General features: G+C 57.1%; 53 protein-coding genes, 1 tRNA gene and 1 pseudogene (1 of these 55 cut by a window edge). 30 read left to right on the top strand and 25 right to left on the bottom strand.

Annotated elements, in window-relative coordinates:
* From DBV39_RS17870 to xerD, 6 genes are all read right to left on the bottom strand, one after another.
* A protein-coding gene (locus tag DBV39_RS17870) for a UvrD-helicase domain-containing protein (RefSeq protein WP_108622737.1) crosses the window boundary here: on the bottom strand, positions 1–1,086 show its beginning. Its footprint begins 2,244 nt before the window's first position; the window shows 1,086 of its 3,330 coding nt (coding positions 1–1,086); the start codon lies at positions 1,084–1,086; its stop codon lies beyond the left edge, outside the window.
* On the bottom strand, positions 1,079–3,784 hold the full coding sequence (locus DBV39_RS17865; RefSeq protein WP_108622735.1) for a PD-(D/E)XK nuclease family protein: 2,706 nt from the start codon (positions 3,782–3,784) through the stop codon (positions 1,079–1,081). The genes DBV39_RS17870 and DBV39_RS17865 overlap by 8 nt, the downstream gene beginning before the upstream one ends.
* Positions 3,781–3,957, bottom strand: coding sequence for a hypothetical protein (locus DBV39_RS19610; RefSeq protein WP_159079027.1), 177 nt, complete (start codon positions 3,955–3,957; stop codon positions 3,781–3,783). Before DBV39_RS19610 ends, DBV39_RS17865 begins: the two co-directional genes overlap by 4 nt.
* 11 nt (positions 3,958–3,968) lie before the next feature.
* Positions 3,969–5,186 carry an MFS transporter gene (locus DBV39_RS17860; RefSeq protein WP_108622733.1) on the bottom strand — a complete coding sequence of 406 codons (1,218 nt, stop codon included), beginning with the start codon at positions 5,184–5,186 and terminating at the stop codon, positions 3,969–3,971.
* A gap of 61 nt (positions 5,187–5,247) precedes the next feature.
* Positions 5,248–5,323 (bottom strand) — tRNA-Arg (locus DBV39_RS17855).
* Positions 5,324–5,353: 30 nt separating this feature from the next.
* On the bottom strand, positions 5,354–6,229 hold the full coding sequence (gene xerD, locus DBV39_RS17850) for a site-specific tyrosine recombinase XerD (protein ID WP_227870941.1): 876 nt from the start codon (positions 6,227–6,229) through the stop codon (positions 5,354–5,356).
* Between the two features lie 471 nt (positions 6,230–6,700).
* Between xerD and DBV39_RS17845 the strand changes: the two genes are divergently transcribed.
* The 5 genes from DBV39_RS17845 (at position 6,701) to miaA (ending at position 12,584) form a co-directional block, all read left to right on the top strand.
* A complete protein-coding gene (locus tag DBV39_RS17845) occupies positions 6,701–7,594 on the top strand; it encodes an AEC family transporter (protein WP_108622732.1) in 894 nt (297 codons plus the stop codon).
* Positions 7,595–7,622: 28 nt separating this feature from the next.
* Entirely contained in the window at positions 7,623–8,132 is a 510-nt protein-coding gene (gene tsaE, locus DBV39_RS17840) for a tRNA (adenosine(37)-N6)-threonylcarbamoyltransferase complex ATPase subunit type 1 TsaE (RefSeq protein WP_108622731.1), read from the top strand.
* The gene (locus DBV39_RS17835) at positions 8,102–9,457 is read left to right on the top strand and encodes an N-acetylmuramoyl-L-alanine amidase (RefSeq protein WP_108622729.1); all 1,356 of its coding nucleotides are present in this window, start codon (positions 8,102–8,104) and stop codon (positions 9,455–9,457) included. The genes tsaE and DBV39_RS17835 overlap by 31 nt, the downstream gene beginning before the upstream one ends.
* Positions 9,458–9,684: 227 nt before the next feature.
* Positions 9,685–11,643 (top strand): DNA mismatch repair endonuclease MutL, encoded by a 1,959-nt coding sequence (gene mutL / locus DBV39_RS17830; RefSeq protein WP_108622727.1) that lies wholly within the window; start codon positions 9,685–9,687, stop codon positions 11,641–11,643.
* 8 nt (positions 11,644–11,651) lie between these two features.
* Positions 11,652–12,584 (top strand): tRNA (adenosine(37)-N6)-dimethylallyltransferase MiaA, encoded by a 933-nt coding sequence (gene miaA, locus DBV39_RS17825; protein WP_108622724.1) that lies wholly within the window; start codon positions 11,652–11,654, stop codon positions 12,582–12,584.
* Positions 12,585–12,631: 47 nt separating this feature from the next.
* Here miaA and purM read toward each other — a convergent pair whose 3' ends face one another.
* Positions 12,632–13,678, bottom strand: a complete 1,047-nt coding sequence (gene purM / locus DBV39_RS17820) for a phosphoribosylformylglycinamidine cyclo-ligase (protein ID WP_108622722.1) — start codon at positions 13,676–13,678, stop codon at positions 12,632–12,634.
* A 107-nt stretch (positions 13,679–13,785) separates the two neighbouring features.
* On the opposite strand from purM, the gene hda reads away from it, so the two are divergent.
* From hda to folK, 4 genes are all read left to right on the top strand, one after another.
* Positions 13,786–14,490, top strand: coding sequence for a DnaA regulatory inactivator Hda (hda, locus tag DBV39_RS17815; protein WP_108622721.1), 705 nt, complete (start codon positions 13,786–13,788; stop codon positions 14,488–14,490).
* The gene (locus DBV39_RS17810; protein WP_108622719.1) at positions 14,487–15,185 is read left to right on the top strand and encodes an HAD family hydrolase; all 699 of its coding nucleotides are present in this window, start codon (positions 14,487–14,489) and stop codon (positions 15,183–15,185) included. Before hda ends, DBV39_RS17810 begins: the two co-directional genes overlap by 4 nt.
* Positions 15,185–16,618, top strand: a complete 1,434-nt coding sequence (gene pcnB / locus DBV39_RS17805) for a polynucleotide adenylyltransferase PcnB (RefSeq protein WP_108622718.1) — start codon at positions 15,185–15,187, stop codon at positions 16,616–16,618. The genes DBV39_RS17810 and pcnB overlap by 1 nt, the downstream gene beginning before the upstream one ends.
* Before the next feature lie 93 nt (positions 16,619–16,711).
* Entirely contained in the window at positions 16,712–17,266 is a 555-nt protein-coding gene (gene folK, locus DBV39_RS17800) for a 2-amino-4-hydroxy-6-hydroxymethyldihydropteridine diphosphokinase (protein ID WP_108622717.1), read from the top strand.
* A gap of 88 nt (positions 17,267–17,354) precedes the next feature.
* Here the strand turns inward: folK and DBV39_RS17795 are convergent, their stop codons facing one another.
* From DBV39_RS17795 to DBV39_RS17780, 4 genes are read right to left on the bottom strand one after another with little or no spacing between them, the layout of a single operon-like run.
* Positions 17,355–18,545 carry a CaiB/BaiF CoA transferase family protein gene (locus DBV39_RS17795; protein WP_108622715.1) on the bottom strand — a complete coding sequence of 397 codons (1,191 nt, stop codon included), beginning with the start codon at positions 18,543–18,545 and terminating at the stop codon, positions 17,355–17,357.
* Positions 18,542–19,372 (bottom strand): FAS1-like dehydratase domain-containing protein, encoded by an 831-nt coding sequence (locus DBV39_RS17790; RefSeq protein ID WP_108622713.1) that lies wholly within the window; start codon positions 19,370–19,372, stop codon positions 18,542–18,544. The genes DBV39_RS17795 and DBV39_RS17790 overlap by 4 nt, the downstream gene beginning before the upstream one ends.
* 10 nt (positions 19,373–19,382) lie before the next feature.
* Positions 19,383–20,501, bottom strand: coding sequence for an acyl-CoA dehydrogenase family protein (locus DBV39_RS17785; RefSeq protein ID WP_108622712.1), 1,119 nt, complete (start codon positions 20,499–20,501; stop codon positions 19,383–19,385).
* Between the two features lie 53 nt (positions 20,502–20,554).
* On the bottom strand, positions 20,555–21,745 hold the full coding sequence (locus DBV39_RS17780) for an acyl-CoA dehydrogenase family protein (protein WP_108622710.1): 1,191 nt from the start codon (positions 21,743–21,745) through the stop codon (positions 20,555–20,557).
* Between the two features lie 221 nt (positions 21,746–21,966).
* On the opposite strand from DBV39_RS17780, the gene DBV39_RS17775 reads away from it, so the two are divergent.
* The 5 genes and pseudogenes from DBV39_RS17775 (at position 21,967) to DBV39_RS17755 (ending at position 27,483) form a co-directional block, all read left to right on the top strand.
* Positions 21,967–22,881 carry an SDR family NAD(P)-dependent oxidoreductase gene (locus tag DBV39_RS17775; RefSeq protein WP_108623369.1) on the top strand — a complete coding sequence of 305 codons (915 nt, stop codon included), beginning with the start codon at positions 21,967–21,969 and terminating at the stop codon, positions 22,879–22,881.
* Between the two features lie 20 nt (positions 22,882–22,901).
* On the top strand, positions 22,902–24,095 hold the full coding sequence (locus DBV39_RS17770) for a CaiB/BaiF CoA transferase family protein (RefSeq protein ID WP_108622708.1): 1,194 nt from the start codon (positions 22,902–22,904) through the stop codon (positions 24,093–24,095).
* A gap of 330 nt (positions 24,096–24,425) precedes the next feature.
* Positions 24,426–25,013: a GbsR/MarR family transcriptional regulator gene (locus tag DBV39_RS17765; RefSeq protein WP_108622706.1), complete on the top strand. Its 588-nt coding sequence runs from the start codon at positions 24,426–24,428 to the stop codon at positions 25,011–25,013.
* Positions 25,003–26,420: pseudogene (locus tag DBV39_RS17760) on the top strand (cytochrome ubiquinol oxidase subunit I). Before DBV39_RS17765 ends, DBV39_RS17760 begins: the two are co-directional and overlap by 11 nt.
* Before the next feature lie 52 nt (positions 26,421–26,472).
* Positions 26,473–27,483 carry a cytochrome d ubiquinol oxidase subunit II gene (locus DBV39_RS17755; RefSeq protein ID WP_108622703.1) on the top strand — a complete coding sequence of 337 codons (1,011 nt, stop codon included), beginning with the start codon at positions 26,473–26,475 and terminating at the stop codon, positions 27,481–27,483.
* A 177-nt stretch (positions 27,484–27,660) separates the two neighbouring features.
* On the opposite strand, the gene DBV39_RS17750 is transcribed toward DBV39_RS17755, so the two are convergent.
* Together DBV39_RS17750 and DBV39_RS17745 are read right to left on the bottom strand one after the other, a co-directional pair.
* Entirely contained in the window at positions 27,661–29,184 is a 1,524-nt protein-coding gene (locus DBV39_RS17750) for a fumarate hydratase (RefSeq protein WP_108622701.1), read from the bottom strand.
* 71 nt (positions 29,185–29,255) lie between these two features.
* Positions 29,256–30,023, bottom strand: coding sequence for a crotonase/enoyl-CoA hydratase family protein (locus DBV39_RS17745; RefSeq protein ID WP_108622699.1), 768 nt, complete (start codon positions 30,021–30,023; stop codon positions 29,256–29,258).
* Between the two features lie 154 nt (positions 30,024–30,177).
* Here DBV39_RS17745 and glyQ point away from each other — a divergent pair, with 154 nt between their 5' ends.
* The 8 genes from glyQ (at position 30,178) to DBV39_RS17705 (ending at position 38,378) form a co-directional block, all read left to right on the top strand.
* Positions 30,178–31,077 carry a glycine--tRNA ligase subunit alpha gene (gene glyQ / locus DBV39_RS17740; RefSeq protein ID WP_108623368.1) on the top strand — a complete coding sequence of 300 codons (900 nt, stop codon included), beginning with the start codon at positions 30,178–30,180 and terminating at the stop codon, positions 31,075–31,077.
* Positions 31,077–33,236 carry a glycine--tRNA ligase subunit beta gene (gene glyS, locus DBV39_RS17735; RefSeq protein ID WP_108622697.1) on the top strand — a complete coding sequence of 720 codons (2,160 nt, stop codon included), beginning with the start codon at positions 31,077–31,079 and terminating at the stop codon, positions 33,234–33,236. The genes glyQ and glyS overlap by 1 nt, the downstream gene beginning before the upstream one ends.
* Positions 33,233–33,778 (top strand): D-glycero-beta-D-manno-heptose 1,7-bisphosphate 7-phosphatase, encoded by a 546-nt coding sequence (gene gmhB, locus DBV39_RS17730; protein ID WP_108622695.1) that lies wholly within the window; start codon positions 33,233–33,235, stop codon positions 33,776–33,778. The genes glyS and gmhB overlap by 4 nt, the downstream gene beginning before the upstream one ends.
* Positions 33,778–34,518 carry a lysophospholipid acyltransferase family protein gene (locus tag DBV39_RS17725; protein ID WP_108623367.1) on the top strand — a complete coding sequence of 247 codons (741 nt, stop codon included), beginning with the start codon at positions 33,778–33,780 and terminating at the stop codon, positions 34,516–34,518. The genes gmhB and DBV39_RS17725 overlap by 1 nt, the downstream gene beginning before the upstream one ends.
* Complete coding sequence (locus DBV39_RS17720; RefSeq protein ID WP_108622693.1) at positions 34,515–35,348, top strand: M48 family metallopeptidase; 834 nt, start codon at positions 34,515–34,517, stop codon at positions 35,346–35,348. Before DBV39_RS17725 ends, DBV39_RS17720 begins: the two co-directional genes overlap by 4 nt.
* A gap of 81 nt (positions 35,349–35,429) precedes the next feature.
* Positions 35,430–35,810: a lactoylglutathione lyase gene (gloA, locus tag DBV39_RS17715; protein WP_108622691.1), complete on the top strand. Its 381-nt coding sequence runs from the start codon at positions 35,430–35,432 to the stop codon at positions 35,808–35,810.
* Positions 35,811–35,976: 166 nt separating this feature from the next.
* Positions 35,977–37,221 (top strand): nucleoside recognition domain-containing protein, encoded by a 1,245-nt coding sequence (locus tag DBV39_RS17710; protein ID WP_108622689.1) that lies wholly within the window; start codon positions 35,977–35,979, stop codon positions 37,219–37,221.
* Positions 37,218–38,378: a glycerate kinase gene (locus tag DBV39_RS17705; protein ID WP_108622687.1), complete on the top strand. Its 1,161-nt coding sequence runs from the start codon at positions 37,218–37,220 to the stop codon at positions 38,376–38,378. Before DBV39_RS17710 ends, DBV39_RS17705 begins: the two co-directional genes overlap by 4 nt.
* On the opposite strand, the gene rsmA is transcribed toward DBV39_RS17705, so the two are convergent.
* Genes rsmA through DBV39_RS17690 form a run of 3 tightly spaced genes read right to left on the bottom strand, consistent with a single transcriptional unit; the run spans position 38,320 to position 42,947 of the window.
* A complete protein-coding gene (gene rsmA, locus DBV39_RS17700; RefSeq protein ID WP_108622686.1) occupies positions 38,320–39,117 on the bottom strand; it encodes a 16S rRNA (adenine(1518)-N(6)/adenine(1519)-N(6))-dimethyltransferase RsmA in 798 nt (265 codons plus the stop codon). The genes DBV39_RS17705 and rsmA overlap by 59 nt on opposite strands.
* Before the next feature lie 3 nt (positions 39,118–39,120).
* Positions 39,121–40,560: a peptidylprolyl isomerase gene (locus tag DBV39_RS17695; protein WP_159079026.1), complete on the bottom strand. Its 1,440-nt coding sequence runs from the start codon at positions 40,558–40,560 to the stop codon at positions 39,121–39,123.
* Between the two features lie 29 nt (positions 40,561–40,589).
* The gene (locus tag DBV39_RS17690) at positions 40,590–42,947 is read right to left on the bottom strand and encodes an LPS-assembly protein LptD (protein ID WP_227870701.1); all 2,358 of its coding nucleotides are present in this window, start codon (positions 42,945–42,947) and stop codon (positions 40,590–40,592) included.
* Between the two features lie 106 nt (positions 42,948–43,053).
* Between DBV39_RS17690 and DBV39_RS17685 the strand changes: the two genes are divergently transcribed.
* The 4 genes from DBV39_RS17685 (at position 43,054) to aspA (ending at position 47,382) form a co-directional block, all read left to right on the top strand.
* Positions 43,054–44,097, top strand: coding sequence for an aminoglycoside phosphotransferase family protein (locus tag DBV39_RS17685; RefSeq protein ID WP_108622682.1), 1,044 nt, complete (start codon positions 43,054–43,056; stop codon positions 44,095–44,097).
* Positions 44,098–44,099: 2 nt separating this feature from the next.
* Positions 44,100–44,816: an N-acetylmuramate alpha-1-phosphate uridylyltransferase MurU gene (gene murU, locus DBV39_RS17680; RefSeq protein WP_108623365.1), complete on the top strand. Its 717-nt coding sequence runs from the start codon at positions 44,100–44,102 to the stop codon at positions 44,814–44,816.
* Positions 44,817–45,023: 207 nt separating this feature from the next.
* On the top strand, positions 45,024–45,749 hold the full coding sequence (locus DBV39_RS17675) for a DUF6776 family protein (RefSeq protein ID WP_108622680.1): 726 nt from the start codon (positions 45,024–45,026) through the stop codon (positions 45,747–45,749).
* A 208-nt stretch (positions 45,750–45,957) separates the two neighbouring features.
* Positions 45,958–47,382, top strand: coding sequence for an aspartate ammonia-lyase (gene aspA / locus DBV39_RS17670; protein ID WP_108622679.1), 1,425 nt, complete (start codon positions 45,958–45,960; stop codon positions 47,380–47,382).
* 128 nt (positions 47,383–47,510) lie between these two features.
* Here aspA and DBV39_RS17665 read toward each other — a convergent pair whose 3' ends face one another.
* The 3 genes from DBV39_RS17665 to DBV39_RS17655 all read right to left on the bottom strand — a co-directional run bounded on the left by DBV39_RS17665 (position 47,511) and on the right by DBV39_RS17655 (position 50,441).
* A complete protein-coding gene (locus tag DBV39_RS17665) occupies positions 47,511–48,227 on the bottom strand; it encodes a ribonuclease activity regulator RraA (protein ID WP_227870700.1) in 717 nt (238 codons plus the stop codon).
* Positions 48,228–48,247: 20 nt separating this feature from the next.
* A complete protein-coding gene (locus DBV39_RS17660) occupies positions 48,248–49,192 on the bottom strand; it encodes a dihydrodipicolinate synthase family protein (protein WP_108622677.1) in 945 nt (314 codons plus the stop codon).
* Between the two features lie 190 nt (positions 49,193–49,382).
* A complete protein-coding gene (locus DBV39_RS17655) occupies positions 49,383–50,441 on the bottom strand; it encodes an isocitrate/isopropylmalate dehydrogenase family protein (protein ID WP_108622676.1) in 1,059 nt (352 codons plus the stop codon).
* A 354-nt stretch (positions 50,442–50,795) separates the two neighbouring features.
* Here DBV39_RS17655 and DBV39_RS17650 point away from each other — a divergent pair, with 354 nt between their 5' ends.
* The 4 genes from DBV39_RS17650 to DBV39_RS17635 all read left to right on the top strand — a co-directional run bounded on the left by DBV39_RS17650 (position 50,796) and on the right by DBV39_RS17635 (position 53,387).
* Positions 50,796–51,149 carry a hypothetical protein gene (locus DBV39_RS17650; RefSeq protein ID WP_108622674.1) on the top strand — a complete coding sequence of 118 codons (354 nt, stop codon included), beginning with the start codon at positions 50,796–50,798 and terminating at the stop codon, positions 51,147–51,149.
* Between the two features lie 132 nt (positions 51,150–51,281).
* A complete protein-coding gene (locus DBV39_RS17645) occupies positions 51,282–51,713 on the top strand; it encodes a PaaI family thioesterase (RefSeq protein ID WP_108622673.1) in 432 nt (143 codons plus the stop codon).
* An 18-nt stretch (positions 51,714–51,731) separates the two neighbouring features.
* Positions 51,732–52,400, top strand: coding sequence for a DsbA family oxidoreductase (locus tag DBV39_RS17640; protein ID WP_108622671.1), 669 nt, complete (start codon positions 51,732–51,734; stop codon positions 52,398–52,400).
* A 144-nt stretch (positions 52,401–52,544) separates the two neighbouring features.
* Positions 52,545–53,387: a TauD/TfdA dioxygenase family protein gene (locus DBV39_RS17635; protein ID WP_108622669.1), complete on the top strand. Its 843-nt coding sequence runs from the start codon at positions 52,545–52,547 to the stop codon at positions 53,385–53,387.
* A 2-nt stretch (positions 53,388–53,389) separates the two neighbouring features.
* Here the strand turns inward: DBV39_RS17635 and DBV39_RS17630 are convergent, their stop codons facing one another.
* The 6 genes from DBV39_RS17630 to DBV39_RS19605 form a co-directional block, all read right to left on the bottom strand.
* Positions 53,390–53,728 (bottom strand): branched-chain amino acid transporter permease, encoded by a 339-nt coding sequence (locus tag DBV39_RS17630; protein ID WP_108622667.1) that lies wholly within the window; start codon positions 53,726–53,728, stop codon positions 53,390–53,392.
* Entirely contained in the window at positions 53,728–54,402 is a 675-nt protein-coding gene (locus tag DBV39_RS17625; protein ID WP_227870699.1) for an AzlC family ABC transporter permease, read from the bottom strand. Before DBV39_RS17625 ends, DBV39_RS17630 begins: the two co-directional genes overlap by 1 nt.
* Positions 54,403–54,543: 141 nt before the next feature.
* The gene (locus DBV39_RS17620) at positions 54,544–55,227 is read right to left on the bottom strand and encodes an enoyl-CoA hydratase/isomerase family protein (RefSeq protein WP_108622664.1); all 684 of its coding nucleotides are present in this window, start codon (positions 55,225–55,227) and stop codon (positions 54,544–54,546) included.
* A 122-nt stretch (positions 55,228–55,349) separates the two neighbouring features.
* Positions 55,350–56,141: an alpha/beta fold hydrolase gene (locus tag DBV39_RS17615; protein ID WP_159079025.1), complete on the bottom strand. Its 792-nt coding sequence runs from the start codon at positions 56,139–56,141 to the stop codon at positions 55,350–55,352.
* A 52-nt stretch (positions 56,142–56,193) separates the two neighbouring features.
* A complete protein-coding gene (locus tag DBV39_RS17610; RefSeq protein ID WP_108622661.1) occupies positions 56,194–56,964 on the bottom strand; it encodes an enoyl-CoA hydratase/isomerase family protein in 771 nt (256 codons plus the stop codon).
* A 324-nt stretch (positions 56,965–57,288) separates the two neighbouring features.
* A complete protein-coding gene (locus DBV39_RS19605; protein WP_159079024.1) occupies positions 57,289–57,576 on the bottom strand; it encodes a hypothetical protein in 288 nt (95 codons plus the stop codon).
* Between the last annotated feature and the right edge of the window lie 95 nt (positions 57,577–57,671).

Below are 57,671 nucleotides of genomic sequence, written 5' to 3'. Positions count from 1 at the left end.
ACGAGCCTGGGCCGCGAGAATACCCCCTTGCCCGGGCGTGAAGTGAGGCTGCGGCATGGATCGCACCGCGTGCAGTTGCCTGCACCACCGCGGCGCTTCCTTGGCGTCCCAGGCAGAAAGCCATTGCGACAAGGTATCCTTGTGGGCTGTATTGCGGTCACACCCTTCACTCTTGGTCAGACGTGCGCGTGGCCCACCGCTGCTGGTCAGCAACAACTGGGCCAGGCCAATCCACTGCGGCAGCTGGTCAGGATCGTCGGTCAGGCTCCCTGCTTCCCAGTCCAGCAGCGCAACAATCTCGCGCTTGTCACCGGGCTCTGGCACCTTTTCTGCAAGCGTTGCAGCTGCCATCCGAGCGGGCTCTGCCAGTTGATGCTGCCATCCGGCAGGCATCGCCTGTACCAGTTCACCCAGCTCCTTTTCAAGGGTTTCGCGAAGATAGCCTTCCAGGCGATCAAGGGCATCCTCGGCGTAGATATGGCCGATCAGCGGCAACCACTGATCACGCTGTGCCAGCATAAAAGCAATGCCGTCAATCGCCGCTGGCACATCGACATCGAGATGCTGCAGCAGTCGGTCGACCGCCAGGTCCTGGCCCGCCATCGACAGCACACCTGATGCGGCTTTGCGGTACAACTCCTGGGGATCCTCGCTGATGCTGGGCATGCCACCGAGTGCACTGAACCACGGCATCGACTTGACGAGCGACGCACAAAAAGAATCAATGGTCTGAATACGCAGCCTGGAAGGCTGCTCAAGCAGGTTCCATCCCATGCGCCGATCCTGCTCAAGCGCAGCGCGGGCCAGCAACCAGCCCTGTCTTTCATTCAGTGCATCCGGTGGATGATCATCGAGCGCAAGCTGCAGTTTTTCCAGCACGCGGTTGTGCATCTCGCCCGCTGCCTTGCGAGTGAAGGTCATCGCCACGATCTGTTCCGGACGCTCGACTCTGGCCAGCAATGCCACAATACGATCTGTCAGGAGCGATGTCTTCCCGGAACCTGCTGGTGCCTGAACAATGAAACTGCGAGTCGGATCAACTGCCTGTGTGCGGGCATGGTGGTCTGCTGGCAATCGCTCAGTCATCCCCACTCTCCTCATGAAGACGCAGGATGTGCCGGATGTCGCAGTACTTCAGGTCGCCAAGACTGTGACTGACATTCGATGCCTCACCGTCCTGAAACTCCCGGGCCAGGCGTTCGAGCTTGTCATCCCACTCCTGCAGCGTGGACACCCACTGACCTTCAGGCAGCTTCTTCAGCGCTTTGCCCACTCCCTTGGCAGCATCATTGTCTCCGACGACTTCATAATCATCCCTCGCCACACCGCCAATCTCGAGTTTGCGAGGATGCAACTGAACCCAGCATATCGCAACAGGCCACTCGCCCTTTGCAAGTCTGAGGGCGCGCACGTAGGCGAGCATCTGAATGTCGACTGGCCGCTCGCGCGCCCAGTCCTTGAAAGGATCGGCACGCGATATGCCGGTCTTGTAATCCAGCAAGACCCAGCCCATTTCGCGACTCGTTGCGTTGTCCGGCACGCTATCGAGACGGTCGATCACGACTTTGATCTCCAGCATACCGAGCTTCAAGTGGTAGGGACTTTCCATCTCGACCACCTCAAACGCGGCTCGATCCGACTCTGCATCCAGCCACTGATTCACCAGCACAATTGCCCGGGCCACTTCAAGGGGAGTCAACGCTCTTGGCCAGTCTCCCAGCATCAGCATCGACAGGCTGGTCACCGTTTCTTCTAGCCAGTAACGGAAGTCCTCCGTTTTGTGTTGTGCAACCAGACCGTCATGATCTCGCAACTTCTCCCAGACTGCACGCATGACAGCGTGCATGAATTCGCCTCGCTGCGAGCGCTGCGGCGTACTGGCGTACGGTTCAAGTCCGCGGGTGTTCAAACGGTGCCGAACAAATGCCCACATCGGGTTTCTGGACTGGATATCGAGGACCGAGACCCCGCCATGGATCAGCTCGTCAGCATTCAGAGGCGGACATTGGCCATCCTCCCAGATTTCAAGCGGAATCGACTCATGCAGACTGGAGTCATGGGCTTGCGCGCACTCGACGGGTGGTGCAGATGGTTCGAGTGATGCCATGAACGGTGAGGGTCTGAGCGCCTGCTGCTCATCCCGGGCAGGCCAGCTCATGGTCACGCTCGGAGCAAGTGCGCACAGTGTCTGAAACATACTTTGGGCCCACTCCCGCTCACGCTGTGCCGTTGAACGCGGAGCCTGCGCCTGGCTGAGTGCCGGTCTCGGCAAAAGCGGATTCGGACTGACAGCTGCCGGCAGGACAGAATCCGTCATATCCATGACCCAGACCCCATCCCACTGTCCTCCCTCAGACTCCAGCAGACCCAGCACATCAAGCCTGGCACTGCGATCCCGCTGGGGCTGGAACACAGCCTGCCGGGCGAGCGACTCGATTTGCGACAGCGCCTGCTGCCAGCTCACTGCCCCAAAAAAGTCGTCAAACCCTGCGACTTTGACGAGCAAGGCATCCAGCGCCTGAACGGCTTGAAAACCAGTTGATGTCCTGGCGTGATCGCCCGGAAATCCAACCAAACTCATGGATTGGCGAAACAGAGATACCCATTGGTCCCAGCGCTCAATGCTGGAGGACTCGACTGATTGCCACAGATCGAAGACGGCCGACCAGGCCGGGCCCAGCAAGGGCAGCCCTTCCAGCGCGCGCAGCCAGTCATCGAGGCTGACATTCATGACCCCAGCCTGACGCCACCTGGCATCAATCATCGCCCGGTCACCTCGCTCGGCAATATCGCCGGCACACAATCCGGCCAGCATGGCCTGCCCTGCCAGCTCAACAGGTACGGCTGCGCGCGCCCTGAGCAAACCTGTCACCCGTAGCCAGGCGAACATCGCCCGCACGGGCGGCCAGTGCGCCAGTGGCGGCGCCACGGCAACGTTAAAAGCGTGGTCAGGGGCAAGCGCGCGCTCCAGCAACCGACGCGCATGATCAGCCTTGGACTGCAGATCCGGCACCACTATTGCAAAGCGCCCCTGCGGCTGGGTATCAAGCGCCCGTCTGGCCCAGTCAATGGCCTGCTGCCACTGTTGTGCATCACCTGGACTGCGAATCTGGAGAGGGGGATGCTGGCGAGGCAAATCCTGTGCGATATATTCATACACGGTCCGGCCTTGCTGCCCGATCGCGACGATCATTCTGTCCACCACCTTCGATCGTTGCGCGAATCCCGCAAACACCACATGATCAGCCAGGGCAATACGTTCGTGCACTATCCAGTCCTGCATGGACAGCGCAAGTCGGGTGCGATCAATTGCTCTGAGTTGCGCCAGACGCTCCTCATAGGCTCGCTGCCACTGCAGGAACTGTTCGTACTCGGGCGTGGACCAGGCAGGATCAACTGTCACATCCCAGTGCAGCACCAGTTCATCTGCCTGACCTGCCAGTGTGGCGAGCTGCTCGACATCGATCAGTCCGCGCATACCATCCTGCTCATCACGCAGGGCAATCACCTCGCGCCACAGCAACCGGGCTACAGCGGGATCGAGCACGTGGACCGGATCCTGCTGCTGCGTCGCATCAAAGCTGAGATCAAACGCGCATTGCGTCATCCATGATCGCCACGGAAGAATGACCGGCAAAGCGGTGCTACCCGCCTCACGCTTGCGTGCGTACAACGAAGTCATCGACCGGCTAAGACGGTTATTGACCGTCAGGATCAGGGTGTTTTCCGGGGGGAGGTCCAGCAAGGCATCAAGGTGCAGGGATATACCCGCGCGTCCAGTCATGCCTGGAACCCGCACATCGTCGCAATGGTTTCCCAGTTCAACTGCATGCCGGGTGTCAGGTATCCCAGAAAGCCAAAGGCGAGCAGGATCAGCAGTCCTGCCCAGGTCGCAATACGCATGATCCGGAAGCGGTTCCCGGAATGGCCATTTGACGAGACAGAACCGCTTGTCATAGAAAACTCCCTCAGGCGGGTTGCACGCGAGCCAGCACTTTCAAAGGCTGCTCCCTGATTGGCAGACACAACGCGCCAGCAATCAATGCCAGAGCAATGCCAATCCACCAGACAGCGTCATAACTGCCGGTCACAGCCTGTACCTTACCGCCAAGCCACACACCCGTAAAGCTTCCGATCTGATGTCCAAGAAACACCATGCCAGACAGCGTTGCGGCAAAGCGCAGTCCGTAGATCTGCCCGATCAGCCCCTGGGTCAACGGAACAGTCCCAAGCCAGAACACCCCCATCCAGGCGGAAAACACATAAACCACCCAGGGAGAAAGCGGCATGAACATCAGCCACAGCATGCCGACAGATCGCAACGCGTACATGCCCGCCAGCAGGTTCTTCTTGCTGTATATCCCGCCCAGACGACCTGCCCAGTATGACCCGAAAACGTTGAACAAGCCAATCAGCGCGATCGCGATTGCACCTGTAGACGCGTTCAGTCCGGCATCCACCACAAAGGCTGGCAGGTGCAAGGTGATAAAGGCCGTGTGAAAGCCACAGACAAAGTAGCTCCAGAACAGAAAATGAAAACTCGGATGGTGTAATGCCTGACCGATGGCCTGTTTCATTGACTGTTCGACCCCACCCATGGCACCTGGCTTGCCGCGCAGAAACCAGGCCAGCGGGATGGCGGACGCCAGAAACAGCGAGAACCACCAGAACGCGCCTGTCCACTCGAAGGTATCAATCAGCAACTGACCCGTCGGAACTACCAGAAACTGACCAAGAGAGCCGCCTGCACTCGCAATTCCCATGACCGTGCTGCGCTCGCTGACGGGTGCGTTCCTGGCAACCACCGGGAGTATCACGGCAAAGGTGGTGCCAGCCTGTCCGAGACCAACCAGGACACCTGCAGTCAGGTACAGCTCGAGTTCCGTGCCAGACATCCTGGCACCAATCAGGCCAGCTGCGTAAAACAGTGCCGAGAGCGCGACCGTGCGACCCGAACCGAACTTGTCGGCCATCATGCCCGCGACAATTGCCCCCAGCCCCCACGTCAAGTTCTGGATGGCAAACGCCATCGAGAAAACTTCGCGTGACCAGCCATGGTGCAGCCCCATTGGCTGCATGAACAGTCCGAACGTGGCTCGGGTGCCCATGGCTAGCAAAACGATGAAGGTACCGACGATGATCGGCGGCAGATTGAACCCTGCCTGTGGCTGGTTTTGTGAAACCATGCTGAATCCGGAAGGAAAAAAGGAACCTGGCAAGGCTCCTGAGGAAGTCGGGGAAATCGGATGGCGCCGCCGGCACGAATCGAACGTGCGACTCCCTTCTTAGGAGGAAGGTACTCTATCCCCTGAGTTACGGCGGCGGCAACGAGAGTTTAGCAAGACCGCGCGCTTCATGCTCGTGGATGATGCCGGGCATGAAGATTTTTTATCCGTTCCCTTGCGACGTGGGTGTAGATCTGGGTCGTTGAAATGTCAGCGTGCCCGAGTAACACCTGGACCACCCGCAAATCCGCACCGTGGTTAAGCAAATGCGTTGCAAAGGCATGGCGTAACACGTGCGGCGACAGCGGTGCCTGGACACCCGCCACCACAGCATACTTTTTCACCAGTTGCCAGAAGCCCTGACGAGACATGGCGCACCCACGCGAACTCAGGAACAGGGCAGAAGACGTCTTGCGCCCGAGCAGTTCCATTCGGGCCTGTTCCATGTATCGCTCGACCCGGAAGGCAGCCTCGGCGCCCAGCGGCACCAGTCGATCCTTGCCTCCTTTGCCTTGCACGACTCGCACGACACCATCATTCAGACTGACGTCCAGCACACTCAGCCCCACCAACTCTGACACCCTGAGTCCTGTCGCATAGAGAACCTCGAGCATCGCCCGGTCTCGCAAACCGTATGCGGTATTGAGTGGCGGTGCCCCGAGCAGCACGTCAACCTGGGCCTCTGTAAGGGTTTTTGGGATACGTTGTGGCTGCCTGGCAGGCACGACCTCAAGGCAGGGATCATGCGTCATCAGGCCCCGTCGTCTGGCCCAGAGAAAGAAACGTCGCAGACTCGCGAGCCGGCGGTTCACGGTACTGGCGCGCGCCTGACCAAACCAGTGTGCCATCCAGGCGTGCACATCCTGCGCCGAAGACTGCCCAAGCTGACGGCCGCGTTCAGTGGTGAGCCATTGTTCAAACAGAATCAAGTCTCGCCGGTACGCATCCAGCGTATTCCGGGAAAGTCCATCCTCGAGCCAGAGCGAATCAATGAACTGCCCTATGGTCTCCGACTGAACCGGAGCGCCAGACGGTGCCGATGCGGCAGAAGAAACAGAAGAAACCGAGGAACCCGATCGTCCCGCTTGCACAGACTGGACCACAATTACCTCATAATCAACTTAAACCCGCCAGAATGAAACACAGCGGCAGATAGTTATCAAACACCCGCGCAATGACAAAACCGAACCCAACGTATACGCTACGGAAAGATTTACTTTGGATATTGTCAGCCAGGTTGCGCCATGCTTACCCATGCCGTGAGGGCTCAAGACAGCGTTCATGACAGCGTTCCTGCCTGACGTCACAATAACGGGTTTGAGAAAAAATGTCACAAACCGTTCCTTGTCACCAGCTGCTTGGGACGCTCACTGCTGTGCCAGGCCGTACAGATGCATTCTTTGACCCTTCTTTCTTGAGCCGATCTCCAGCCCTTTACAACCACTGTGCTGCACATCTGAACTATCCAAGCCCCCATGTCTATCACCTGGCTCGTCCTGCCCGACTTTCTTCTGATCCTTCTCGGATGGGCTCTGCATCACAAAGCAGGCTTTCCCAAGGCGTTCTTCACCGAACTCGAGAAGCTGATCTACTACGTCCTGTTTCCAGCCTTGCTGTTGCAATCAATTCTCAAAGCGCCCATCACTGCCACAACCGCCGGTGACATGCTGATTGCGGCTGCAGGACTGGCCGGTGCTGGCTACCTGATGGCGCTGCTGGTCGGACGGCTCACCCGCGCCCCCAGTATTGCACTGGCGTCATCGGTCCAGTGCGCGTTCCGGTTTAACACCTATCTCGGGCTGGCTCTGGCCTACGGCCTGGGTGGTGCTGCCGGGCAGTCCATCATGGCATTGATCGTCGGCCTGTCGGTACCGATCGTTAACGTACTGGCGGTCTATGCGCTGGCCCGGCATCAGAAAACAAATATTCTCGGTGCGCTGATCCGCAATCCGCTGTTCCTGTCGACCATTGCCGGACTCGCAGGCAATCTGGGAGGGCTCGAACTGCCTGGGCCGATTGACAGCACCCTCGGGCGACTGGGTGCCTCTGCGATTGCCTTGGGCATTCTCTGTATCGGACCCAGCCTGAGCTGGCAGGCATCCCGAAATCTGGGTGCGCTCATCAGTTCAATGGTGCTTGTCAGGCTGGTCGCGATGCCAGCCATCGCCTGGGCAACGGGGGTATTTCTGGGGCTTGACGCACTGAACCTTCAGATGCTGGTACTCTTTGCCGCCCTACCCTGTGCCACCACCGCATATGTGCTGGCGGTTCGCATGGGCGGCAACGGGAACGTGGTGAGCCTCATCATTTCCGCGGGAACACTGGCAAGTGCCATCACCATCCCGATCTGGATGAATCTGCTTCGCTGACCCAAAATCTTCCATGGATTGTTGCAAAATGACAACACACCATCTGAAACTGAATCTGCAGGATGAAACCGCCACTGAGAGACTGGCACAGAAACTGGCCAGCACCATCCTGCAAGACCACGCCAGCGCGCCTGTACAGAGTGATCAAGCAGCTGCAGTCATCCATCTGAGCGGGGACCTCGGTGCCGGCAAAACCACCTTTGCCAGGGCCTTCTTGAGGCAGTGCGGAGTCACTGGCCGCATCAAAAGCCCGACATTTGCACTACTTGAAGCTTATAATGTTTCTAGCTTAAACTTTTATCACATTGATTTTTATAGGTTTAGCGACCCAAGAGAATGGGCAGATGCTGGTTTCCGAGATCTCTTTCAACCCGATTCAGTGGTCCTGATCGAATGGCCTGAGAAAGCGGATGGCACGTTGCCCACTGCAGATGTGCTGATCCAGCTCGATGATCACGACCCCGGTCGGATCGCCGTGCTGGAGGCAAGGACTCCGAGAGGGACGAGATGGCTAAACAAACTGCAAACCAATCCGTGACCGAACAATCCGGCCAGGCCAGTCGCCGCAAGCTGCTTCAGGCGGCAAGCGCGCTGCTTTGTCTGCCAGTATTTCCAAAAATGGCCCATGCGGCCAGTGTGCTGGCTGTTCGTACGTGGCCAGCACAAGAGTACACACGTGTCACGCTTGAACTCGACAGTGAGCTCAAGGCCGAGCATTTCACACTCGATAATCCGCACCGGATGGTGGTCGACATTGACGGTCTGACCATGAATTCCGCACTCGACAAGCTGGTTAACAACATCAAGCCCAACGATCCCTACATCAGTAGCCTCAGGGTGGGCCAGAACCGGCCAAATGTGGTGCGGATCGTGATCGACCTGCGTCAGCCAATCGCACCCCAGGTCTTCACGCTCAAACCGATCGGTGATTACCAGTACAGGCTGGTACTGGATCTTTATCCGACAGTTGCCCAGGATCCGATTCTGGCTTTGCTCAAAGATTCACCCGACATCATGGAGGGCGATGATCCGCTGGCGCAGATCATTGAAGGACTCGGACAATCTACAACACCGGCAATCGAGCCACCACCCGCGGCCCGACCATCACCCCCTCCCGTGGCGAGCGCCCCTGGCCGAAGCACCCAGCGTAGCCGACGCCAGAGAACGCTGACCATCGCGATTGACGCTGGTCACGGTGGAGAGGATCCTGGCGCAGTCGGCAAAGGCGGCACGTACGAGAAGGATGTAGTGCTCGCAATTGCAAAACGCGTCAAGTCACGTGTAGACGCCACACCAGGCATGCGTGGTTACCTCACACGGGACGGTGACTATTTCGTGCCCCTGCACGTACGGGTGGACAAGGCCAGACGAGTCAAGGCAGACCTCTTCATTTCCATTCACGCGGATGCGTTTGTCAGGCCCACTGCCGGTGGCAGTTCTGCATATGTCCTGTCCGAACGGGGTGCATCCAGTACGGCTGCGCGCTGGCTGGCCAAGAAAGAGAATGCAGCGGATCTGATTGGCGGCGTCAATCTGGGCGCCACCAACAAGAACGTAGCAGCAATCCTGATCGACATGTCGACATCGGCCCAGATCAAGGACTCCAAGAAGGTGGCCCAGTCGCTACTGCTGCATCTGGAGAAGGTATACCGACTGCACAAACCTCAAGTCGAGCAGGCCGCATTTGCCGTCCTTCGCGCACCCGACATACCTTCTGTCCTGGTAGAGACGGCGTTTATCAGCAACCCGAAGGAAGAAAGACTACTGCGCAGCTCGTCCCATCAAGACAAGTTCGCCCAGGCTATCCATCTGGGCATCACGAACTTCTACACCGCCAACCCCCACCTGGCCATGGCGGACTGACTCGATCCACTGACTGTGTAACAGCCGTCCCCATCCAGCCTGCTCTGGCCTGACCTGTCTACTCAGGAGCATGCCCGAACAGACCAGATGGGAGGCTCGAGTCCATTGCTTACACATCAATTCCGGTTGCTGGCGTATTTGAGCGCCCGGCTACCCCACGCCCCTTGCATTTCCCTCTGAGGCATAATGAGAGGCTCGTTACTGACTCTTGTTGATGCCTTGATTTGATGAAATCCATTGCCCTGCTCGACGACCGTCTGATCAGCCAGATCGCCGCTGGTGAGGTGATTGAACGTCCCGCATCTGTGCTCAAGGAGTTGATGGAGAACGCCGTCGATGCACTCGCCCGTTCGATTGATGTTCGTCTGGAAGCAGGTGGCATCCGGCGCATCGCAGTCATTGATGACGGGCACGGCATAGCCAGCGAGGAGCTGCCACTGGCTATCAAGCGGCATGCTACCAGCAAGATCCGTAGTTTGTCTGATCTGGAGAACGTCTACTCGATGGGGTTTCGCGGTGAGGCGCTTGCCTCGATTGCATCGGTCTCCAGGCTCACCCTGATTTCACGAACAGGTGATTCACAGAACGCCTGGCAGTGGAGTGCAGCCGGTCAGGTGGAGCCAGCCTCCGGCCCCGTCGGGACATGTGTAGACGTTCGAGGTCTGTTTGACGATGTACCTGCCCGCAGAAAGTTTCTGCGTACAGAGGCGACCGAGCTTGCGCACTGCATGGAGACATTGACCCGGATTGCGTTGTCGCATCCTGACGTGGCATTTCGAGTGTTCCACAACGACAAGCCACTCAAGCACTGGGCTTGCGGATCCATGATGCAGCGGGTTCGGGATGTGCTGGGTGATGAGTTTTCGAACCAGGCAGTCGAGATTGACTCGGGCAATGCGCTTGCACGGCTGACCGGGGTCGTCACCCGACCGACCGCAGCACGGGCCAGAGCGGACAGGCAATACCTGTTTGTCAATGGACGACACGTCAGGGATCGCACCGTATCTCATGCAATCAGGGCAGCCTATGCGGACGTCCTGCACGGTGACAGGCAACCGGCCTACGTCTTGTTTCTTAACATTGAGCCCCATCTAGTCGATGTGAATGTGCATCCTGCCAAGCATGAGGTGCGATTCCGTGACAGCGGTGCGGTACACCGACTTGTTCAGCAGGCAGTCACCACTGCGCTGGCCAGCATGAACAAGCCGCAGGCAGAACAAGCAGGGCGAGTCGACAGATCTGAATCAGAAACGCGCAACCCGGCATCGGCACCGGATGGACCGGATACCCATCAGGTCGCTTCGCCAGTGGCACACCAGCAAGCTTCATTACCTCTGAATGAGCCGGCGCTTGCCCCGCTGTCAGGTCAGCCCACTTCAAGTCTTGCGCCACCCGTGCAACAATCTCAGGCCGCGCCAGGCCACTCCTATCCGTCCCCCGCAGCGAGCAGACCCGATGCCAGTCGTGCGCAACGCGGGACGTGGACCCCTGGACAGGAGAGTGCCTGGCAAGCCGCACACCAACCTCTTCGCGAGTCCGCGCAGCCCCCTACGCAATACGTGCCTGAAGGGACTGTCAATGATCACTCGCCTGATAACCAGGTCTGGCCCCTTGGCCGTGCCGTCGCACAGATCCACGGCATTTATATCCTCGCTCAGACACAGGACGGGATGATTCTGGTCGATATGCACGCCGCTCACGAACGCGTTGTATACGAGCGCCTGAAAGCCTCGCTCGACACCCGGTCCGTTGCCCGACAAGGCTTGCTGGTGCCACTGGTGATGCAGGCATCCGAGATTGAGGTTGCCACCGTTCAATCTCACTCGGAGACCTTGCTTCAGATGGGATTCGAGATGACGCCAGGCGGCCCACAATCTCTGATCATCCGGGCGGTCCCCTCCATACTTGCCAGGGGAGACCTTGAATCACTGGTCCACGGCGTGCTTCAGGACATTATCGAAGTGGGAATCAGTGCGCTCCTGACCGAACGACGAAACGAGTTGCTAGCGACCATGGCTTGCCATGGCGCGGTCCGAGCCAATCGCCAGCTGACGCTGCCGGAAATGAATGCCTTGTTACGACAGATGGAGCAGACAGAGCGCGCCGATCAGTGCAATCATGGTCGCCCGACCTGGGTGCACTGGCGCCTGAGCGATCTGGACAAACTGTTCCTTCGAGGACAATAAGACGAGCCATGCCATCCGATCGACCCATCTGGTGCCTGGCCGGACCCACTGCCGCAGGCAAGAGCGCTACTTGCGCCATGCTGGCAAAGCACCTGCCCATCGAGATTGTCAACGTTGATTCCGCCACAATCTATCGTGGCATGGATGTCGGTACGGCCAAGCCGGATGCTGTCGAACGCATGCAGATTCGCCACCATCTGCTAGACATTCTCGACCCGTCGGAATCTTATTCAGTAGGCCGTTTCTGCCAGGATGCCAAGGATCTGATCGAGGCCATCCAGACGCGTGGCAACCTTCCTTTGCTGGCAGGTGGGACCATGATGTATTTCAACGCACTACGCAAGGGACTCGACGATCTTCCGAGTGCAAACCCAGGCGTGCGCCGTGACATCGAAGCCAGAGCAAAGACAACGGGCTGGCCGGTGCTGCATCAAGAACTGATGCGCGTCGATCCCGTCACAGCAGGCAGACTGGCGCCACATGATAGCCAGCGCATCGGACGCGCACTCGAGGTACACATCATCACTGGCAAACCGCTATCGAGCCTGATCGGCACGGGATCAGGCAGCCCGGCACTTGCCAATCTCCGGATCATCAGCCTCGAGCCATCCGATCGCAGCGTACTCCATCATCGGATCGCCCAGCGTTTTGAGCAGATGCTTGAACGAGGGCTCGTCGACGAGGTGGCAAGGCTCTTTGCGCGCGGTGACCTGGACGCATCCATGGCGTCCATCCGATGTGTGGGTTACCGGCAAATATGGGATCTTCTGGCGGGAAAGGACTCTCTCGAAACAGCCCGGGAAAAAGCCATCGCAGCAACTCGCCAACTCGCCAAACGGCAACTGACCTGGTTACGAGCAATGTCGGATCGAATCTCTGTGGACTGCCTGAACCCGGACGCACCATCGCGGGTGCTCAGCATCATTTCCCAGGGCGTTTGACCCGACGCCCTGAAACAACAGAAAGTGCATCGATACCGCCGGGTGTGTTACAGAACAACGGTCTGTGGCGCGCCGTCGGATTGCGGACTTATCTCACCCAGAACGTAGACCGTCTCGCCTTGCGCATCGAGCAAGGCGCGGATCGAGTCTGCCTGATCTGCAGGCACAACTACCACCATACCGATCCCGCAGTTGAAGACGCGATACATTTCCTGGGCGTCAATCCCCCCTTCACGCTGCATCCAGCTAAACAAGGCTGGCATCGGCCAGGCAGACTGATCGATTCTGGCCTGCAAACCAGGCTGAAGGATACGGGGCACATTCTCTAGCAAGCCGCCACCGGTGATGTGAGCGACCCCTTTGATCGCCGGTCCGAACTGTGCCATCGCAGCAAGCATGGGCTTGACGTAGATACGAGTCGGAGCCATCACCACATCCGCAAGAGGCTGCCCCTCGAAATCGTCACCAGGCTGCGCACCCGTGCGTGACAGCACCTTTCTCAGCAGAGAATACCCGTTTGAATGGGCACCACTCGAGGCAAGTCCGAGCACCACATCGCCAGGAACGATCTTGCTGCCATCGATGATGGCCGATCGTTCGACCGCGCCCACGGCAAACCCTGCCAGATCATATTCACCGTCAGGATACATGCCAGGCATTTCGGCTGTTTCACCGCCAATCAGGGCGCATCCGGCCAGCTCGCAGCCTTTAGCAATACCACCCACCACGCTGGCGGCAACATCTACCGAGAGCTTGCCGCAAGCAAAGTAATCCAGAAAGAAGAGCGGTTCCGCACCCTGAACCAGAATGTCGTTGACACTCATGGCAACCAGATCAATTCCGACCGTGTCGTGCCTTTGCCAGTCGAACGCCAGACGCAACTTGGTACCCACACCATCGGTGCCGGACACGAGCACCGGCTCCCGGTAACGTCTGGGAACTTCGAACAGACCACCAAAGCCACCAATGCCTGACAGGACACCTTCGCGCATGGTTCGCGCCGCGAGAGGTTTGATGCGATCAACCAGTGCATCGCCTGCGTCGATATCGACTCCCGCATCGCGGTACGTGAGGGGCTGTTTGGAATGAGACATAAATAGGACCAGGTTGTGTGACAATGACGGGAACTTCCATAGATGGTCGTGATTTTACGACGACTGGCCTGGTCTGCGCTTGTCGCCGGCATTTCCCCGAAAATTCAATGAAGCAACTTCTCCTTGACATCGTTCCACCACCCGCACCCAGGTTCGAGAACATGGTTGCCGGCGAGAACGCAGCACTGATCGCAGCAGCACGTTCTTTGGCGCCCGGACAGACGCTTTACGTCTGGGGCCAGGACGGGTGCGGGCGCAGCCACCTCCTTCAGGCATTCGCCAGTTCGCACCCGGGTGTTTCGCAAGGCATTTATCTGCATGCCGCTCACGATCACCGTGCCATTGAGGAGCTGGTCGAGAACCTGCCCGATGATGGCTTCGCAGTTGCCGTGGACGACATTCATGCCGCTAGCGAAACAACGCTCGCGGCCGTCTTCAGGCTGTACAATCAGTGGCGCGAACGCGGTGATTCGCGACAGGCGATTTCGCTGATGGTATCGGGCAACCGGCCTCCCCTGCAGATGGCATGCCGGGAGGACCTGCGCACCCGGCTTGGGTGGGGTCCGGTCTATCGGCTTTTACCGCTTTCCGATGAAGAGAAAATGGCGGCGCTTGCCCAGTTTGCCCAGCAGCAGGGCATCCCGCTCGGATCCGAGATTGTGCGCTGGCTACTTACTCACGGATCGCGTGACATCCGTGTACTGTTTGACTGGGTGACCGAGCTCGACCGCTATTCCCTGGCGACACATCGCCCGATCACGCTCCCTCTTTTGAAGACCATGCTTGCCCAGAAAGGCCTTGACCATCCATGACTGCACAACGACTTGCCCTGTTTGACCTTGATCACACGCTCTTGCCGCTTGACAGTGATTATCAGTGGGCCGATTTTCTGGCCCGCACAGGTCGCGCCGGGGACCCAGACGTTGCTCGCGCCCGCAACGAAGACCTCATGGTCCGATACAACGCAGGTGACCTGACTGCACAGGAAGCAGCGGAATTCATGCTCGGACTACTGGCAGCGCACTGCCCGATGGATCTGGCATCCTGGCACGAGATTTTCATGCAGGAAGTGATCCGCCCTGCCATGACGCATCAGGCGATGAATCTGGTTCGTGAGCACCTGCTCGCTGGTGATCGTTGCGCCATTGTGACCGCAACCAACACCTTTGTAACAGCACCGATCGCACGTGCATTTGGCGTACCCACTCTGATTGCGACCGATCCAGAGTTTTCTGATGGACGTTACACTGGGCGGATTCAAGGGACTCCGAGTTTTCGGGAAGGCAAAATCAAACGGGTCAACGAATGGCTCTACACACTAGGCCATACGCTGGCAGACTACGAGAAAGTCTATTTTTACAGTGACTCGATCAATGACCTGCCTCTCCTGGAGAAGGTCACCCATCCAGTCGCAACCAATCCGAGCGAACGATTGCGCCAGATTGCCCAGAAGCGCAACTGGACCATTCTTGACCTATTTCAGCAAACTGCCGATCAGAAATCCTGATGATCACTGAAACTATAAAAGGGTTTGTCAAACGGCTGATCAAGCCAGGGAACAAATCCCCCGGCCCGGTAGGAGCCGGTAAAGCCAAACGCTACAGTCGTGACGAGCACCAGATCGACAGACGCCTTGTGTCACGCCATGCCGTGAAGGTCTGCGAAGTGCTGCAACAGGCGGGCTTCGAAGCGTTTCTCGTGGGAGGCGCAGTCCGGGACTTGATGGTTGGCCTGGAGCCCAAGGACTTTGATGTGGCGACCAACGCCACCCCCGACCAGGTCAGACCGCTGTTTCGTCGCGCCCGGATCATCGGCAAGCGATTCCAGCTAGTGCACGTGGTGTTTGGTCAGGAGATCATCGAAACCTCCACCTTTCGGGCGCCTGCAGCAGCTGACGAGCTGACTGATGATCACGGCAGGATTTTGCGTGACAACGTGTTCGGAACACAAAAGCAGGACGCCGCCCGACGCGACTTCACGATTAATGCGCTCTACTACGACCCGGTCACCGAGACGGTGGTGGATTTCCACGATGGCGTTCGCGATCTGAAAGCCAGAGCGATTCGCATGATTGGAGAGCCAGCCAGCCGCTATCGCGAAGATCCCGTGCGCATGCTGCGCGCGGTACGCTTCGCAGTCAAACTGCGCGGCGAGATCGAACCTGCCACTGCCGCCCCGATTGGTGAACTTGCAGAGCTGATCGAGAACGTACCCTCGTCGCGGGTATTTGACGAGATGTACAAGCTGCTGACCTGCGGTCATGCAATGGATTGCCTCAAGCAGTTACGCAGTCACGGGCTTCATAGTGGACTGCTTCCCTTGCTCGATATGGTGCTAGAAGAGCCTGATGGCCTGAGCTTCATCGAACTGGCGCTAGAGCGTACCGACAAACGCGTCAGGGGAGGCAAATCGGTCAGTCCCAGTTTTCTGTTTGCTTCCTTGCTGTGGCCACAGGTTCGCACCCGCTGGCAGCGACTCTATCAGGCTGGTGAGCACAGCGTACCGGCGCTCATCGCAGCTGCAGATGATGTCATGAATGCTCAGGGTGAGAAGCTCGCCATCAATCGTCGCTTCAGTTCCGACATGCGTGAGATCTGGTTCATGCAACCACGATTTGAGCGCAGGCAGGCTCGGACCGCATTCCGCATGAGTGAGCAGCCCAGATTTCGGGCCGCTGTAGATTTTCTGCAACTCCGTGCTGCCTGCTCGGAGTTTGACAGTGTGCTGGCTCAATGGTGGATGGACTTCGCGGACGCCCCGGATGCCGAGAAGGCTCGCATGGCCGACGCGCTTTCTGGCAAACGTCAGCCTGGCAGTTCAGAGACCGAACCAGGTCGCCCCAGAAAGCGTCCACGCAGACGCCGAAAAACATCCGCTGGCGCCGCCGCGGCAGCAGGCAGATCCAGCGCATCAACTGGCAACTCAGGCGCTCCAGACTAGGCAGGCGGGATCGGTGGAGCCGGGCCAGCCCCGGACGGCCTCCCTTCGTTCGATCAGCGTGAGGGATGAGAAGAGTGTGTGGAAAGTACTGGCATGACTAGGACGCTCATGACAAACCGTGACGAGAGTCTGTCTCAGCACCCGGGGTCCCTGGCACTCGCCATACTCGGGCTTGGCGCCAATCTCGGCGATAACCCGGCGTTGACACTTCACAACGCCGTTGAGGCCATCCATCAAGCAACAGGCGTTGAAAAGATCCGGCCGGCATCACTCTACAGCAGTGCGCCGGTGGACGCGCCCGGGCCGCATTACACCAACACCGCTGTCGTGTTGCAGACCGCACTCTCGCCGTTGCTGTTACTGGACAAGATGCAGGCCATCGAACACGACTTTGGGCGACAACGCAATCTTGCAACGGTGCGCAATGCCCCTCGCACACTCGACATTGATCTGCTGTGGTACGACGGCGTTGAGATCGAGACACCCAGACTGACCCTACCCCATCCCCGTATGCACCTTCGGGCATTCGTACTGATGCCTCTGCAAGAGTTGCTTGGCGCAGATTTCGTGATCAGGGGTGCCCCTGTATCCAGATGGCTGAAAGCGTGCAAGGAACAGATGTGCTTGCGTCTGGATTCGAATGCCTGACACCCCACGGATGCGGTCAGATCTCGCTTCAGAAAAGCTGACCCGTGCTGTTCCGTAGTAGCACGAGTCAGCGATGGACTGATTTCGCTTAAATGACTTTGTCGGTCGCGAGCCTGTTCAGCTCTGCCTCACTGACCCCAAGTTCAGCAAGAATCTGGCTCGTGTGCTCACCGAGCCCCGGCACTGCATCCATGCGTGGATCGAAGTCCGAGTTGGTACCAGGTGGAATCAGCGCTGGCAATGTTCCGACTGGGCTAGGCACTTCACGCCAGCGATCCCTTGCCTTGAGCTGAGGGTGAGCCCAGACATCCTTCATTTCATTGACGCGCGCATTGGCGATCTGAGCCGCTTCAAGGCGCTCCACAACCTGATCCATGGTGAGATCGGAAAACGCTTGCCTGATCAGATCTGTCAGGGCCGCCCTGTTGGACACGCGCTTGGAATTGGACGAGAAACTATCATCATCGGCCAGTCCTGGCTGAAAGATCACTTTCTCACAGAACACGCGCCACTCGCGCTCGTTCTGCAACCCCAGCATGACTGTTGTGCCGTCACCAACAGGGAACGGCCCATACGGGAAGATCGTTGCATGCGCAGCACCAGCCCGCGGCGGAGGCGCCGCCCCTTCAAATGCGTAGTACAACGGGAAGTTCATCCATTCGACCATACTCTCGAGCATGGAAACGTCCAGATGGCTGCCCTTGCCCGTCTTGCCACGCAACAACAACGCATTCAGGATGCCGGTGTACGCATACATGCCAGCCGCGATGTCCGAAATGGAACATCCAGCCTTGGCTGGCGCATCGGGGGACCCGGTGACCGAGACAAAGCCGCTTTCACTCTGGATCAGCAGATCGTAGGCTTTTTTCTTCTCATATGGACCGCCGACACCATATCCGGTGATATCACAGACAATCAACTGCGGATACTTGTCGTGCAAGGCTTCAAATGACAACCCCATACGTGCAGCAGCACCTGGCGCCAGATTCTGAACCAGCACATCGGCTTTGGCGAGCAGATCATGCAGCAAGTCCTGCGCACGGTCGTTTTTCAGGTCCAGTGTCAGACTTTCCTTGGAACGGTTGGTCCAGACAAAATGGGATGCCATACCGCGAACCCGTTCGTCATACCCCCTCGCAAAATCCCCCACTTCAGGGCGCTCTACCTTGATGACTCTGGCACCCATGTCAGCAAGCTGTCGGGTGCAGAACGGCGCTGCGATGGCGTGCTCCAGACTGATAACTGTGATGCCATCAAGTGGTCTTACATTTCCTGTCATTTCTCGAACCTCAATTCTGCTTGATGCGCAAGCGTTCCGTCTTGCGCAGCCCAGATCTGTGCCACCCCCTCTTCGGAGATGCTGCCTTGCGCCTCAAAGGGTGTCGGGCAGATGAGTGGGCGCAACCCACGGTAGGCCAGATGTGTAACGCGTACGCCCGGATTTGCCTCTCTGAACGACTGCACCATACTGGTTGCAATCAGCGGACCGTGAACAACCAGACCCGGGTAACCTTCGACCTCAGTCACATACGGAAAATCGTAGTGAATTCGGTGACCGTTAAAGGTCAGCGCCGAGTACCGGAACAGCCATGTCGGCGTTGGCTCGATGGGCTTGCTCCACTGAGCTTCTGGAGCTGGCTCAGTTCCCTGCAGCTTGGGAGGGCTCGGGGTCCTGTAAACAATGTCCTGCTCCTCGAGCACCACACGCTTGCCAGACTGGGACACTTCGTGTGTCACCGTCACAAACAGCAACGAACCGGTTTTGCCCTGCTTTTCGGTGATTTTGGACACGGTCGATGTTCGCGTGGCCGGTATACCTGCCAGCAAATCTCCCTCGAAGCTCACGCGACCACCCGCCCACATCCGGTTACGACCTTCAGCCGGTGGCAGGAACCCGCCTCTGGCCGGATGACCGTCTGTACCCAGTCCGGTCATCGGAACCGATTCGAGAAAGAAGCACCAGTGCCACAATGGCGACAGGGGCTGTCCTTTTTCGGGGGCTATTTCGCCCAATGTGGCCGCGATGCGGGCAGCGTGCCCCAGATCCAGTGCATCTTCGGTCGTCTGGGATTTGCCAATCCAGTCCTCAAGTCTGGCTTCACTCATGCTTGCTCCCTCAGGCTACGTCAACAGCCAACGCGCGTTGCTGATGAAAGATCGAGTCGCCTAGCAGGAACTCTGCAAACGTCAGGCGCTTGAAGAAGTCACCCACTTCCAGCTCATTGGTAACGCCCATCCCGCCATGTAACTGCACGGCCTGTTCGCCCACAAAGCGTGCAGCGCTGGACACTTCGTTCTTGGCCATCGACACGCGTCTGGCACGCAAAGCCGCCGTATCACCGGCCAGGGACATGGTCGCCACATAGGTGTGCGAGACGGCCATTTCCTGATGGATCAGCATGTCGGCCACGCGGTGCTGCAATGCCTGGAAGTTGATCAGTGGCTGACCAAACTGCTTGCGTGTTTTCAGGTACTCGGTGGTGATCTCGATCAGGCGCTTCATGGCACCACTGGCATGTGCACACAGTGCTGTGATCGCGAAATCCAGACCTTTCGCAAACGCGTCCTCGGCGGCCTGACCTTTTGCAATCAATGCTGAACCATCCAGAGCAACGTCGGTCAGCGTCACGTTACCGCTACGCGCCTGGTCGAAGGTCGGAAAGTCCTCAACGACAACGCCTTGAGCCGATGTAGGCACCAGGAAAAGCGCCATTTCCCCATCAAGGACAGCAGTGACAATCATGGCATCGGATCCAGCTGCATGCCAGACATGACGCTTGGCGCCTTTGATCACATAGCCGCCATCCTTGCTTTGCGCCTGGGTGGCTGTGGGAGCGGTGCTGTAGCGCTCACCCGACTCCTGCCAGGCGACGGTCAAAACGGTCTGACCTTCGGCGTGCGAACTCAACCATTCATTCTTGAGCGCTTCGTTATCACTTTCGGCAAGTATGGTGACAGCCATTACCGCACTTGGAATCACCGGCTCGGCAACCAGTCCGTAACCAAGTTCCATATGCACTGCGAGCATCGTTGCCGTGCTCTCTCCGAAACCACCGTATTGCTCAGGCACCATCAGGCCCGTAACACCTAGCTCAGCCAGCTGGCTCCAGGTCCCACGGTCCAGTTTGCCTGCCTCGAATCGGGCACGACGCTTGTCGAATGCCCAGGTATCGACCATCACCCTGCGCAGGCTGTCTGTGAGCATGCGCTGTTCTTCTGAATATGCGAAATCCATTTTCTATCCTGTTATCCGGTTGTCAGTATTGAAGACCCAGCATGAAGCAGCACTTACACACCAATAATGTGCTTGACGATGATGCCCTTCTGGACTTCAGTCGTACCGCCGTAGATCGTGGTCTTGCGCATATCAAAGTAGGTTGCACCGCCACCCAGATCAAACTCGTCTCCAGGGCCGTGGAAATCATTCTCTGCACGCATCCAGGCCGGGTCATAAGGCCATGACTCCATGGCTGCCACTTCCATCTGCAACCTTGCCAGATCCTGCTGCAGTTCCGAGCCGCGAATCTTCAGGATGGATGCCTGAGGTCCAGGGCCTGCAGTGCTGTCTGCTGCGACACGCAACAGCAACATTTCCAGTCCCAGCACCTGTGCTTCTATCTGGTTGACCTTATCCATCATGCGTGAGTCCATGCTCATCGACTTGCCGCTATTCATCGCGGCTTTGACCATCTTCTTCAGGATCATCAACTCGCGGTGACAGTGACCGATGCCGGCGATACCCGTGCGCTCGTGACCCAGCAGGTACTTGGCGATTGTCCACCCCTGATTCTCTTCACCGACCAGATTCTCGACAGGTGCCTCGACGTTCTCGAGCCAGACTTCATTGACCTCGGCGCCGCCGTCAAGCGTCTTGATCGGGCGTACCGTCACGCCAGGCTGGCGCATGTCGATCAGGATCATGGAGATGCCGCGCTGCGGTTTGACTGCCGAATCGGTCCGCGCCAGACAGAACATGTGGTCGGCGTGGTGTGCGAGCGTCGTCCAGGTCTTCTGGCCATTGATGATGTATTTGTCACCAACCCGCTCAGCGCGCGTCTTCAATGAAGCAAGGTCAGACCCGGAACCAGGCTCGGAGTAGCCCTGGCACCACCAGTCATCCATCTGGATGATGCGTGGAAGGTAGTAGGACTTCTGGGCTTCGTTGCCATACTTCATCAGGACAGGTCCGATCATGCTCAGACCAAATGACAGCAGACGGGGGGCTCCTGCTTTGAAAGTCTCAATCTCAAAAATCAGTCTTTGAATAGCCGACCATCCCGTTCCACCGAATTCCTTGGGCCAGGTCGGGGCACCCCAGCCGTGCGCGGCCAGGATACGGTGCCAACGGATGTAATCATCCTTGGCCAGACGCTGATGGTGCATCTGCTTTTCTCGAATGTCACTCGGCAGGTTCTTCTCGGTGAACGCCCGCACTTCCTGGCGGAATGCTGCCTCTTCTTCGGTCCAGGTCAAATCCATAGTTTCCTCTCTATCAACCCGTGGAACTGTAACAAAGCCACTCTCGTGGCCGGAATCTCTTATTTTGGAATGCCGCTTTCAGACAAGGCAAAGCATGTCACCAGAAACGGTTTTTTAATGCCGAAATGCTGCCCTATCCAAAATCGAATAGCATTCAAGTTGTTTTAATGATTACCATAACAGGCTAACCTCAAAAACAACACAGTATGGGAGAAATCAATATGAGTGGATTGATGGCTGGAAAGGTCGTTGTCGTCACGGGTGCAGGTGGCGGGATTGGCCGTGAAATCGCCCTTGCCATGGGTAAGGCTGGCGCCAAGGTCGTTGTCAACGACATCGGCGCAGCGCTGACCGGCGAAGGGCAGACTGCTGGCCCGGCAGAAAAGGTCGCTGAAGAAATCAAAGCTGCTGGTGGCATTGCAGTCCCCAACACTGACAGCGTTGCGACCCGTGCGTCGGCCAACGCGATCATTGAAACAGCAATCCAGCATTTTGGCCGTATTGATGCAGTGGTCAACAACGCAGGCAACCTGCGCGACCGCATGTTCCACAAGATGAGCGACGAAGAGTGGAGCCAGGTTCTTGATGTGCACCTGAACGGCACTTTCTTCGTGAGCCGCGCCGCTGCCAACCATTTCCGTGAGCAGGAGTCAGGTGCGTTCGTGAACATGACCTCCACCTCGGGCCTGATCGGCAACTTTGGCCAGGCCAACTACTCGGCTGCCAAGCTCGGTATCGCTGCCCTGTCCAAGTCGATTGCGCTCGACATGAGCCGCTACAATGTTCGTTCGAACTGCATTGCACCGTTCGCCTGGAGCCGCATGACCAGCTCGATCCCTGCCAACACGCCCGAAGAAAAGGCCCGCGTTGCCAAGATGCAGAAAATGGAAGCTGCAAAAGTTGCACCGATGGCCGTATACCTGGCAAGCGATGCGGCAAGCGAAGTCAACGCCCAGATTTTCGGTGTTCGTGCTAACGAAATCATGCTCTTTAGCCAGCCACGTCCGATCCGCTCGGTTCACATGAGCGACGGCTGGACGCCTGAGCTGATTGCAGAGATCGCGACACCAGCCCTGAAGCATCACTTCATGGCAATGGAGCGTTCCCCTGAAGCAATCGACTGGGATCCAATCTAAGTCATTCACGGAGCCAACTCATGACTGAACCACGACGCGCGCCGCTCGCCGGTGTGCGGGTTCTGGATCTTTCTCGCGTCCTCGCCGGTCCGTTCTGCGCACAGAACCTGGCCGACCTGGGCGCAGATGTCATCAAGGTTGAGCGCCCAGGCACAGGTGATGACACCCGTGCCTGGGGACCGCCCTACCTCAGAGACGAGCAAGGCCAGGACACGTCAGAATCTGCTTACTACCTCAGCACCAATCGCAACAAGCGCTCAATCGCCATCGATCTGTCGACTCCGGAAGGCGCGCAGGCGGTGCGCAAAATCGCAAGTCAATGCGATGTTCTCATCGAGAATTTCAAGGTCGGTGGCCTCAAGCAGTACGGCCTTGACTACGAAAGCCTCAAGGATGACATGCCCGGGCTGATCTATTGCTCGATCACGGGATTCGGACAAGACGGACCGTTTGCCTCGCGACCCGGATATGACTTCATGATCCAGGGCATGGGTGGACTCATGAGCATCACAGGTGAGCGAGACGATCAGCCAGGTGGTGGCCCTCAGAAAGCGGGTGTAGCTGTCACAGACGTCATCACCGGGTTGTATGCCTCAATGGCCATTCTTGGTGCACTGCACGAGCGCAATCGCAGCGGCAAGGGTCAGTATATTGATCTGGCCCTGCTGGACTGTCACGTGGCCATGCTGGCTAACCAGACACTGAACTACATGACTTCAGGTGTCGCTCCTGGCCGGGCGGGTAATGCACACCAGAACGTTGTACCTTACCAGGTGTTCAAGACATCAGATGGGCATATGATCGCTGCCGTGGGTAACGACTCACAGTTCCGCTCCTTCTGCAAAGCCATCGAGCGCCCCGAGCTGGCAACTGACGAGCGCTACGTCACCAATAGCAAGCGTATTCAGAATCGCGACACGCTTATTCCGATGCTAGAAGAGATTCTTGCCTCCCGTACGCGTGACGAGTGGATTGCGGCGTTCGAGCCAGTTGGCGTACCCTGTGGCCCGATCCAGACGATTGACCAGGTGTTCGATCACCCTCAAGTCAAGGCACGCGAGTTATGGAAGGAAGTCCCCCATCCACTCGGTGGTGTCTCGCCGACCACGGCCAACCCAATCCGCTACTCGGATACGCCGATCGAGTACCGTCGCCACGCACCAACTCTGGGTGAGCATACCGACGAAATTCTGCGCGAGTTTGGGTTGAAGTAACTAAAGCGGCTATCCAGTTACTCTGGGTCGATACAAGCCAGCCAGAGCAGCAGAACCCCGTCAAATACGTTTTGGCGGGGTTTTTTCATGAAAAATCCAGGCACGTGACACGGCGGTGCATGACAACCGCAAGACATATCCGGATGTGTGCTCTATTAAAGGGGTCAAAGAACATGCTCCGACCCGACAACAGCAAATCGCGCTGCCTTATGCAGTCACTCGAGCTCGAGTGGGACCTATCAAATGAACCCTGTCAAGGTATGGGGTTAATGTATCACAAACATTCTTAAAAAATTATTATTTCAGAAATTACAGAAATAAATGAAAACCATGAATCTTCCTCCAACGACTCAATCCTTTGTCCTTCATTTCGGTGAAATGGGGTCACGCTGGGGTATCAACCGAACGGTTGGGCAGATCTACGCCCTTCTCTACTTGTCTCAGCGCCCACTCAATGCCGACGATATCTGTGAGGCACTCGGATTTGCGCGATCGAACGTCAGTATGGGGCTGCGTGAGTTGGACTCCTGGCAGCTCATCCGGCTGGTGCACCTGCCCAACGATAGGCGTGATCACTTCACTGTCCCTGACGACATCTGGGAAATCGTACGCACACTGGTCGAACAACGACGCAAGCGCGAGATTGAACCCACACTCACTATGTTGCGCGACATCCTGATGGAAAGCCCCGCCTCTCAGGAGGAGCGCCAGGCACAGGTCAGGATGCGCGAGATGCACGACCTGATCGAAACGCTCACCCTCTGGTATCAGGACATGCAGAAACTTGAGCCTGACCAACTGCTAAATCTTCTGAAACTCGGCTCGAAAGCCTTCAAAGTCTACGACATGAAAAACAGACTGTTTGACCCCAAGCCCGGAAACTCAGGTAAACCTGGAAACCCAGACGATGGAACTTGACCCAGCACTGCTTGCGCGAATCCAGTTCGCCGCCAACATCACATTTCACATTCTGTTTCCAACCATCACGATTGCGCTGGGCTGGATACTGCTTTTTTTCAAGCTGCGCTACAACAGAACCGGCGACTACAAATGGATGGAGGCTTATTTCTTCTGGACCAAGGTGTTCGCGCTCAGCTTTGCGATGGGTGTAGTCAGCGGTATCACCATGTCGTTCCAGTTCGGCACCAACTGGCCAGGCTTCATGGAGACGGTTGGCAATATCGCAGGGCCCTTGCTCGCCTATGAGGTCCTGACGGCCTTCTTTCTCGAGGCAACGTTCCTTGGCATCATGCTGTTCGGATTCAGGAGGGTCTCCCCCTGGATGCACAACCTCGCCACGTTTCTGGTGGCATTCGGCACCACTGCCTCGGCATTCTGGATTCTGGTACTCAACAGCTGGATGCACACACCGGTCGGATTCGAGATGCGGGATGGCGTCGCCCACGCCACGAACTGGCTTCAGATCATTTTCAATCCGTCGTTTCCCTACCGCTTCAGCCATATGCTGCTCGCGTCCGGCCTGACCGCCGCCTTTCTGGTCGCGGGACTGTCCGCCTATCGCTGGCTCAGGATCGACCGTACGCCCGCGGTGTTCGCTGCCCTTAAAACTGGCGTCATCACCGCAGCCATCCTCATTCCCTTGCAAATTTTCATGGGGACCTGCATGGACTGAATACACTGACGCACCAGCCCCAGAAAGTTGCGGCCATGGAGGGTCTGTGGGAGACCGAGCGAGGTGCTCCGCTGGTCTTGTTCGCCCTGCCCAATGAAGAGACCCGGACCAATGATTACGCCATCGAAGTTCCGAACCTGGCGAGCCTGATCCTGAAGCACGAATGGAGTGGAGAACTCAAAGGGCTTAACGAGTTCGAGGGTGCCCATCCTCCTGTCGCCCCGGTATTCTGGGCCTTCAGGATCATGGTTGGAACCGGTCTGTTAATGCTTGCCGTCGCATGGTTTGCGGCTTACTCCCTCTGGAGGCACAAGACCGTTAGCCGCACTCTGGGGATGACATTGCTTGCCACCACGTTCTCGGGCTGGATCGCGACTGTTTCGGGCTGGTACGTCACGGAGATCGGTCGCCAGCCCTGGCTGGTGTCAGGCGTTCTGCGCACAGTCGACGCGATATCAGACGTCCCGGCTCCAGTCATCGGCATCAGCCTGAGCATGTATCTCACGATCTACGCCGTGCTGATGACAGCATTCATCACAACCTTGTTCTATATGGCGCGCAAGGCGGGCCATACCACGCCTCCCGGACAAAGTGGTGAAACCGTGACAAACGACATCAATATCGCACCACCAGTCAGCAACCTGCCTCGACGCAATCCGCCGTCACTTGCGGACAAGCCGGTGGCATTCTGAGGTGGTCCGGATATCAATCGTTTAATCGAATACGAAGCAAGCGAGAACCAACATGAGCATTCTGTTTGAAAACGCTGCATGGCTGCCCCTGACCTTTGCATTCTTGATGGGCTTTGCGATGCTGGTTTATGCGGTTCTGGACGGCTATGACCTGGGCGTCGGGATTCTGCTCCGGCAAGCCACCGACACAGAGAAAGACCGGATGATCGGATCAATCGGCCCGTTCTGGGATGCCAATGAAACCTGGCTTGTCCTTGGCGTTGGCTTGTTGCTGGTTGCCTTTCCGGCCGCGCATGGGGTCATATTGAGCAGTCTCTATCTGCCGGTTGCTGTGATGCTGATCGGGCTGATTCTGCGAGGGGTGGCGTTCGACTTTCGGGCCAAAGCCAAAATCGATCACAAGGAAAGATGGAACAACGTGTTTTTTGCAGGCTCGTTGCTGGCGGCGGTCTCACAAGGCTACATGCTCGGCTCCTACATTCTCGGATTTGATTCAAGCCCGGCCGGCGTTGCTTTCTCGTTGCTGGTTGGTGTCTGCATCGCAGCCGGCTATTCCCTCATCGGAGCATGCTGGCTGATCATGAAAACAGAAGGCGCCCTGCAGGCCAAGTCCGTGCAATGGGCGCGCTACAGCCTGTGGGGCACCATGCTGGCGATCGCACTGATCTCGATCTCAACGCCACTAGTCAGTGAGCGCATTTTCGAGAAATGGTTTTCTTTTCCGAACATTGTGCTGCTGGCACCGATTCCAGTCATCACACTCTCGCTGATCACTGCGCTGGAAGTGATGCTGCGTCAGATGCCCAAGCCAGAAGACCGCTGGAACTGGGTGCCCTTCATACTGACGATCGGGATTTTTATCCTGTGCTTTCATGGGCTGGCATACAGCTTTTACCCCTACATCGTTCCGGACCAACTGACCATTGTCGACTCGGCCAGTGCGCCTGAATCACTCGTGATCATTCTGGTCGGTGCTCTGGTGGTGCTCCCGGTCCTCTTTGGCTACACAATTCTGGCCTACAAAATCTTCCACGGTAAAGCCAAAGACCTGAGCTACGACTGAGACATGACCTTTTGCACATCAGGCACCAGGCTTGCAGATCCGGCCAGAAACCTGCATTGAAGCCCGACTCAGCACAGCCCCAAAAGAAAACCCAGGCGCCAGACTCTAAGGAGACTGGCGCCTGGGTTTCAGCCACTTTCACTCTTTAAACGCTTACGCGTCAAAGCTCAAAAGTAATCAGGCAGTCACAACCGGAATGCCGGCGATCTTGGCAGACCACTCTTTGGGACCAGTTTCGTGAACAGAGGTACCATTGGCATCCACAGCAACCGTCACAGGCATGTCAACCACATCGAACTCGTAAATGGCTTCCATGCCAAGGTCTTCAAATGCCACTACTTTGGCATCCTTGATCCCCTTGGAGACCAGGTAGGCCGCACCACCGACTGCCATCAAGTATGCAGACTGATGCTTGCGAATGGCCTCAATGGCCGCTGGACCACGCTCGGCCTTACCAACCATTGCAATCAGGCCAGTCTGAGCCAGCATCATCTCGGTGAACTTGTCCATACGGGTTGATGTGGTCGGACCTGCTGGTCCCACCACTTCTTCGCGTACGGGATCAACCGGACCCACGTAGTAGATGATGCGGTTGGTGAAATCAACCGGCAGCTTCTCGCCTTTGGCCAGCATGTCCTGAATCCGCTTGTGCGCGGCGTCACGACCAGTGAGCATCTTGCCGGACAGCAGCAGCGTCTGCCCGGGTTTCCAGCTCGCAACCTCTTCCTTGGTCAGTTTGTTCAGATCCACGGCACGGGATGCCTTGTAGTCGGGCGCCCATTTCACATCGGGCCAATCCGACAGAGACGGACGCTCAAGCCGGGCAGGACCGCTTCCATCCAGCACAAAATGAGCGTGGCGAGTTGCAGCGCAGTTGGGGATCATGGCAACAGGCTTGGACGCCGCGTGGGTCGGGAAGGTTTTGATCTTGACATCAAGGACGGTGGTGAGTCCGCCGAGCCCTTGTGCGCCGATACCCAGTGCATTGACCTTCTCGTACAACTCGATTCGCAGTTCTTCAAGCGGACTGCTCGGACCGCGCTCCAGAAGCTCATACATATCGAGATCTTCCATCAGAGCCTGTTTGGCCATGAGGGTCGCTTTCTCTGCGGTTCCACCCACCCCTATGCCGAGCATGCCTGGTGGACACCAGCCTGCACCCATCGTCGGAACGGTTTTAAGGACCCAGTCGACCAGCGAGTCGCTCGGGTTGAGCATCACCATCTTGGACTTGTTCTCGGAGCCGCCACCTTTTGCTGCGACCTGAACCTCGACCGTATCGCCCTGTACCAGCTCGACCGAGACGATACAGGGGGTGTTGTCCTTGGTGTTCTTGCGGGTGAACAGCGGGTCGTCCAGAACCGAGGCACGCAACGGGTTATCCGGATTCAGGTAACCGCGACGGACGCCTTCATCACAAATCGACTGAAGATCGCGCTTGCTGTCAAAACGCACCCCCATCCCGACTTTGAGAAACACGTTCACGATACCCGTGTCCTGACAGATGGGACGATGACCTTCTGCACACATCCTGGAGTTGGTCAGAATCTGCGCCATCGCATCTTTTGCGGCCGGGCTCTGCTCACGGTCGTAGGCGCGCGCCAGGTGCTTGATGTAATCGGCGGGATGGTAGTAGCTAATGAACTGAATCGCATCGGCGATCGATTCAATCAGGTCATCTTCCTTGATCGTGACTGTCATGTCGACTTCCTCTTCATATTGGAATCTGGATACTTCACACTAAGCTGATGGATCTGTCCGCATTTTAATGGTCAACGGCCCTGCCAGCGGGGCGGTCGCTTCTCTGCGAAGGCAAGTGCACCTTCTCTGGCATCCTCGGACTCAAAAATGTGCGTCATCATGGGTGCCTGACGAGCAAACATCTCGTGCTGCTCCCAGTCCTGGCCTTCGATCACAATTTTCTTCGAAGTCTGTACGGCCAGTGGCCCGTTCTGTTCGATACGCTGAGCCAGCCGGATTGCCTCTTCCAGCGCCTGGCCTGGATCACAAAGTACATTGACCAGCCCAAAAGCACTGGCGCGCTCTGCCGTGAAGTGATCACCCGTCAGAATAAGCTCCATGGCGATGTGATACGGCAGACGACGCGGCAGTCTGAGCAATCCGCCAGAACCTGCCACCAGGCCACGCTTGACCTCTGGCAAACCGAACTGGGCCTGGCGCGAGGCGACCACCAGATCACAGGAGAGCACCATCTCGAAGCCCCCTGCGACAGCAAAGCCTTCCACAGCAGCAATCAGAGGCTTGGACGGGGGAGCCTCATTCAGGCCTGCAAAACCCTTGTCACCGATCCTTGGACGCACCCGGGTTTTCGCAAAATCTTTCAGATCCATGCCAGCACTGAACGTTCCGCCTGCGCCTGTCAGAATCCCGATTCGTAATGCAGGATCCTGATCGAGCCGCTCGAACGCCTCGGCCATTTGCCGGGCACACTCGTAATTGACTGCATTGCGAGCATCTGGCCGATTAATGGTGATGATCAGGATGCCTTCATGTTGACTGACTTGCACATACTCTGACACAGCGTTCGCCCTCCGGACTGTTCCCAAACCGACAATCATAGGCGATCAGCCCAGGGGTGCACAGGCGCAAGTGGCATGGCACGTTAAAATGCAACCCATCGAGGCCTGCATCCCCCTCAGGATGCAGGCGGAACCCCACATGAATCAGGCTCACATGCTCTCATTTCAGCAAATCATTCTGAAGCTGCAGGATTACTGGGACCAGAAAGGGTGCGCCCTGCTGCAACCATATGACATGGAAGTCGGCGCAGGCACATCTCACACGGCAACATTCCTGCGAGCCATCGGCCCCGAACCCTGGCGCGCAGCTTATGTGCAGCCCTCGCGTCGTCCGAAGGATGGACGTTACGGCGAGAATCCTAACCGTCTGCAGCACTACTACCAGTATCAGGTGGTGCTCAAACCCGCCCCGCCAGACATCCTTGATCTGTATCTGGGCTCACTTGAGGCAATCGGCATCAATCCGAAGGAACACGACATCCGGTTTGTCGAGGACGACTGGGAAAATCCGACGCTCGGAGCCTGGGGCCTTGGATGGGAAGTATGGCTCAATGGAATGGAGGTGACTCAGTTCACCTACTTCCAGCAAGTGGGTGGCATCGACTGCAGCCCGACCACAGGCGAAATCACCTACGGCCTGGAGCGCCTGGCCATGTACCTGCAGGACGTCCAGAGCGTGTACGACCTGATCTGGACCGACCGCAACGGCTGGCGACTCACCTACGGTGACGTGTTTCACCAGAATGAAGTAGAGCAATCGACCTACAATTTCGAACATGCCAATGCGCAAGTTCTGTTTCAGCACTTCAACGACTACGAAGCGCAGGCCAAACGTCTGATGGAAGTGCCGCTGGCTCTGCCCGCTTACGAAGCGACGCTCAAGGCCGCACATACGTTCAACCTGCTCGATGCCCGCGGCGCCATTAGTGTCACAGAGCGAGCCGCTTATATTGGCCGGATCCGTAACCTGTCACGCGCGGTCGCCCAGGCCTATTACGAATCAAGAGAAGCACTCGGGTTTCCCATGCTCAAGTCGAACGAGGTCAAGGTTTGATGACTGCCACACCCACTCATGCCCCCAACAAGGCCTCATTGCTGATTGAACTGCTCACAGAAGAGTTGCCCCCAAAAGCGCTGCAACGCCTGAGTGACGCGTTTGCCGAGAATGTCAGACAGGCGTTGTCAACTCGCCAACTGCTTTCTGAAGCAAGCGAAACAACAGTGTTTGCAACACCACGCCGACTGGCTGTACGACTGTCGGGCGTTCTTGATGTCGCCGCGGACCAGCCCTTCACAGAGAAGCTCATGCCGGTGAAGGTTGGACTCGACGCACAAGGCCAGCCTACACCCGCGTTGCAGAAGAAGCTGGCTGCCAAAGGTCTGCAGCATCTGAGCGTAAGTGATCTCGAGCAGATTGATGATGGCAAGCAGATGTACCTGATTGCACAGGGCACCGCTCCCGGTGCCAGGCTCAAAGACTGCCTGCAAGGTGTCGTCCAGGACGCGCTGTCCAGTCTCCCTATTCCCAAAGTGATGCGTTATCAGCTCGCAGACGGCGTGACCAGTGTCAACTTCGTACGACCCGCCCATGCGCTCATATGCCTGCATGGGGAACGGGTAATCCCCATCGAAGCTCTGGGCCTTCAGTCAGGACGTGAAACCCAGGGACACCGCTTTCTGCATCCAGAGCCGATTGTCATCGAGTCTGCTGATCAGTATGAGACCACGCTCATCAGTCAAGGCCATGTCGTACCCAGCTTCACAAAGAGACGGGACGAGATTGCGCATGCGCTGGAGCAGGCTGCAGCTGCACTCAATGCGACAACAGGCAACGACCCGGCGGTCGCTGCTCTGCTTGACGAGGTGACTGCGCTGGTCGAGGCCCCGGCGGTCTATGTCGGCGAGTTCGAACCCAGATTTCTGGCGGTCCCCCAGGAATGCCTGATCCTGACCATGCGCCTGAATCAGAAGTACTTCCCGCTATTCGACCGGGTCGACGGCAAGCTCACGCACCAGTTTCTGATCGTCAGCAACATGCCCATCGAGAACCCATGCGCCATCATCGAAGGCAATCAGCGCGTGGTCAGGCCCCGTCTGGCCGATGCCGAGTTCTTCTACACGACGGACTGCAAACAGCAACTGGCAGATCGCACCCAGGCGCTCGATCACATCGTCTATCACAACAAGCTCGGCTCTCAGGGTGCCCGGATCGAGCGGATTCGTCAGGTCGCGGCCTGGATTGCCCGCAAACTGGGTGCTGATCAGTCTCATTGCGAGCGGGCCGCCTTGCTCGCAAAGGCAGATCTGACAACACTGATGGTCGGTGAATTCCCGGAACTGCAGGGCATCATGGGCGGATACTACGCCCGCAATGACGGTGAACCCGAATCGGTCGTCAAAGCCATCACCACTCAGTACCAGATTCGCTGGACAGAGGCAGTCGAACCCGTTGACCTGCCTGCCATTGCCCTGTTCCTGGCAGAACGTGCGGAGACCCTGATCGGCATCTGGGGGATCGGCCTGGCGCCGACCGGAGAGCGTGACCCGTTCGGCCTGCGCCGCGCAGCGCTTGGCATGATCAGTGCATTTGAACAACTCCACAACAGTGCCTACCTGCCGCTGGTGGACGAACCCGTCATGCTGCTTGAGGACCTCCTGCAGGCGGCATGGCAAACATTCGAAGACTCGGTATCGCTTGAGCGTGACACTGTGGGGGCTGTCAGTGCGTTCATTCGCGAGCGCTATCGCAATCAGCTCGCATCAGTCTATGAGCGTTCTGCCGTCGAAGCGGTTTTTGCGCTCTCTCCTGCTCTCGAGCAGATCGTCGCCCGTATTGAGGCCACGCAGGCATTCATGCAGAGCGAGGCGGTACAAAGCCTGGCCGCAGCCAACAAGCGGATTGGCAACATTCTGAAGAAATCGTCAATCACATTCCCGGAAATTCAGGAGTCGCTGCTGACGGAGGCGGCGGAAGCCTCACTGGCTGCGCAGATCCAGTCGATCGAGCCCGACGTGCGTGACCACATGCAGCAAGCCCGCTTTGAGCAGGCACTCGCGGCGCTGGCCGTGCTCAAGCAACCGGTTGACCAGTTCTTTGATGAGGTCATGGTCATGGCCGATGACGAGCATGTACGTAACAACCGGCTTGCACTCCTGTCACGACTGCACGGTATGATGAACCAGGTTGCCGACATTTCAAGGCTGACACCGTGAAACTGATCATCCTTGACCGCGATGGCGTCATCAACGTGGATAGCGTCGAGTACGTCAAAAGTCCTGAAGAGTGGATTCCACTCCCCGGTAGTCTGGAGGCCATCGCCAGACTGCATCAGGCAGGCTGGAAGATTGTCGTGGCCTCCAATCAGTCCGGGCTTGCCAGAGGATACTTCGACGCTGCAATGTTGAATGCCATGCATCAGAAATGCCGGCAGATGCTCAATGCGCTAGGTGGTGCAATTGACGCGTTCTTCGTCTGCCCGCATGGCCCGGATGAAGACTGTACCTGCCGCAAGCCGAAACCCGGCCTCTTTGAGGCGATCTCACAGCGATTTGACAAGCCTCTCGCTGGCGTACCCGCTGTGGGCGATTCCTTGCGTGACCTGCAGGCAAGTGCTTTGGCTGGATGCAATCCATGGCTTGTCATGACGGGTAACGGCACGCGCTACAAGGATAGTCCGGACTTGCCGCCCGGTACACGACAGGCAGCAGACCTCGCTGCGGTGGTCGACGAACTACTCTCCAAGCAGGCGTCATGATGGCCTGGATACGTGCTTCGCTCTATTACCTGCTACTGACGGTGACTGTCATTCCGTACGCCTTTTTCACCTTGCTGTGTGCTCCATTGCCTTTGCACTGGCGTTACCGACTGACCATGGGATGGCCAAGAATGGCAATCTGGGGTGCACGCGTACTGTGTGGCGTACGCTGGAGAATCGAGGGCTGGGAGAATCTTCCTGATGGACCGGCGATCGTTCTGTCCAAGCATCAATCCGCCTGGGAGACATTGTTTCTGCCCAGCCACATGCCCCGGGAAGTCTGCTTTGTATACAAGCGGGAACTGCATCGGATTCCATTTTTCGGGTGGGGGCTGGCTCTGTTGCGCATGATTCCTATCGATCGCGCGAAGGGCAAGGAAGCGTTCGAGCAGGTTGTGGCGGCTGGCCAGAAACGGCTCGATGAAGGCAGGTGGCCGATTCTTTTTCCGGAAGGTACCCGCGTCGCACCGGGCAAGATGGGACGTTTCAAGATGGGCGGTGCCTTGCTGTCTCATCGTACCGGAGCGCCCATCATTCCAATCGCGCTCAACGCTGGTGAAGTCTGGCCGCGCCACTCTTTCACCAAGAGGCCTGGTACTGTCACCGTCTCGATCGGTCCAGCGATTTCGCCAGACGGCCTGAGTCCGGAAGAACTCAATGACAAGGTCTATGCCTGGATTGAAACCGAGATGACCAGGATTTCCTCAGCTCGACCACCAAGATCCCGGAAATCAGTATGAGCCGGCAGCTGTCACTGGACTTCGATTCGCTTGAACTGACGCCATCCGGTGCGACACGCAACAGCCAGATTGGCATCGACCTGCGCACGGTCCATCTTCAGGGTGTAGCCCTTCAGTATCAGCTTGTGAGATCCCGGCGGCGCTCGATCGGACTGACAGTCGGCGAGAATGGCCTTCGTGTGGCAGCACCTTCCTGGGTCGGCATGGCCCAGATCGAATCAGCGATCGTGACCAAGTTTGACTGGATTGTGGGAAAACTGAGCGAGACCGCGATTCGAAAAGAAAAGATGGCTACCGCTGAACGGAACTGGCAGTTTGGTGGCAGGATTCCTTACATGGGACTAGCCATTGAGCTATGCGATGGTTCTCGCCATTCGTCTGGACGCAGAGACCAGTACTGGTTCGAAGGCGACCCCCTGATGCCCGCCGAAGCAGACAGGTTGTGGCTACGCTTACCCGCTCAGGCCCAGCCTCAGCAGATTCGAGAGATGGCACAGGGCTGGTTGCAGGCCCAGGCCAGACATTGGTTTGGACTGCGTCTGGCAGCCTTCGAAGCCCAGTGCGGACTCAAGCCGACCAGTTGGCGGCTGTCCAACGCAAGTGGACGCTGGGGCTCCTGCAACAGTCAGGGCAGAATCGGACTGAACTGGCGGTTGATTCACTTCGAGAAGCCGGTCATTGACTACGTTATTGCCCATGAACTGGCACACCTGAAGGAACTCAACCACAGCGCCGCATTCTGGCAGACACTCAAAGCAATCTATCCTGATTACATACGGGGACACACGCTTTTGAAGGCGCATGTTCCCGGACAACTCCCTGAACTTTGAAACAGCTGGTCGTGTGACCTGGCAGACCGACTCAGGTGAGTTGTATGATCCTTCAAACGCAACATTTCTTAGGAGTTCATCATGCGCATCCTTCACACCATGCTTCGCGTCGGCGACCTTGACCGTTCAATCGACTTCTACACCAGCGTTCTGGGCATGCGCCTGCTGCGCAGAAAGGACTATCCTGGCGGCCGTTTCACGCTCGCTTTTGTCGGCTATCAGGATGAGTCCGAAGGTGCAGTGCTGGAGTTGACTCACAACTGGGATACACCCACTTATGACCTTGGAACGGGATACGGCCATATCGCGCTCCAGGTTGAGAACGCTGCCCAAGCCTGTGACCGGGTACGAGAGAAAGGGGGCAAAGTGACCCGTGAAGCGGGTCCCATGAAGCACGGCACCACGGTGATTGCGTTTGTTGAGGATCCAGACGGCTACAAGATCGAGTTCATCGAGAGGTGAAAACCCATTCAGCAAACTTGATTCGCGAACACCATTGACCACAGCAATCCTCTCAGGGTGAGCATCCTGGCCGCGTCAAGCGCGGCCGATACCCACTGATACTATCCCCCTCAGGTAACACTCGCGTCGCGCGTAACCCGTCCAGACACGCAGACCAGGTCTCAACATGCTAAACATTCTCTGGCTGACTTTTTTTATCCTGGGAACCATTGCTGGTCTGACTCAATGGTTGTGGCTAGGCGACGCTGACGTCCTGTCGCGTATGGTCACCAGCCTGTTCGACATGGCCAGAGTGTCAGTCGAGATCATGGTGGTGCTCTTTGGAACCTTGACGCTCTGGCTTGGTCTGCTCAGGATTGCCGAGAATGCCGGTCTGGTCAACACCCTCGCACGCTGGCTCTCACCATTGTTTGCAAGGCTGATGCCGGAAGTGCCGCGAGGCCATCCGGCACTCGGCCTGATCACCATGAACTACGCAGCCAATGGCCTTGGTCTGGACAACGCGGCCACCCCTGTCGGACTGCGGGCCATGCGCGAGTTGCAGACACTGAATCGGAAGCCCGATACAGCAAGCAACGCACAGATTCTGTTCCTGGTGCTCAACACATCGTCCCTGACCCTGTTGCCGGTGACGATATTTATGTACCGTTTGCAGCAGGGCGCACCCGATCCGGCATTGGTGTTTCTGCCCATATTGCTCGCTACCAGTGCGTCCACGCTCGCAGGCTTGCTGGCAGTCGCCTGGGTACAGCGCCTGCCGCTAAAAGATCCTGTTGTCCTGCTCTATGTGGGTGCGACAGCCTTGCTGATCAGTGGGATTCTGGCATTGGCCGCCAGTGTCAGCGCCACCACCTTGACACACATCTCAACGCTCACCGGCAATCTGGCGATTCTGGTGCTTATCGTGCTGTTTCTCATCATGGGGGCCTGGCGAAAAGTCCCGGTTTACGAGAGCTTCGTCGAAGGCGCCAAGGATGGGTTCAACGTCGCCCGCGACCTCTTGCCCTATCTGGTTGCCATGCTGTGCGCCATCGGTTTCCTGCGTGCGTCCGGTGCCCTGGACTTTCTGCTTCATCTGATCCGTCTGCTGTTCGAATGGATCGGAACCGACACCCGCTTTGTCGATGCCCTGCCGACCGCGCTGGTCAAACCGTTCTCAGGGAGTGCAGCGAGAGGACTGATGATCGAGACCATGCAGCATCACGGTGTCGACAGCTTTGCCGGACTGCTGTCTGCGACCGTACAGGGCAGTACCGAGACAACCTTTTATGTTCTGGCCGTGTACTTCGGCTCAGTCGGCATCTCGAGAGCCCGCCATGCAGTCGGCTGTGCACTGGTTGCTGATCTTGCTGGCATACTGGCCGCAATCGCAGTCTGCTACGTATTCTTCGCCAATGGGCTCTCCCCATGAAAATAATCATTGCACCTGACTCGTTTAAAGAAAGCCTGGATGCTGCGAGCGTGGCCAGTGCCATCGCCAAAGGCATCCGGAAGGTTCTACCGCATGCTGACATCATTGAACGGCCCATGGCTGACGGTGGTGAGGGGACACTGGATGCACTGATGCGAGGAACTTCTGGACAGACCCGCTCAGCCCATGTCCTCGACGCACTGGGTAGACCGTGCACTGCAAACTGGGGATGGATCGAGCCTGACACGGCTTTCATCGAGATGGCCAGTGCCGCAGGACTCGAGCAGATCTGTCCCCACAAGCGCGCGGTCATGCAGTCAGACACGACCGGGGTTGGTATGCTGATCTGCAAGGCCCTTGACCAGGGAGCCAGGACAATCGTACTGACGGCGGGCGGCTCTGCAACAAACGACTGTGGTGCAGGCATGCTCAAGGCACTGGGACTCGGATTGAGAGATGCTTCAGGTGACGAGTTGTCAGGCGCCCCGCACGATCTCGCCCGACTGGCGAGTCTGGACACTTCGTCACTCGATTCTCGCATTCCGACTGTACGCTGGATCGTTGCGACCGATGTGGACAACCCCTTGTGCGGTGAGCGTGGTGCCAGTTCAATATTTGGTCCTCAGAAAGGGGCGACGCCCGAACAAGTCAGAAACCTGGACGAAACGCTCGCACATTTCGCTGATCTGACGAGCGAGATCAAGGGTGAAGACAAACGGGAGGTGCCAGGCGCGGGTGCCGGAGGCGGTATCGGATACGGTGCGATCGCCTGGCTCGGTGCGACGGTGAGGCCAGGTGCTGAACTCGTGGCAGAACTCGTACAGCTTGATCACCTGATTGCTGGCGCAGATCTGGTGATTACCGGAGAAGGTCGACTGGACGGACAAACACTTTACGGTAAAGCCCCAATGCAAGTGATTCGCACGGCCTATCGCCATGGTGTACCAGTGATCGGGATCGCAGGTTCACTGGGAACAGGATATGAAGCAATGTACGAGCACGGACTGGGAGCAGCATTCAGTCTGGCACCCGGTCCCATGAGTCTGCAACAAGCCTGCTCAGACGCGGCAAACCTGCTTCAGAACAGGACCCGTGACATCATGCGCACGATGCTTCTGGGCGCACGTGTCGGGCCAGATCGTTGGCCAACCGAATAAACCCCTGAACCGATACCTGTTCGGCCCGATCAGTCGGCTCAACGCCCACAGATTGCCAATCAACCTGTCCAGCCCAGTCACCGAGTGCCCGCCGCAACATTTTTCGACGCTGGGAGAATGCCCTTTGAACAACCTGGCCAAAAAGCGCCTCATCGTCTGCCCGGGTACGATCAGCCGGGAGAGGAATCATGCGGACAATCGCTGAAACAACTTTGGGTGCGGGCTCAAATGCCTGGGGGTCAACATCGAACAGCTTGTGCATCCGGTATCGATATTGCAGCATTACGGACAGTCGACTGTAGTCAGAGCTACCCTCGCGGGCAACCATTCTGTCCACCACTTCGCGTTGCAACATAAAGTGCTGATCTTTCACATGATCGGCAGCATCCAGAAAGGCAAAGAGCAATGGCGTTGAAATGTTGTACGGAAGGTTTCCGACCAGACGCAAACCATCTCCCATACTAGCAAAATCGACAGTCAGTGCATCCTGCTGGATCACAGTCAGTCTGTCTGGCCCGGCAAGCTGACGCAGGCGGGCCGCCAGATCTCTGTCAATTTCGACAACGGTCAGGTGATCAAGCCTGGCCATCAGAGGGACAGTCAACGCAGACAGCCCGGGTCCGATCTCGACCATACGATCCTGTGGCTGCGGGTCGATTGCACGAACGATCGAATCAATCACCACCTGATCTTTCAGGAAGTTCTGACCAAATCGCGCTCTTGCCTGATGACGCGACACGCTTTACTGCCTGAACAGACGGTTGTCTATGTAGGCCTGATTACGCATCTGCTGCAGCCAGGCATCGAAGTGCGCACCGGCCCGGCGCTCAAACAACATCTGCCGTGCGTAATTGCGGCGAGCCTGATCAGCCATGTCTTGCGTGCGACGCTCCTCAACCAGAATGATGTGCCAGCCAAATGGCGACTTGATTGGCTCACTGATCTCACCAGGTGAGAGCTTGTTCATCGCTTCCTCGAACGAAGGAACGGTTTCCCCCGGGTTGACCCAGCCGAGCTCGCCACCCTGAGGGGCGGAGGCATCCTCAGAAACGACGCGCGCCACATCCGCGAACGACTCACCACCCTGAACGATGCGGCTTCGTGCGTTCTCCAGACGCTGCCTGGCCGCATCATCACTCATGGCTGGTGAAGTCTTGATCAGGATGTGACTGGCTTTGGTCTGATCGACCATCACAGGCCCATCCGGCAATTCCGCACGGCGTGGCTCTGGTGGAGGAGGTGGCGGTGGTGGTTTCGGTGCCTGTCCCCCTGCCCGGCGAATGACCTTCAGAATGTGAAACCCGGCCGGACTCTGGAACACGCGGCTGATCTGGCCGGGTTGCAGGCTACGTGCATTTTGTACAAACAACTCAGGCCATCCGCTGGCGGGCCGCACACCAAGCTCGCCACCACGGACCGCTTCAGGCCCTTCAGAAAACTGGATTGCCAGGTCTTCAAAAGACTCGCCCTTGCGAAGTCGGGCCCGGACATCATCGATCCGCTTGCGTACTTCCGTCACTTTCTCCGGACCCGCGTTCTCTGGCACGCTCAGGAAAATCTGCGACAACTGTAGCACCAGCGGTGGTGCGGGCTGCGGTTTTGGGCGGGGTACGGGCTTGGGTGGCGGTGGAGGTGGAGGTTCCAGACCACTCGCCTTGCGCGCGGCCTGCTCTTTGAGGAATGCATCCACCTCGGAATCCGTCACCCGGATGGTCTGCTCGGCCAGCGCGATGCGCATGCGATCAAACAGAAGCTGCTGAGCCATGCTCTGGCGATACTCATTCCAGTTCAGCCCCATCGCACGAATCTGCGCCTGCACCTGGGCAACCGTCGCGTTGTTGCGACGCGCCACAGATGCAATGGCTTCATCAATATCCCGGTCCCGTATCTCGATACCCATCTGTTTCGCTTCCTGCTCGATCACTTTCTCGGTGATGAGCGTCTCGAGCGCCTGCCGCTCGAGCTTCTCTCGCGCTGGGGGCGCAATCCGCTGCGCACGCAACTCGGACTCGATCTTGGCCACCTGATTCTCGACTTCCTTGACGGTGATGACGTCTTTGTTGACCACCGCAGCAATGCCATCAACTGGCGTTGTCGCACGCTGTCCTTGCGGTGCGGCCGAACGCAAGCCTTGTCCATGAGCACTGGCGACAACCGCCGCTCCAAGAATCAGTGGTATCAATCCGCGAAAAAACTTTCGTAAACAAAACATCATTCGTACCTTTCAAATTTACCCACTGGCGGTATGTTCGGCGCAATATTCTCGTAGCTGGGGATGCTGCGTGTCAGCATGCCCATGGGATCCTGTCCCAGACTACCCAGGCCCGAAAGTTCGAGCTGAAAGAAAATCGCGTTGTTAACCGACGTCGGATCAATTGCGTAGCGCTGGTAAACCACACGTGCAGCCCAGCAGCAATCTGCTTTGTACTCCAGTCCGGCAATAGCCTGGGTAACCCGCGGCGTTGCGTTCCTGCTGGGATCGCTCAGTAAAGAATAATCGACTCGCCCGACGGAATAAAGGTTGTTGGTCAGCGGCCATTGAAATGAGAGGCTGATCTGGTCCTGTCCCTGCGGTTGATACAGACCAGTAGGCTGACGCTGATATCGATAGGAGGCTGACAGGCTGGTCGCCCTCTTGGGCACCCAGCGCGCGGTAACCTGGGCACGATCCCATTGATTGTCGTACGGGTTGTACTGCAGACTCATCGACGTCGAGAGCGTGTTGGTCAGCGCTGCGGTCGCTCCGAACAGCCAGTCGGAGCGGACATCTGTTCTGGGCGCTTCGCCGGGAAGTGTCACCCGCTGATCCGCGAAATAGAATCGTTGCCCGGCAGAGATGGCAAGGCGTTCGAATCCCGTCTCTTCGTCGAGCCACCGGGTCCCCAGCGCCACTGTGAGCTGATTGGCGTTCGCGATCCGGTCCCAGCCACCATTGTATATGTTCTCCTGAAACGCCTGAGAAAAGCTGAAGTCGGAGAGCGAAGTGTCGTAGATGGGCAGGTTCGACTGATCTCGATAGGGTACCCTCAGGTAGTAGATTCTTGGCTCAAGCGTCTGGATCGCCGCACTCCCGAAGAACGAAGTCTGACGCTCGAAAGTCATGCCGGAGTCAATCGACATGATGGGCAATGCACGCGTGGCGTTCGCCGGTTGCTGGCCACCCATGGAAAGTCCATACCAGTCGGTTTCGTACTGGGTGAGGTGCATCCCGAATTTCGGGGTGATGTACCAGCCGGGGCGAACAATCGGATAGGCCACCGACGTGTAAGAGGTAAAGCGCTGCCCATCCGGACCCAGCCTGAGACCCTGATCGGACAATGGACGTCTGAACCACGTTGCTGCGTTCTGGCTCCTTATGTCGAACCCGTTCCAGTCAAATCGCGTTCCTGTCAGTGTGAACTCGGGCAGTTTGTTGTACTGCGGCACCACATCGGCAATCGTCTGATAACTTGCAACCTGAACGTTAGCCTGCCAGTACTTGTTGCTCCAGCCCAGATTTCCTGTCTTGGGCAGATAGCTGGTGCTAGCCTGGTTGATGGCCAGAGTGGTGAAGTCCCGGAAATAGTCCTTGTCCGACACACCATTCAGATCGAAATTTCCGTAGAAACCATTGCCGAAGACTTGATTGTGCTGCCATGAATAAGCCCACCGGCTTCTGTCCAACTGATAGTCGTTATTCAGATACGTACCTGCCATCGTGCCGAAGTAGTCCGGCTGCAGATACCGAAACTCTCCCCCGAGTTGCAAGCCACGCTTGCTGGTTGGCCTCAATGTCAGCGTTGCGTCATAGTTGGGTGCAATATTGAAGTAATACGGCAAAGCCATATCAAAGCCGGTCTGGCTCGTGATGGCGAAGGTCGGCGCCAAGAATCCCGATTTGCGCTCTTTTCTGATGGGAAATGTCAGATAAGGTGATGCCAGAATTGGCACGTCCTTGAAATAAAGCACGCCATTACGGGCAATACCCTCATTCTCATCAAAATGCAGATCGACTTTGGAGGCTTCAATACGCCAGGCCGGATCCGGGCAGGGACACCCGGTGTAAGTCACATCCGTGACTGTCATCTCGTCCTTGCTCTTGATGTCGGCTTTGGATCCGACGCCCGAACCGGCATTCTGTAACCAGAAATTGGGTTGCTCGACCTGCCCGCTGTTGTTCTCCATGTTGAAGCGCAACGACGGACCGACCACGATATTGCCATCCTGAACCAGTCGAGCATTGCCGGTCCCGGTCATCACGTTGGACGCCTGATCAAAATGCAGGCGACGAGCCTTGATAACAGCATCTGCACGACGGGCAGACGCAGCCCCCTCGAGCGTCGCAAAATCCTGGCCATCGCTGGTCATTCGCATCGCTTCAAGATAGACGGGAAGGGTGTCGGGATCGACACCCACCGGGCGCAACCCTGATGACTCCCGCAGACCAGACACGATACGGGCCTCGACTGGCTGGTACTGTTTAGCGGATGGTGCAGCCTGCGCTGGCTGGGCGAGTACAGACTCGCCTGCCGCACCGAGCGCGGCAGTCGTGACCATTCCAAACAGTGGCAGCAATCTCAAACGTTGCACAAGCGATCGAAAGTCCTGTAGTTGAATCGGGTTGAGCACTGCCACATGGCGAGCTGGACTGGCACTATTATAGAGACCTTGAATTTTGCATGAGTGAACGACCGTGATGACGCAACGAATTGAGCTCGAAGCCCGCCGAAAATCCCTGATTCAGTGGCTGGAATCCCTGCCTGAGTCTCTTGAGCTGGACGTTGCAACACTATCGTCTGCGTCAAGTGATGCGAGCTTCCGACGCTACGACCGTCTGCAGGCCGGGAACCGGACCCTGATCGTCATGGACGCCCCTCCTCCTTTCGAAGACTGTCGACCATTTGTCGATGTCACGCGTCGACTTTCAGACGTTGCCCTGAGTGTGCCACAAATACTGGCAGTCAATCTCGAAGACGGCTTCCTTCTTCTGAGCGACCTGGGCAACCAGACCTATTACGATCGGATCCAGTCCGGAATCGATGATATGCAACGTCAGAGTCTGTATCGCTGCGCGATCGAGGCACTTGTAACCCTCCAGCACGCATCTGCGGATGGCCTGCCAGTCTTCGATGCCACCAGACTGCTGGAAGAGTTGCAGGTCTTCACCGAATGGTATGTCAAGGTACACCACCAGACCGAACTCTCGGTCCAGGAACATGAGGCCCTGAACGGTATTTTTGAGGTACTGGCCAGTCACGTCGCGAATGAACCGGCTGTACTGGTACACAGGGACTTTCATAGCCCGAACCTGATGGTACCCCTTCCAGAAACACCTGAAGCACCAGGCATCATCGACTATCAGGACGCGGTAAAAGGGGCGATCAGCTACGACCTGGCCTCACTGGTGTTCGATGCGCGCACAACCTGGGAAGAAGCGCAGCAGCTGGACTGGGCAATCCGCTACTGGGAGAGAGCCAGACAACAGAAACTCCCTGTTCCGGACGATTTTGCGCAGTTTCACATGCAGTACGAATGGACGGGTCTGCAGCGAAACCTGCGAATCCTCGGCGTATTTGCCCGCCTGAACCATCGCGATGACAAATCGCACTATCTGGATCACATTCCGAGAGTGCTCGGCTACGTCAGACAAGTCGCGCAGCGTTACCGGCCCTTCATCCCGCTGCTCAGACTGCTGGATCGCCTAGAGGGAATCGAACGCAAGACTGCACTGACTTTCTGATGATGCGCGCAATGATTCTGGCGGCAGGCCGTGGAAAGCGAATGCGGCCCCTGACCGACCACACACCGAAACCATTGCTCAAGGTTGGCCAACGCCCCTTGATAGACTGGCATCTGCAGAACCTGTCTAGCGCAGGGTTCCGTCAGATTGTCGTGAACCATGCGTGGCTTGGTGACCAGATACGCGCCCACCTGGGTGATGGTGGAAACTGGAACCTGAAAATCCACCACAGTGCGGAAGAGCAGGCGTTAGAGACGGCCGGTGGGATCGCGCGGGCACTGCCGTGGCTAGGTGATAAACCTTTTCTTGTCATCAATGGCGATGTCTGGACCGACTGGCCAGCATCAGAGGCCCTTGTACACGCAAAAGCCTTGCAAGGTTCTTCGTCGCACCAGGCGCATCTGGTCATGGTTCCCAATCCACCCCAGCATCCGAAGGGAGACTTCCTGCTGAGAGATGGACTTGTGCAAGATCCTGCGTCACCATTGTCGGCGACGACCCGGGACGAGCCGGCTTATACCTTCAGCGGCATCGGCATCTACAAACCGGATTTATTTGATGGCGTCCCTGCAGACAAACCCGTCGCACTGGGTCCGTTACTCAGAAAGGCCATGCAGTCAGGCCAGATTCTTGGTAGCCTATATGCAGGTCAGTGGCATGATATTGGTACCAAGGAACGACTCGAAAAACTCGATCGTGCGCTTCGGTGCTCCGGTTAGGTGCCGATGACTGCATTGCAGGCCATCGGTGAGCGCGCATCTGAAGTTGCAACGAACTGTCACGACGGGATGACCGGGCATCCGGGCTCGGGTTATCCTACAGGGTTGTTGATCATCACTTGATCGACCGAATTTCAGGCGGCAACGTGCTGCCGGGCGCCCGGATCAGCGAAGATTCGGGGCAGGACCTAACAGGAAGTCAGAAACATGGGAATTTTTGGGGGATCTCGTCGTCAGGTCTTCAAGCCATCTCCATACGACACGCGCAGACGCTCCAAGGGGTTGCCGCGATGGTTCATCTTGCTCGCACTCGGCATTCTGTTCGGCGCAGGTGGCGTTCTGATTCTTCAGGCCAGCTATGGGCCGAAGCGGCTGACCGTACTGGAATCACAGAAACTGACAGACGATCTGGCGTCAGTATCACTGGAGCGCCAGCAACTCCAGTCCAATCTGAACGAACTGCAGCGCACGCTCAACAGCGAGCGTGAGCAGTTCAAGAATGACGTCAGCAAGCTGCAACAAGAAATCAGCTCGCTCACCACGCGCCTGAAACCACTCCGTGAGGAAGTTTCAATGTTCACCAATGCAATCACTGCGGGTCTGAAGTTCGATCCGATCGGGATTGCGGGTGCATCCTTCGAGCAGTCAAGTGGCGATGAGCCTCTGTCCTACCATATCTTGCTGGTACAAGAAGAAGAGGACAAGCCGCAGTATGCGGGCCGGATTGAAGTGACATTCGAGGGACGTTACCCCAACGGTCGCGCTGGTGCGGTCAAGGCGCTGGTCGTTCCGTTCACGCTCGGACATTACGAGCACCTGACTGGACGAGTCGAAATGCCCAACGGTTTCCGCGCGACCAGGGCCACCCTCAGAGTCTACGAGGCGGATGGTCAGCGGGCACTGAGCTACAGAACTTATAGTGTTGATAGCTGACGCCCCAGGACAGTCGGGCATCTGGGTGCGACTTCTCGCCTAATTGACGATCCGGTGATCTGACGTTTCCTCTTGCGCTTTTCGCGGAGTCGACGCAAACAATTCGCAGAACAAGTCCAGCAATCCCTGTTCAGTCCGATCTCGCTCACACCAAGTTCAGTTTTGGGATTATGCTTCTCGCAAATAATCTGAAGTCATGGAGACATGGATGGACACGGAAAGCCTGACTGGCGAATTTCGGATTGAACACGATCTGCTCGGGGACATGGAAATCCCGGCACAGGCCTACTACGGCGTGCACACACTTCGCGCCATTGAGAACTTTCCCATCACCGGCCAGTCGATCGGCCTGGTGGCTGACCTGGTCAACGCGCTGGCAGAAATCAAGATTGCATCGGCGCTGGCCAACCGCGATCTGGGCATGCTTGACGAGATCCGGGCCGACGCAATTGTCAAGGCCTGCCAGGAGATTCTGGCCGGCAACCTGTACGATCAGTTCAAGGTCGATCTGATCCAGGGAGGAGCCGGTACATCCACCAACATGAACGCCAACGAAGTGATTGCCAACCGGGCACTGGAGTTACTCGGACATGAGCGTGGCCAGTACGAACACCTGCACCCCAACGAACACGTCAACATGAGTCAATCGACCAACGATGTGTATCCCACCGCACTGAAGCTAGCGACTTACCGGGGGTGCGAGCGACTGCTGGCACGAATGCAGTCACTCCAAGAAGCATTCGAGCGCAAGGCAGTCGAGTTCAAGGACATCCTGAAAGTTGGCCGTACACAATTGCAGGATGCCGTACCCATGACGCTCGGACAAGAGTTCCACACCTACTCTGTCATGATTGGGGAGGATATATCGCGGGTTCAGGAGGCATTACCTCTGATCTGCGAAATCAACCTGGGAGCCACGGCCATTGGCACCGGGATTAACACCCACCCCGAATATGCCAGTTACGCTCGCAACCATCTTGCCGAGGTAACCGGACTGCCGTTGATCACCGCCCCCAACCTGATCGAAGCCACGCAAGACGTAGGAGCCTTTGTTCAGCTATCCGGTGTACTCAAACGCGTCGCCGTTAAAGTGTCGAAGATTTGTCACGACCTGCGATTGCTTTCGAGCGGTCCGCGCGCAGGTATTGGCGAAATCAATCTGCCTGCCCGTCAGGCTGGATCGAGCATCATGCCTGGCAAGGTCAATCCGGTGATTCCGGAAGTGGTGAACCAGGTTGCGTATGAGGTCATTGGCAACGACGTCACCATCAGTTTTGCGGCTGAAGCTGGCCAGCTTCAACTCAACGCGTTCGAACCAATCATCGCCTACTCGATGTTTCGTAGCATCTCCCACCTGAGCAACGCATTCCAGACACTTGAAGTCAACTGCGTGGACGGGATCACAGCCAATCTGGATGTCTTGCAGGAGCACATGGACCGTTCGATCGTGCTTGTCACGGCACTGAACCCATACATCGGGTATCAGAATGCAACCAGCGTAGCCAAAGAAGCACTGCACTCTGGCAAACGCGTGTATGACATCGTGCTTGAACGCGGACTACTGGACCAGGCAAAACTCGACGCGATCCTGCACCCGCAGGCACTGACGGCTCCGCGTCTACCCATCCGCTGACACGACGATCAGCACGACAGTAGCAGAGGGATCAGGGAGGGCACGTGCCCCGTTTTCTCTCTCTGCTGGTATTTCGGAATGATCAAAATAGTCCCGACAAAAAATCCGGGCAACCGGTCAGACAAACATTAGCTCTGGCTTGACCGGTATTTGGCGAGATTCTCTTCATTAGGAGGGTAAAGCCCAGGCAGTCTGGCCCCCTCCTCGACCTGCGAAACAATCCAGGCCTCAAGTCGCTCCTGCTCCAGGGCAAGCGGCACGATCTCCTCGAGCAAGGCGGCAGGAATCAGCACTGCGCCATCCTCATCGGCAACCACCACATCGCCAGGAAACACCGCCACACCGCCGCACCCTATCGGAGACTGCCAGTCGACAAATGTCAGCCCTGCGACAGATGGGGGTGCCGCAACACCCTGGCACCAGATAGGCAAGCGGGTTCCAAGCACTCCAGCCACATCGCGCATGACCCCGTCGGTGACCACGGCACTCACGCCGCGCCTGGCAATACGAGCTGCCAGAATGTCGCCAAAAATGCCGGCGTCGGTGACACCCCGGGCATCGACGACTGCGATGCAACCTTCAGGCATGGCTTCAATTGCCGCGCGAGTCGATGTGGGGGAGTTCCATGACGCGGGCGTTGCAAGGTCCTCGCGAGCCGGCACAAAACGCATTGTAAATGCGCGCCCGACCACTCGTGCCTGACCCGTTCGAATCGGTCGAGTACCCCGCATCCAGACATTGCGCAGCCCTTTCTTGAGCAAAAGCGTTGTCAGCGTCGCCGTTGACACCGTTTGCAAAGCCTCCACAACATCTGTGGACAGGCTCATATCGACACCCTGATTCATAGCTTCAGACTCCAAAAAGTTCAACCGATTTGCGCGAGACGTTCAGTCTGCCGCCTGACCAGGCGATCAATGTCGGCCCTATCTGCAGCAGACAGACTCGGGCCAGGACGCCGGATTTTTTCCGAGGCGATAATGCCACGTTTGTGCATGAGATGTTTTCTTACGGCGAGCCCAACTCCAGGTTGCTGCTCATAGCGTGCCAATGGCAGATAGGCATCAAAAAGATCGAACGCCCTTTCAGCCTGCCCCTCATCAAAGGCCCGACAGACATCCACCATCATCTCGGGATACGCAAAACCTGTCATGGCCCCATCAGCACCCCGCACCAGCTCTTCGGGCAGAAACAGGCCGCCGCCATTGCCGGTCAGAATCGACACCCGTCGCAAGCCTTTGCTTGTCTCTGCGTCGCGGATCGCGCTGAGCTTAGCCAGCCCTGGGCCATCCTCGTGCTTGAGCATGAGGCAATTGGGAGACTGCGCCAGCAAATCGATCAGCAGTGACGTCGAGATCTGCACGCCGGTTGAATTGGGATGGTCTTGCAACACCCAGGGGATCGACCCGAGGGTCTCATTGACCATGGCAAAATAGGCACGGATCTGGTCGTCTGTTCTGAGTCCCGCAGCCGGCGCCACCATAACCCCGTCTGCGCCCATGTCCACAACCCGCTGGCTCAAGGCTTTCATGGCGGCAAAGCCAGGCGCCGAAGCGCCCACGATGACAGGGACCTTGCCATTAACACGGCGCAAGACTCGTTCTACGAACTCGCCAGACTCCTGCGCTGTCAGCTTGGGTGCCTCACCCATCACGCCCAGCAGGGTCAGGCCATTGGCTCCCGACTCAAGATAAAAGTCGACCATCCGGTCTGTACTTTCAAAATCGATGTCACCACTATCTTTGAAGGGTGTCACCGCGATCAGGTAGACGCCACGCGCGTCGGTTCCGAAACGTTGCTTGTCCTGAGTCATGCTGAAGATCCTGTTAAAAAGGTCTGTCGATCACAAGAATGTACTATGGAGCGATCATTTGTACGTGGTAATCCACGGCAAGCCATGACAAGCGTTTGCGGCAACAGAAAATCGGCCACGTCGTCCCACAGTCACCGGAAACCGTCAGGTTTGCACCTTCGGGTTTTAATCAAACTCCTGTCCCGACCAATCAGGCGTTCAGGTTTTCAAGGACAGCATCACCTACCTCTAGCGTACCGAGCGATCCACCCATATCACGCGTCACACGCCCTTGGCGCACGGTCTGCACCATGGCAAGCTCGAGGCGTCTGGCCAGATCGGCATACTCAGGCTTCTGATGCTTCTGCGCAAGCCAGGCAAGCAACATGGATGAAGACCAGATCTGGCTCAAGGGATTGGCGATATTCTTGCCGGCGATATCAGGCGCCGAACCATGTGCAGCCTGAGACATGGCAAAAGTGGAACCAGCATTGATCGATGCGGCCATGCCAAGGCTGCCGGAAAGCTCAGCGGTGAGGTCCGACAGAATGTCACCAAACATGTTGGTCGTCACCAGCACATCAAAGCGCTGAGGCTCGCGCACGGCGAGCGCCATCATGGCGTCCACGATAACGTCGTCCACAACCACATCCGGATATTCTCTGGCGACCTCGTGACAGATATCCATGAACATCCCGTCTCCAACCTTGAGCACATTGGACTTGTGAACGATTGTCACCTTGCGGCGACGCGTCATCGCAAGTTCAAACGCGGCGCGCGCGATTCGCTCACAACAATGACGGGTGATGCGTCGCATCGAAATCACCACATCGTCGGTCACCAGAATTTCACTGTTGCCTGACTTCATGTTGCGATCAGCGTAGAACCCTTCCGTGTTCTCTCGCACTACAACCAGATCGAATGGCTGACTACGTACCGGAACCCCTTCAAACGTTCTGGCGGGACGGACGTTGGCAAACAGGTCAAAGTGTTTGCGAAAAAACGCCGACGGATTGGCTTGCTTTCTGTCCTGGCTGTTCAGATCATGGGTCGTCATGGGTCCCAGAATCAACCCGTCAGATTGCGAGATTTTTTCTACCAGATCTTCTCGGATGGTTGTGCCGAATTTCTCAAGGCTGGCATGACCCGCCAGATCATGAACTAGTTCAAGCGGAGCACCTGCCAGAGAAGACGCTGCCTGCAGCGCCTTGACGGCCACCTCCATGGTTTCGGGACCAATACCGTCACCGGGAATCACAACCAGTTGCATTTGTTTGACACCTTTAATAATGTTGAGCAGTCTCCTGGGCGAATAATCCAGGCACAGTTCGTTAAGATAGCAAAAGAACAACCTTCGATTGCGTTGCTTCCGTGTTCCAGGCCACAGAGGGATAGTCAAACCTAATCCGCAGGTTGCTGACAACTGAAGGTTCATTGGCCTACATCAATGAACCTTCAGGAAAAATGAACCATACTGTGATACTTCACGATGCAAAATCTGGCAAATTCTGGCACCGAATCGGCTGAGGCACAGTCCAGGCCCGTGCTCCATACACACCAGACCAGACATCGGACAGGCGTCGTTGCAACGGCGCCTCGAGCATAGACACTGACTGGAACGCTCATGATTGATCCGTTTACCAAGCTGCCTGGCTACAAAAAGGCGCAACCAGGACTGGAAAGAAAGATCCTGCGCCTGATTCCGAAGGTATTCCTTGTCGGTACGTTCATGATTTTCTTGCCCTCTCTCATCGCGAGAATCTGGAATATTGATGAAGCCGGATGGGCAGTTGCCAAGTTCATCACAACCATCGATATCTATGCGTTCGGCCTGCTAAGCGTACTCTGGACCGGACTCTTTACGGTCGGCGTCGGTGCGATCACCGTCATGGTCATGAAAGGTCCCGCCTACGTTGCAGATGCCTACCCGCTGCCGGATTCAGACAAACCTCGCCCGACGAAAGAGCAGGATTCCTGACTTACTCCGTTCCTCACCCTGCCTGCACCGTCGGCATCGAACACAGGTGCACTGTGTCCGATGCCAGGCTCATCACTGAGGACGTCCGACGCGGTATGCTAGGAGGTTAATTAACTTCTTGACGCACAGCCCATGGGATATCTCAGAAAAGACCTCACACTTGAAACTTTGAACAACAGAATCGGCGAGAACCTGCCAGGTTACCTTGGCATTTCCATGACCGGTTTCGGCGAAGGTGAGATCACGAGCCGCATGGAACTCAAAAAGATTCACTTTGCGCCGAACACCTACCTGCATGCCGGCAGCATTGTCACGCTCGCGGACACCACAGCCGGATTTGGTACCTACGCCCACCTGCCCGAGGGCTCGACAGGTTTCACCACGATTGAGCTAAAGTCGAACTTCCTGGGTACATTACGAGAAGGAGCCATCATCTGCGTCGCCAGAGCCCAGCATCTGGGCCGTAACACGCAAATCTGGGATGCCGAGGTGTTCGATGAAGCGACCAATCGCAAGATGGCACTATTTCGCTGCAGCCAGATGATTCTCTGGCCCAAGGGATAACCCGAAAGGATATTCAACATGACCGAGCCCGTTCGTATCGACATGGTTTCCGATATTGCATGCCCATGGTGCGCCATCGGCCTGACAACCCTGGAAAACGCACTGAAGGAACTCCAGGGATCGATCGCGGTGGAGGTTCACCTTCAACCGTTCGAACTGAATCCAGACATGCCCAAAGGCGGTGAAGAAGTCATCTCATACCTGTCTGCCAAGTACGGAATCGAGCCTGATCAGGTCCGGATCAACCAGCAGCGTATTTACGATCGTGCCAAAGAAGTCGGGTTCGAATTTCATCCAGAAGGTCGTAAACACGTTTACAACACATTCGACTGTCATCGATTGCTGCACTGGGCCGCTACCGAATGTGGTGTGGAGCAGGCATTCTCCCTCAAAAAGGCTCTGCTGGCTGCCTATTTCACTCGCGTGGAGAACATGGACGACTTGCAGACACTGCTTGATGCTGTTCAGGCCGCAGGCCTGGACACCGATCGGGCGGCTCAGGTTTTATCCGGGGATGAGTTCGCGCAAGCCGTACGTTCGGAGCAGACACGCTGGAAGATGCTCGGTATTCGTGCCGTACCAGCCTTCATTCTCGACAACAAGTTTCTGGTCGAAGGTGCGCAGCCTCAAGAGAATCTGGTCGCGGCCATCCGGCAGGCAAGCGAGCGATCACAGTCTCAAGGCTAGCGCTCGCAGCAACAGCCCCGCGGCAATCAGACGACTGATCCGATGGGGGTGACCCTCCACGACAAGCGGTCAGACACAACAACTCACCAGACAACTGAACCACACGACTAAACAACATACAGAAGGTTAGGCAAGGGGAACAACATGACCGTCGCGACACAACTGTCCGTGCAGCCCGTCTCTGGCACACTTGGCGCATTGATTACAGGGGTCGATCTCAAGCGGGACCGATCACCAGAACTGATTGCCCAGATCAGAGAGATCTGGCTTGAGCATGGCGTGATATTTTTCAGAGACCAGGATCTTGATCCAGCAGCGTTTCAGGACTTTGCCCAGCAGTTTGGCGAAATTATCGAGTACCCGTTCGTCAAAGGGATCGAGAACTTCCCAAAAATCATCCCTGTGATGAAGCTGCCGCATGAGCGTCACAATTTCGGGGGTGTCTGGCACACCGACACGGCCTATTTGCAAGCCCCTCCGATGGCCACCATGCTCATTGCACGCGAGATTCCCCCAAAGGGCGGAGACACACTGTTTGCCAACGGTTATGCCGCTTACGAAGCCCTTTCAGATGGACTTAAAAAGACACTTCTCACATTAAAGGCTGCAAACTCCTCGGCCAAGGCTGAAGTCACCAAGACCCGCGAAGACAGAATTGCTGATTCGGCAACCGATCGAGCCGGATCCACGCTGATCGGAGAGCATCCGGTCGTGCGGACTCACCCTGAAACCGGCAGACGTGCGCTGTATGTGAACTTTGCCCACACGACCCATTTTGTCGGATGGACCGAAGAAGAAAGCGCTCCTTTACTGAACTACCTGTTTGCCCACCAGGTCCGCCCGGAATTCACCTGTCGCTTTGCGTGGCAGCCCGGTTCAATCGCCTTCTGGGACAATCGTTGCGTCCTGCACAATCCGATCAATGACTATCACGGCTACAAGCGTCTCTTGCACCGGGTCACCCTCAAGGGCGATGTACCCGCCTGAATTCAGACCGGACCGACTCTGCCAAGGTTGATCCACACCATGTAAAGCCCGGTTCCTGCCAGAATGCTGAGCAGGGGCTGGCGGCTGTACCACTGCAAAACCAGAACCAGTGCCACACTCACCAGTTCAGCCAGAAAGTACGGTGTGGCTGATCGCTGCGACAAATCGCGAATGCTGTGCAGCAGAAGGATGACCATGATGGCAGATGGCAAGAATCTTCCCAGATCCATGATGCGTGGACTTTCGCGCAGCCACTTTGCAGCCAGGAACGGCAATGCTCTCAAAGCGAAAGTCACGGCGCCCATTACAACGATGGCCGTCAGAACGTAAGCTGTCTGCATCAGCGTATCCTCTTCGCAATCGATGGTGCGAGCAGCCCCGCAATCACACAGGCCAGGACAGACGCCAGGAGTGCATGAGTCGGTAGCAACAGGCTGCATACACCGTAGGCCACCAGTGCGGTCCCGACGGGCACCAGCGAGCGGCTGACCCGCCATTGCTCTGCGGTCAGAATCGCAAACAGCGCCGCCAGCGCAAAATCCAGACCGCTCAGCGACACAGGTAACTGTGCCCCCAGCCCGGCACCAGTGATGGTGCCCAGTGTCCACCAACCCTGGTTGATGCCAGCCAGAAAAGCCATCTGATTGGCCGCAGGCCTCGGACGAGATGCCGTGATCACAGAATATGTCTCATCAGTAAGCGCGAACACCAGGTACCATCGCAGAAAAAAATTCTGCGGGCGGTCTTTCAGAAGCGACAAACCGTAAAACATGTGGCGCATGTTGATCACCAGTGCAGCCACTGCCAGGGACGCCAGCGGTAATCCAGCCGCAAGCATCGGAATCATCGCAAACTGGGACGCACCTGCATAGACCACGAGGCTCGCCACAACCGCTAGCCACCAGGCTGCACCAGCCTGTACGAACAGGAACCCGAATACCATGCCGAGCGGTATATAACCCATCGCCACCGGCAAGGACAGCATGAAACTGGAACGATCACTGACTGAAGACACTAAATCTCTCTAGGCGATGCGCAAAAATACCCGAAAACTCTCCCTCTGCGTAAGACAGGCTGAGGCTGCGCCTGGGCCAGAGAAATCAGCGTCACACTGACACGATGCCCTGACGCAGACACAAGAACACGCAAACAGGCCTCAGATGTGAACCGCTCGCGAGGCGTTTTCGAGCTGCTCTCTCAAACCACGGTTCAACCAGCGTTTGTTCACGTCATAGACCTGTGGAGAGATTCCGGAGTATACCGAGAGTCGCTGGCGCGCTTTCTCACAGACATCCTGCGCAGGAGCAAGCTCATCGACCAGACCCTGCGCCACAGACTGGGCTGAACTGATTCGGTCAGCACGCTGCAACAACGCATGCATGACTCCAAGCCTCACGCGACGCCCCACTATGACAGCCGCAATCGGTGCCGGAATGTTGATCTGGGCTTCAGGCAGTGACATCCAGGTTTCTTCAGCCATCACAATCTCGTCACACGCACACGCCAGCATCATACCGGCGCCGATCGCTGGCGCCTGGACCGCAGCAACGACAGGTTTGGGAAACTCGATCAGGTCGATCAGCATGCGCAGTAGAAACTTCATCTGAAGCTGCTCGGCCTCGTGTGGATCCCGGTCAGCGTACTCCTTGAGGTCAGCGCCCGCGCAAAATGCTTTCCGACCACTGGCCGCAATGACAACCGCGCGCACATCAGGATGGTCCCGTGCATCGGCCAGGGCAACGTGCAAAGCCTCATAGTTTTGTTCGTTCAATGCATTGACTGAGCTCGGCCCGTTCAATGTCAGCGTGAGAATCTGGGTTTGCAGTGATGTGTCAAGCATGAGAATGGCTTCTTGTTCAAAAATGTAAGTTATTCGGGAGCGACCTGGCTCCCAGGGTATCTGGCACTGAATCACCCCTTGACTAAAGTCAGGGGCTTGCGCTCACAGTTGGTCAGGATCCGTCATCCCACAAAACCCATCACCAGTTGCGCAAACTCGTGTGCCTGTTCAAATGGTGCGAGATGACCCGCGTCGAGCTCCGCATAACTGGAGCCGTTGATTCGCCTGGCCATCTCACGGGAGTGACTGATCGGCGCCACTTGATCATACTTGCATCCGATCACCAGTGTCGGAGCCAGAATCTTGTCGAGGACACCCGTGACGTTCAGGCGACGATCCAGATCAATCTGCCGGGAAATCCCCTTCCAGTCGTTGTTTTGCACGATGGCCTGAATCCAGCCATTGATATCCGCTTGCGACATCGCAGACACCCGTTCCGGCTTCATGCCATTCAGAACGATCATGCGCGCAAAAAGCACCGGATCGCGTTCAATCAGGTCAAGCCACAGTCCGGCCTGCAAAGTATTCCTGCGATCACTGCCGTCGAAAAATCCCGCCAGCAGAACCATGGAACGAACCCTCTCCGGGTGCTGCGCAGCAATCGTCATCGACAGGCAGGATCCAAGGGAGTACCCGACCAGATCAAATCTGTCCAGACTGGCCGCCTGGACAGCAGCCATGATCTGATCGACCAGCATCTGTACGCTCAGGGGACCGCCATCATCGGTAGTCTTGCCGCTACCGGAATAATCGACCAGCAGAATCCGCCGCTTCTTGCTGAAAGTCGGTACCAGATGACCCCAGTTGCTATGCATGGTTCCGCCTGTACCAGACACCAGAACCATCGCGGGCTCAGACGGAGATCCCATGAGCTCATACCAGACTGTCGCGTCGTGAACGGCTACTGAAGGCATGTCAATCTCTCCTGATACAACCGGAGCCGAAAAATGGCAGTTCCGGAACGGATTATTTCCTGCGGTAATCCGACCAGAAAGCATCGTAATCGGGCTTGCGTTTTTCCAGAAACGCAGTTAGCCCTTCACGCCACTGCGCCTCTGGCAAATCCTGCAGGGATTCTTGCACCTGCCCCCAGTCTGACTTAGCATACCGCATGGCCAGACGTTTGGCAGCAGCCAGTGCACCCGGCGCAACGCGGCTGCTGATCTCGTCTGCCATCGTGACAGCCATATCAACCGCCCGCCCTGGCTCGCACAAGCTGCTCACCAGCCCCATGTCGCATGCCTTCTGCGCATCAAGCTTCTGCCCGGTCATCATCAACTGATAAAGCCCCCTGAGCCCGATCATCTGCTGCACGCGCATCAAGGCTGTATTGGGAATCACACCATGCGCAAGCTCCGGCAGGGCAAACCAGGCTTTACTGCTTGCCACAGCCAGATCGCACGACAGCATGAGTTCAAACCCTCCGCCGATGGCAGCACCATCCACCGCCGCAATCGTCGGTCGCGGATCCTCGGCAAGCGAACGAAACAGACGCACTGGATCGTCGCTGGCATCGGGTGTGACCATCCACCCCTCGAGCAGATCGCCAATGTTGGCACCCGCACAAAAGCTTGGACCAGTGCTGGAGATCACTACTGCGCGCGCTGTCCTGATCTGCTCGTCATCCAGCGCCTTGAGCAAGGCCGAGACCAGTGATCGCGACAACGCATGGTGCGACGACGGCTCATCAAGCAAAACCAAACCCACGTGTCCTCGCCGCTCGACAATTGCACTCATCTGTTTGCATCCATCTGACTGTTACACCTCACGATCGCTCCCATTGCTAGCCCGAGTCTTGTAGTGGGGGTTTCTGCAGGCCTCACGGCCATGCTTTCCTGCTTCTGTAACCCGGGCATCTGGCCGTTACCGGCTGGATGTCTTGCCGATGTCTCCACAGGCTTTTGACTTTCGTCCCGACTGGAGCGACCCGCCCCTGCGGAGTGACTTTTCTTCTTTGCCATACGCGTCGTTTTCTTGCCCGGCTTCTCCCGGTATTGCCCGCAGAGAATGAGATTGACGCCCTTGACGCCCCGGCCTCGAACAACCTTCGAGGCATTGAAGTCAGCGTTCCCGGTGTGGCCACAGCATTGGCAGGCGAATCCAGCCTGAGCAGGCCGATCGTCCGGGTGAGTGTGTCCGCATGCGGACACACTCCTGCGATGAACGATGCGGTGGTACTTCGATGGCGAGCTTGCCAGCCCGTCTTTCGTCCTGCTTTGCTTTCGGCTTCCTGGTCATGTGCTGCACGCCCAGGGTTTCAAAGACGATCAACAGCGCCTTCGAGTCTGCAACGATGGCATGACTGGCCTGGTGAGCGCCTATGTCCAGGCGCAAGGTACTGAAGAGCATACTCGCAAGTCCGAAGCAAAACGTAGGGCCAAATCGTCCGCCTGCCCCCCTCCTGGCGTCGTGCTCGCGCACTGAGGATGCTCCGCATCCATGCG

The sequence above is a fragment of the Orrella marina genome (assembly GCF_003058465.1).
Taxonomy (GTDB): domain Bacteria; phylum Pseudomonadota; class Gammaproteobacteria; order Burkholderiales; family Burkholderiaceae_B; genus Algicoccus; species Algicoccus marinus.
The sequence above is the reverse complement of the archived record's forward strand: the minus strand, read 5'-3'. Positions and strand labels throughout refer to the sequence as shown.

Excerpts from the sequence above, each read along its gene's own strand:
- DBV39_RS17865 (WP_108622735.1), bottom strand. The coding sequence starts at position 3,784 with ATGACTGGACGCGCGGGTATATCCCTGCACCTTGATGCCTTGCTGGAC.
- DBV39_RS19610 (WP_159079027.1), bottom strand. The coding sequence starts at position 3,957 with ATGACAAGCGGTTCTGTCTCGTCAAATGGCCATTCCGGGAACCGCTTC.
- DBV39_RS17860 (WP_108622733.1), bottom strand. The coding sequence starts at position 5,186 with ATGGTTTCACAAAACCAGCCACAGGCAGGGTTCAATCTGCCGCCGATC.
- DBV39_RS17845 (WP_108622732.1), top strand. The coding sequence starts at position 6,701 with ATGTCTATCACCTGGCTCGTCCTGCCCGACTTTCTTCTGATCCTTCTC.
- tsaE (WP_108622731.1), top strand. The coding sequence starts at position 7,623 with ATGACAACACACCATCTGAAACTGAATCTGCAGGATGAAACCGCCACT.
- DBV39_RS17835 (WP_108622729.1), top strand. The coding sequence starts at position 8,102 with ATGGCTAAACAAACTGCAAACCAATCCGTGACCGAACAATCCGGCCAG.
- mutL (WP_108622727.1), top strand. The coding sequence starts at position 9,685 with ATGAAATCCATTGCCCTGCTCGACGACCGTCTGATCAGCCAGATCGCC.
- miaA (WP_108622724.1), top strand. The coding sequence starts at position 11,652 with ATGCCATCCGATCGACCCATCTGGTGCCTGGCCGGACCCACTGCCGCA.
- purM (WP_108622722.1), bottom strand. The coding sequence starts at position 13,678 with ATGTCTCATTCCAAACAGCCCCTCACGTACCGCGATGCGGGAGTCGAT.
- hda (WP_108622721.1), top strand. The coding sequence starts at position 13,786 with ATGAAGCAACTTCTCCTTGACATCGTTCCACCACCCGCACCCAGGTTC.
- DBV39_RS17810 (WP_108622719.1), top strand. The coding sequence starts at position 14,487 with ATGACTGCACAACGACTTGCCCTGTTTGACCTTGATCACACGCTCTTG.
- pcnB (WP_108622718.1), top strand. The coding sequence starts at position 15,185 with ATGATCACTGAAACTATAAAAGGGTTTGTCAAACGGCTGATCAAGCCA.
- folK (WP_108622717.1), top strand. The coding sequence starts at position 16,712 with ATGACTAGGACGCTCATGACAAACCGTGACGAGAGTCTGTCTCAGCAC.
- DBV39_RS17795 (WP_108622715.1), bottom strand. The coding sequence starts at position 18,545 with ATGACAGGAAATGTAAGACCACTTGATGGCATCACAGTTATCAGTCTG.
- DBV39_RS17790 (WP_108622713.1), bottom strand. The coding sequence starts at position 19,372 with ATGAGTGAAGCCAGACTTGAGGACTGGATTGGCAAATCCCAGACGACC.
- DBV39_RS17785 (WP_108622712.1), bottom strand. The coding sequence starts at position 20,501 with ATGGATTTCGCATATTCAGAAGAACAGCGCATGCTCACAGACAGCCTG.
- DBV39_RS17780 (WP_108622710.1), bottom strand. The coding sequence starts at position 21,745 with ATGGATTTGACCTGGACCGAAGAAGAGGCAGCATTCCGCCAGGAAGTG.
- DBV39_RS17775 (WP_108623369.1), top strand. The coding sequence starts at position 21,967 with ATGAGTGGATTGATGGCTGGAAAGGTCGTTGTCGTCACGGGTGCAGGT.
- DBV39_RS17770 (WP_108622708.1), top strand. The coding sequence starts at position 22,902 with ATGACTGAACCACGACGCGCGCCGCTCGCCGGTGTGCGGGTTCTGGAT.
- DBV39_RS17765 (WP_108622706.1), top strand. The coding sequence starts at position 24,426 with ATGAATCTTCCTCCAACGACTCAATCCTTTGTCCTTCATTTCGGTGAA.
- DBV39_RS17755 (WP_108622703.1), top strand. The coding sequence starts at position 26,473 with ATGAGCATTCTGTTTGAAAACGCTGCATGGCTGCCCCTGACCTTTGCA.
- DBV39_RS17750 (WP_108622701.1), bottom strand. The coding sequence starts at position 29,184 with ATGACAGTCACGATCAAGGAAGATGACCTGATTGAATCGATCGCCGAT.
- glyQ (WP_108623368.1), top strand. The coding sequence starts at position 30,178 with ATGCTCTCATTTCAGCAAATCATTCTGAAGCTGCAGGATTACTGGGAC.
- glyS (WP_108622697.1), top strand. The coding sequence starts at position 31,077 with ATGACTGCCACACCCACTCATGCCCCCAACAAGGCCTCATTGCTGATT.
- DBV39_RS17725 (WP_108623367.1), top strand. The coding sequence starts at position 33,778 with ATGGCCTGGATACGTGCTTCGCTCTATTACCTGCTACTGACGGTGACT.
- DBV39_RS17720 (WP_108622693.1), top strand. The coding sequence starts at position 34,515 with ATGAGCCGGCAGCTGTCACTGGACTTCGATTCGCTTGAACTGACGCCA.
- gloA (WP_108622691.1), top strand. The coding sequence starts at position 35,430 with ATGCGCATCCTTCACACCATGCTTCGCGTCGGCGACCTTGACCGTTCA.
- DBV39_RS17710 (WP_108622689.1), top strand. The coding sequence starts at position 35,977 with ATGCTAAACATTCTCTGGCTGACTTTTTTTATCCTGGGAACCATTGCT.
- DBV39_RS17705 (WP_108622687.1), top strand. The coding sequence starts at position 37,218 with ATGAAAATAATCATTGCACCTGACTCGTTTAAAGAAAGCCTGGATGCT.
- DBV39_RS17685 (WP_108622682.1), top strand. The coding sequence starts at position 43,054 with ATGACGCAACGAATTGAGCTCGAAGCCCGCCGAAAATCCCTGATTCAG.
- murU (WP_108623365.1), top strand. The coding sequence starts at position 44,100 with ATGCGCGCAATGATTCTGGCGGCAGGCCGTGGAAAGCGAATGCGGCCC.
- DBV39_RS17675 (WP_108622680.1), top strand. The coding sequence starts at position 45,024 with ATGGGAATTTTTGGGGGATCTCGTCGTCAGGTCTTCAAGCCATCTCCA.
- aspA (WP_108622679.1), top strand. The coding sequence starts at position 45,958 with ATGGACACGGAAAGCCTGACTGGCGAATTTCGGATTGAACACGATCTG.
- DBV39_RS17665 (WP_227870700.1), bottom strand. The coding sequence starts at position 48,227 with ATGAATCAGGGTGTCGATATGAGCCTGTCCACAGATGTTGTGGAGGCT.
- DBV39_RS17660 (WP_108622677.1), bottom strand. The coding sequence starts at position 49,192 with ATGACTCAGGACAAGCAACGTTTCGGAACCGACGCGCGTGGCGTCTAC.
- DBV39_RS17655 (WP_108622676.1), bottom strand. The coding sequence starts at position 50,441 with ATGCAACTGGTTGTGATTCCCGGTGACGGTATTGGTCCCGAAACCATG.
- DBV39_RS17650 (WP_108622674.1), top strand. The coding sequence starts at position 50,796 with ATGATTGATCCGTTTACCAAGCTGCCTGGCTACAAAAAGGCGCAACCA.
- DBV39_RS17645 (WP_108622673.1), top strand. The coding sequence starts at position 51,282 with ATGGGATATCTCAGAAAAGACCTCACACTTGAAACTTTGAACAACAGA.
- DBV39_RS17640 (WP_108622671.1), top strand. The coding sequence starts at position 51,732 with ATGACCGAGCCCGTTCGTATCGACATGGTTTCCGATATTGCATGCCCA.
- DBV39_RS17635 (WP_108622669.1), top strand. The coding sequence starts at position 52,545 with ATGACCGTCGCGACACAACTGTCCGTGCAGCCCGTCTCTGGCACACTT.
- DBV39_RS17630 (WP_108622667.1), bottom strand. The coding sequence starts at position 53,728 with ATGCAGACAGCTTACGTTCTGACGGCCATCGTTGTAATGGGCGCCGTG.
- DBV39_RS17620 (WP_108622664.1), bottom strand. The coding sequence starts at position 55,227 with ATGCTTGACACATCACTGCAAACCCAGATTCTCACGCTGACATTGAAC.
- DBV39_RS17615 (WP_159079025.1), bottom strand. The coding sequence starts at position 56,141 with ATGCCTTCAGTAGCCGTTCACGACGCGACAGTCTGGTATGAGCTCATG.
- DBV39_RS17610 (WP_108622661.1), bottom strand. The coding sequence starts at position 56,964 with ATGAGTGCAATTGTCGAGCGGCGAGGACACGTGGGTTTGGTTTTGCTT.
- DBV39_RS19605 (WP_159079024.1), bottom strand. The coding sequence starts at position 57,576 with ATGCTCTTCAGTACCTTGCGCCTGGACATAGGCGCTCACCAGGCCAGT.